The sequence below is a fragment of the Microbulbifer regidiadema (SeqCode) genome (assembly GCF_052466995.1).
This window is the reverse complement of the sequence record NZ_CP174297.1, coordinates 3,257,501-3,313,826: the sequence shown is the minus strand read 5'-3', so window position 1 is coordinate 3,313,826 and position 56,326 is coordinate 3,257,501. Positions and strand designations below refer to the sequence as shown.

Below are 56,326 nucleotides of genomic sequence, written 5' to 3'. Positions count from 1 at the left end.
CGGGGTCAGCCTGAATATGCTGTCGCTGTTCGCCTTCCTGCTGATTCTCGGCATTGTGGTGGACGATGCGATTATTGTGGGAGAAGCGGTGCATGCGGCCCACGATCGCGGTGTGACCGGTCTGGCCGCCGCAGAAGAGGGTGTGAAGCAGGTCTCCGCGCCGGTGATCTTCGCCGTGACCTCCACCATGGTGTTCTTTATCCCCATGCTGTTCCTGCCCGGATATACCGCGCAGATGATGTTGGCATTGCCGGTGGTGGTGCTCTTGTGCCTGGTGTTCTCCCTGGTGGAATCTCTGTTGATTCTGCCGGCGCACCTAGTGGGCATGAAGCCGGAGCAACCCGCCAAGTCCACCCTGGGCATCAAGTTGCAGAAGCTGCGTGGCCGCTTCGCCGGGGCCATGAAGACCGCCGGTGACAAGTATTACTTGCCGCTGCTTAAGAAGTCCCTTGGCAACAGCCGCACCACGGTGATGGTCTTCTTCATGGCGCTGGTACTTTCCATCAGTGTCTTTACCAGTGGTTATGTGGGTTCTTCCTTCTCGCCGCAGGTACCGTCGGATCTGTTGGAATTGCGTGCCAGCATGGCCGATGGCGAGCCTTTCCATGAGGCCGAGCGCGTGATGAATCAGGTGCTGGAGGCCGCAGATAAGCTCGCTACCGATGAGGAGATGCTGAAGCTCAACGACGGCGAGCCCTTCGTGATGAACTCCATGGTGTTCAACTGGCGCGGCAACATCTTTGTGATCTTGCAGCTCACCGACGGTGAGATGCGCGATGTGACTTCCAAAACCCTGTCGCTGCGCTGGCGCGAGCTGATCGGTGAAATGCCGGCCAGTGTTGAAGACCTGAATATTGATGCCACCATCAACGATGGCGGCAACGGTATGAGTCTGAACCTGAGTACCGCTTCCGGGGACATGGATGAATTGCGCGCGGCCGCTGATGCGGTTAAGAAGAAGATGAACAGCTACGCGGGTGTTTACGATGTGCGTGACAATCTCACCAGTGCGCGTCGCGATATCGAAATCCAGCTGAGGCCCCACGCCACCACCATGGGTATCAATCTGGCGGATGTGGCCAGGCAGGTGCGCCAGGGTTTCTACGGTGAAGAAGTACAGCGTATTCCCCGCGGTCGTGAGGACGTTAGGGTGATGGTGCGCTACCCGCAGGAAGAGCGCGCCAGTGAAGAGCAGATGGATCGCGTGCGTATTCGTACGGCAGAAGGTGAGGTGCCCTTCTCTGCGGTAGCCGAGGCGGTCTATGTGCCCGGTTACACCACCATCCGCCGCAACAATCGCGAGCGCACCGTGCGAGTGTTTGCCGAGCTAACGCCGAACACCTCCACTGCGCAGGAAATTCTCAAAGATATGCGCGAGACCCTGGTGCCCGAGCTGGAGCGCCAGTTCCCCGGCTTCTCCCTCAGAACCGCTGGAGAAATGCAGGAGGAAGAGGAATTTAATGGCGCTATTCTGGCCTTCTTTGTGCTGTCTTTATTCGCTATTTACGCATTGTTGGCGATTGCCTTCCGCTCCTACTCGCAGCCGCTATTGATCCTCACTGCAGTGCCGTTCGGCTTCTTCGGCGCGGTAGTAGGCCACCTGTTGATGGGCCACGATATCAGCATCATGTCCATGCTCGGCTTCCTCGCCGCAGCGGGGGTGGTTGTGAACGACAACCTGGTATTGATGGATCGCATTAATCAACTGCGCGCCCAGGGCATGGCGGTGATGGATGCGGTGGTGCAGGCGGGTCGGGATCGTTTCCGCCCGATTATCCTGACTTCGATCACTACCTTTATCGGTCTGGTACCGATTATGTTCGAGCGCTCAATCCAGGCCCAGTTCCTGATCCCGATGGTGATCAGCCTGGCCTTCGGCGTCCTGTTTGCAACGGCGGTGACTCTGATCCTGGTACCGAACCTGTACAAAGTGATTGAGAAATTGCGTCCGCAGCGCAAAGCCGCAGCGGAAGAAGATGCCCCGGTCTCACTGGAGGCGGTGTAGCGCCGAGTACCCGGCGCAGTGGCGGATCGCCTCCGCCATTGCGCCTATGGGGTATAAATGCCTAAACTAACTGCCAGCAAAACGCCGACATTCCTGTCGGCTTTTTTATGGTGTTTACATAGGATTCCCCCATGCGCATTCCGCGTATTTTCTCCAAGCAGCCCCTGGCCTCGCAACAGGATGTGGAGCTGGATGAACTGGCCTCCCGTCACTTGGTTAAAGTGCTCCGCCTGAATGTGGGCCACCCCCTGGTTCTCTTTGATGGCAGTGGCGGTGAGTATGCGGCGGAGTTGATCGAGACCGGCAAGCGGGCCCGGGCGCGCACGGCGGAGTACCGGGCAGAGGATCGCCAGTCGCTGCTGGCGCTGACTCTGGCGATCGGCATCTCCCGTGGCGACCGCTTCGACTGGGTGATACAAAAGGCCACGGAATTGGGGGTGACGACAATTCAGCCACTGTTTACCGAGCGCTGTGAAGTGAAGTTGTCCGGGGAGCGCTTACAAAAAAAACTGGGCCACTGGCGCCAGATCGCCATCAGTGCCTGCGAGCAGTGCGAGCGCAACCGGGTGCCGGCGATTGCCGAGCCGTTAAAGCTGACGCAATATTTACAGCGTGTATCCAGTGAGGACGCAGCCCAGGTCAAGTTGGTGCTGCACCACCGCACCGAACTGGATCTGCGCCAGTGGCAGGCGGAGCGGGGGACACCGCAATCCGCACTGCTCTTAGTGGGCCCCGAGGGTGGCCTGTCGCAGGGAGAAATCGATGCGGCACTGGCGCAGGATTTTATGCCGTTGCGCCTGGGACCGAGGGTCATGCGCACCGAGACGGCTCCAATTGCCGCACTGTCTGTTTTGCAGTTCCAGTGGGGCGACCTGTAAGCCGCTGAAAGATTGGATTTGAGAACATTTAGGGAGGGAATCTTATGATCAAAGTACTTATCTGGCTGTTGGGCGTTGTCATTGTCGTATGGTCGCTGGCGATTGTAATCAGGCCGCAACTGGCGCGCAGCCTCAGCGAACGGCTTAATGAAACCGGCTATGCCTTCTCCGCCTGGGCGCGCATTTTTGTCGGCTTAATGCTGTTGCTGATCGCCGACACGCGCCACTGGTATATCTTGTTCAATGCCCTCGGCGTGCTGGTGCTGTTGAGTGGTGCCTATATGCTGCAAATCGGTTTTGAGCGGGGCAGAGAGTTGGCGATTAAAATTTCCCATGGCAATGAAAATTTTCTGCGCATTAGTGGCGTGACCGGCGTCATTCTCGGTTTGATGCTGCTCTCTGCGCGCTAACGATATAGGTTCCCATGTCTTCTACCGATTTAATTATTTTTGACTGCGACGGCGTCTTGGTAGACAGCGAGAGTATCGTCTGCCGAATTTTGGCGGAGGAGATGAATCGCCTGGGGATACAGACCACGGCGGAAGAGCTGGATGAACAGTTCAGTGGCCGTCCGGCCCGAGATTGCCTGGTGGATATAGAGAAGCGCTTTGGCGGACCCCTGCCGGATAATTATTTCGGCAATACCGAGCGCCGTATCCGCGAGGCATTCCAACAGGAATTGCAGCCGGTTGCGGGTATCGAGGGGCTGCTCGATCAACTACAGCAGATGGGCCTGCGCAGCTGTGTGGCCTCCTCGGGTTCCCACCAGAAAATGCAGCTGACACTGAATAAAACCGGTTTGTACGATTATTTCGACGGGCGGATTTTCAGTGCCGACGATGTATCCCGGGGCAAGCCCTGGCCGGAGCTGTTCCTGCACGCGGCGGACTCTATGGGAGTGGCGCCGGAGCGCTGTCTGGTGGTGGAGGACTCTATTGCCGGTGTCTCTGCGGCGGTCTCGGCGGGTATGCGTGTGGTGGGTTACAGTCCCCACCCGGTGCGCGGCCCCCAACTGGAAAAGCAGGGCGCCCGGGTAGTCACTGATATGATGGCGGTTTTGAACTTTATTTAGCGGCCACAGCGGCTGGGGCTTGCGGTTTTTTAAGCGGAGCGGCGCCTGCGTTGTTCTACACTGAATTTGACCTCGAGCAACCGGAAGTCGTATCTATGGCGGGTAAATTCTTGTCTGCCCGTTGCCTGATCTTATTGGCCGCAGCCCTGCCGGGCTGCGATCAGCCCAGCTCCCCCAAGCAATATATGCTCGAACCTATCGAGACTATCCAGTCCGGCGACAGCGAGAAAAGCGCGCGGGAAGCGGCCCCTTTTGCCGATGCACTGGTGAGGTTTTTACGGGGCAATAACCGCGCTATCGGCGATACCTTCCGCCTGCGCCTGGAGTTTGATCCCGGCGGTTTTGCCCCGCGTATCGAAACCCTTGCCGACCTGGAGGCGTTGCTGGTCATAATGCGCGATTTTTCAGAGATGCGCATCGCGATTGAAGGCCATACCGACAGTGCCGGGGACGCGCAGAAAAACCTCAGGCTGTCACAGCGCAGAGCGGACTGGGTGAAGCACTTTCTGGTCGAGCGGGGCGTTTCTGCCGAGCGAATGGAGGCCCAGGGCTACGGCGATACCGATCCGCTTGCCGATAACGGCACGGACAAAGGCAAGCGGGAGAACCGCCGCCTGATGATTCGCGTATTAAATTTTGACCGTATTCCCAGCAAACTACCGAGGCGCTAACCCCGAATAGCTTGCCGGTGAAGAGCTGGCCCAGGGGCTCAGCTCGACGCATTACCCAGTTCTTCGCTGGCGTTTACCGGCGTCTCTGGGGCTTTGTTGGAAAATATTTTCTTCATCAGCTTGCCGGTTTGGCGCAGGCCGATAATGCTCTGCGCGGTGAGCATACCGGAGATCATAGCGCCGGCCACACCGCAGCTCATCACATCCTGCCCGGTGAGGTAGAGCCCTTTAATTCGGCTCTTGGGTCTCAGCCAGGACTGCTCAAAGCGATTGGGATCGTGATCCAACCCGTAGATTTCCCCGCGCGGATAAAAACAGAAGTAATCCGTAGACAGAGGGGTGGAGAGTTCGTAGTAATCGATTTCCCCACGCAGCTGTGGCAGATGCCGATACAGATGTTCCAGCAGGCGCTGGCTAAACGCCTCCTTCAGATCCTCGTAATCCTCCCCCCGTTTGCCCCAGGGCTTGTCGTGCCACTGGGCAAACCAGTTGTAGTTGGCCGGTGCCACGATTTCGATAGTGGCGCGGCCTGGGTAGCGCTGGGTAAAGGTGGGATCTTTGGCTGAGGGGAAAGAGATATACACCAGCGGTATTTCTTTCTCCTGATCGTCGATAAAGGCCTGCATATCCTCTTCGTAGCGATCGCTGGAATAGATCCAGTAATTGGTCTTGGGCAGGTTTAATTCTTCCGCTGTTTTTTCCAGGCCGATATACAGACACAGGTGCGACATGGAGCGGTTGACGGTTTCCAGATCGCGGATATAACCCATGCGCTCGCTGGTACTGCGCGGCAACAGCTTCTCAAAGGTGTTAAATACCCCGGCGCCGGAGACCACCAAGGGCGCTTCGATTTCATGTCCGTCGGACATCCTCACCCCGCGCACCTGATCGCCATTCATCAGGATGGTTTCCACCTTGGCGTAGGTAAAAACCTCGCCGCCGCTGGCCTGAATCTGGGGAATAATCGTTTCGGAGATTTTGCTGGCGCCGCCGACAGGATAGTAACCGCCATAGAGGTAATGTTTGGCGATCAGCGCGTGGATAATAAAGCTGCCCTCAGACGGGGTCATGCCGTTATCGCCCCACTGCCCGGTCAGCACAGAGATCAACTTTTCATTGCTGGTGATCTCACCGAGCACTTCGCGGGTGGTTTTATTGAGCCAGGCGGGTTCGCGTAGTTTTCGCCACAGGCGCATAAGGGGCCCGCACCAGCTGGGCAGCATTTTTTCCATCGCCAGCCGCTGCATGGCTTTGGCGACTACATTGAGCCGCTGTAGGTACTCCTCGATATTGGCGCGCTCATCGGGGAAGTGGCTGACCAGCTCATCGATAAACTGCTGGCGACCGGCTTTCAGATCGTATTGTTTATCGCCGATACAGATGCGGTCGTAGGTGCTGTCCATCGGCGCCCAGTGCAGCTGATTATTGCTGATAAAGTCAAAAATCTTGCGGGTCAGGGTGGGGTGTTCGCCCACATCGCCGATATAGTGGACGCCCACATCCCACTCATAGCCGTTGCGGTCGTAGGCGTGGGTGTAGCCCCCGGCGGTGTAGTGCTGCTCAAGGACAAGCGCTTTCTTGCCCATGGCACTGAGCATCGCGGCACAGGTCAGGCCGCCAATACCCGAACCAATGATAATGGCGTCGTAGTTGCCCTCCAGGCGACTCGGACGATAGCGCCGGCCAATGCGCAGCCGGCTGGGTTTTGGGGCACTGCGCTTCTTTTCAGGAGTCTCTGTCATGATGGCCTCGCCACTATTATTTTTATGCCTCAACCATAGCGCCCCCTATCGATATATGCAATAAGTTGCATATTGATATTCTGGTTATATCTTGTGCGTTTTTATATGATTCGTATACACTTTGTATATATTACATATTAAGGTGAAATGTGATGGGTATCGTCAAAATATCTGATGAGCTGCACGATGAGATTCGCAAGGCCAGTACCGCGATGGCCCGCTCCATTAATTCCCAGGCGGAGTACTGGATCAAAATTGGCATGCTGGCGGAGCTGAATCCGCAATTAAGTTACAGCGATCTGTGTAAGAAATTACTGCGCCATCAGGCATTAACGCTGGAAGCGCTGACACGTGAGTGACATAAAAATTAAGACCCCCGCTGAACGGGAGTTAATGCGCCAATCGGGTCAATTATTGAGTCGCGTTTTCGCCATGTTGGACTCCCGGGTTCAGCCGGGCGTCTCGACGATGCAGATCAATGATTGGGTTGAAGCCTTTATTGTAAAGGAATTAAACGCCCGCCCCGCCAGCAAGGGGCAGTACGACTATCCCTACGCCCTGAATACTTCGCTCAATGAGGTCGTGTGTCACGGCATGCCGAGTGATAAGCAGCGGCTGGCTGAGGGAGATATCGTCAATGTGGATATTACTCTGGAAAAGTCGGGTTATATTGCCGACTCCAGCAAAATGTATACCCTGGGCAAAATAACGCCAATCGCCAAAAAACTGGTTGCCACCTGCTATAACGCCATGTGGGCGGGTATTCATACGGTAAAACCGGGGGTTACCTTCGGCGATATCGGCCATGCGATCCAGCGCCATACTGAGCGCCAGGGTTTTAGTGTGGTGCGGGAATACTGTGGCCACGGTATTGGCCGGGAAATGCATGAGGCGCCGCAGGTGCTGCATTTTGGCCGCCCGGGAAGCGGGGAGGTCTTGCGGGAGGGCATGATATTTACGATCGAACCCATGATTAATCAGGGCAGCCGCAAGACCAAGGTTAAGAAAGATGGCTGGACCGTAATCACCCGCGATAAAAAACTGTCGGCGCAATGGGAGCATACCGTGCTGGTGACTAAAGAAGGTTATGAAGTGTTGACACTCAGGGATGAAGAAATACCTGCGTGCTCTCTGCAAGCCGGCGATTGAGTCTTCAGATCAAACTCTCGGCGCAAGCGATCAACCAATCGGTGTCTGGAGCTTTTTACTCTTTCATGGGGCGCAAACAGCGCACTGCTTTTATCCAGTAGGTTTACAAAAAGATTGAGCCGCTGTCTCTGCTCGGGGTTTAAATGCTTGTGTTCAAGCAGTGCCTGGATTTCTGTAGTGGCGAGTTCCTTTGCCGCTATATCCTCCGGTAAGCCGCTGCGGGTACAGAGCCCGTAAATACCCTGGATAAAGTGGCCCCATTCGGTTTCAATATGCGCAGAAATCTCCGCTGAAAATTTCGGATTGCCGGAGCGGAAACCCAAGTCGTGCAGCTGGGCTACCCGGGCTTTATATCGGTCGTGAAAATTTTGAAAAACAGCGGCAAGATGCCGCTTTTCCTGAATAACCGCAATCCAGCTGCAATAGCCCTTTGCATAATATTCACAGCTTTGCTCCTGGCGATAGGGGCCAAAGTAGGAGTTGCAGTGCAAGTGGCTTTCGAGCTGATAGGAGGGCTTTGGCATAAGTCCCTCCTCCTGGTAGCTCAGCAGTTGTCGCCGACTAATCTGAGCAGCTTGAATAAGCTGCTCCCTGCTCAGAAAATGCTGATTCAGGTAGTCCATCAATTCCATTAAATTAACTCCAGGGCAAAAAATAAAACTTTAGCGCCGGGAGTATTTAATGCTTCGATCCATATCGAAGTGTATGACCTGTATAGCAACGCCTGGAGAAACTACTCCTGCAGGAAAAGCATATCCGTTCGAATAATATATTTGATTCCAGCGGTAATCAGGGTAGAGCTGTGCACTCTGTGCAGGGGATGCATTCCATGGGGAAAGCACAGCACGGCTCCCGCAGGGGTGCGGACATCGATATCCACTACAGAATCCCGCCTGGGTTGCAGGAGAGGGTCATCTGCATTTAGTCGGAATCGGGTTGCACCACCTTCAAAGTCTTCGCTCAGCAGTACTAAAAATGTCATTTCGCTATAGCGATCGGGATAGCCGTTGCTGATCAACTGGTTGTCGTCAATACGGCTACCGGGCCAGGCGCCATCGGTGTGGAACTGGAAGAAATCCCCCTCGCCATAGCGATAAAAGCGGAAACGCCGATTGATACCGACGGCCTCTCTTCCACCAAAGTCACCATTTAAGTCCTGCGCCAGGTCTCGGCATCGCTGCCAGATCAGGCCCTCGGTAATCTCGTCTACCACCCAGGTCAGGCTGTCATTGTGGCGGACCTGCCGGGGCAGGGAGACGGCGGCATCGGGTAAATAACCCAGTGTTTCGCTGATATCAATCAGCCGCCGGCACTCCTCTTGTGAGAAAACATTGAGCAATTGGAAGGCGCCGGGGACCTCGGCGATATCCCGGCGCGATACCGCTTGCGACGCTTGTTCGGCCAGGGCCGCCGGGTTTTGACTGCGACTAGCCCAGGTGGGCAGAGCCGGGTGTTCTGCACCGGGCTCGCGGGCGATAACAAAGAAGTCATCCTGGGGGGTGACAGTTTCAAGTGTTGCGGTTGTGGACATCTGCGCTACTTCTATAGAAAATTTTTTAAAGGATTTAGCGGTTTAAAACGGTGATTTGGGCAAACTGCCGGTGCCCTTCAGCTCCGCCGTGGAAGCCAAAGCCACTTTGCTTGGCGCCCACCCAGGGGGAGCCACCGGCGCCCTGGTTAATGCCGATCATCCCCGCTTGCAGTTGGCTGGCGATTTGCTCGGCCTGCTTGCTTTCACCAAACACAACCGCACCGAGACCGTAAACGGAGTTATTGGCCCGCTCGACCACGTCATCTACCGAGTTAAAGCGGTCGATGGCCACGACAGGTCCAAAGGTCTCGTCATCTTCCAGCAACATACCCGGTCGAATGCCGCTGATAACTGTGGGTGGAATAAACGGCGCCTGCGGATCGCGCTCCCCTAAAAGCAGCTGTGCGCCTTTATCCAGGGCATCGTGGATATGTTCCACCACCTTTTGGTGTTGGCGCTGATTAACCAAGGGGCCGATATCCACCTGGGGCTCGCGCCACCCACCGATGCGATATTGTTTCGCCAGTGCCACCACGGCATTTTCGAATTCGTCGGCAATTTTTTCGTCGACATAAATACGCTCTGTGGAGGTGCACATCTGGCCTGAGTTTTCAAAGCTGGAGCCAACCGCAAATTGCACTGCTCGGGGAATATTGGCGCTCTGCAAAACGATCATAGGGTCGTTACCGCCCAATTCCATCACTAGGCGTTTCAGTGCCGGAGCGGCATTGGCCATAATTTTCTGGCCTGTTGCCCGCGATCCGGTAAAGGCGACCATATTGATCGGGGATTTCACCAGGGCCTCACCGGTTGCACCATCGCCGTGGGCAATTTGTAAAATATCCTGGGGCAGGGTTTGATTGAGAGTCTTCACCAATAAATCGGCGACCAGCGGCGACTCCTCGGAGGGTTTTAAAATCACGGCGTTGCCGGCGATAAGAGCGGGCACAATCAGGTTATTGGCCATCGCCAGTGGATAGTTCCAGGGGGAGATAACCGCAACAATACCCAGTGGTCGATATTGAATTTCACTGCCGCCAGTGGATTTTGCCCGCAGGGCCTCGCCGGCATCGCCCGCTAACCAGGCGCCGCCTTGAACTACGCCACCGGCTTCATACTGTGCACGCCGGGCATCTTTGCCCATTTCACGGCTGATAAGTTGAGCCAGCTCTGCCTCTGCCGCATTCAGTTTTGTGTAGGCCTGCTGAAGTAGTTGTACCCGCTCCTGAAGAGATTTACTCGACCACAGTCGCTGCGCTTTGTGGGCTTTCTCCACCATGTTCTGAATGTCTTGGGACTTGCTGACAGGTAGCGATCCGATAGTCTCTCCGGTTAGTGGATCAATCGATCGAAGTATATTTTCCATAATGGGGTCTCATTCACTCCGGCCACTTTATTGAGTGGCCGGATGTTTTCTTAAAAGCGTTGGTGTTATTGCTCAAACAGGACAATGGTGCGAATTTCCAGGCTGGTTCTGCGGGGCGCCCCGGCGCTTCCCGGCAGGTCAAAAGCGCAGTGGGGAACACCGGTGACATCACCCCGGTGCTGGCTGTCGAATACCCGCAGTAAGAGGCCTTCGCCGGGCTGCATATTGCTAAACCAAATCCAGCGGTGAACCGGGTTGAAACTCAATACCGAAATCTGCCCTTTTCGCTCTGGGTAAATTAAGCGCATATTGTGGAAATCATTAGCGGCGACAGTGCGCAGGTCCACCATAGCCAGTGGCGACTCCTGCACCGGGCGCAACAGGGGCAGCCACAGATTAATAAACTGGTAGCGCGGGTAATCCGAAGGCTCGTAACCCCGCAGCTCCAGAGTTTCCTTTAACTGGCGCTCTGCGGACCAGGGCGTGTAGTCGTTGTGCACCAGCTTTACCGGGGAGCGGCGGCTGCGACTCAGCTCCGGGGTTGCATCAGTCGATGGCTGGGCGCGCAGTGTGTGGTCAAAGGTCAGCACCCTGGCTGCACCCAGGTGAGCGCCTATCCAGGCTTCAATGGCGGGATACCACTGAGTGCGAATCAGCTGATCGCGCTCCGCAGGGCTGGGGCTACTCGCGGAGGGTTTATCCAGGGCGTGTAGCGCATCGTCCAGCTGGTGCAGATTAATACCGAGCAGAGGGCGTACCAGCTCAAAGCCCTGGCTATCGAGGCGAAAACGCTCCCCAGCGGCTTTTAGCGCACGACCATCGTGTATATGAACCTGCTGGGAAATAACATTCTCAACCAATTTAGCCGGCCCCGGGCCCTCTGAGCGCTTGTCGTAAACCAGGTCGCTACTGGGGTCAGCGTAGTGAATAATCGCGGTAACTAATTGATCCTGAAAGGCGGACCGGGCTGCGGTGTGCATAGTGAACTCTCCCCCCCACCGAAGTGGATGCCATATGGGCCAATCTACTCACAATGCTAGGGTTAGCTGGATACAATGAAAACCAAGTAACCGTTGTGAGTGATACAGGTTTGAGCAGAGGTCATCGAGCAAACCCACTGGAGAGGCTGGAGTTGCGTCAACTTCGCTTAATGAGCGCTATTTTGCGTGAACTGAATCTATCCCGGGTGGCTGATCAGCTGGGGGTGAGCCAACAAACGGTCAGTGAGCAGCTGAAACGCCTGCGGGAAATCTTCGATGATCGGCTGTTTATCCGCACCAGTAACGGGGTTATCCCCACCCCCCTGGCCGAGCGCCTGGCCCCCAGATTGGATGAGATTCTGAACAATGTCGCGGCGCTGCTGCGCGCGGATGAATTTGATCCGGCACAGCACCGGGGCATCTTTACCATCAGCGCGACAGACTTTGAGCAGCGCGTGATACTGCCGCTGCTCCTCAAGCAACTGCGCCAGCGGGCCCCGGGTATAAAAGTGGTGGTGCTCAAGCTGGAGATTGACCGCATGGCCCAGCAGCTGCAAACCGGGGAAGTGGATCTGGTTTTTAGTACGCCGGGATTTGTGCCGGATAACAGCCCCAGCATGTTGCTGTATCGGGAGCACTATGTCTGCGTCTGCTGCCAGCACACCGATATGCTGCACGGCGCCAGCCAGCCCCTGGGAATAGAAGCGTTGGCCGCGCTGCCGCAGCTGGTGGTATCACCTTCTAGAGGCGACCTGCGCGGCATGGCGGATAGTTGGTTTGAGCAGTTTGGTTTGGCGCGCAATGTGGTGCTATCGGTCCCCTCTTTTGCCGCCGCTGCCGAGTGTATCGCCTCTACCAATACCGTTGCCTTTTTGCCCTCGCGCCTGCTACCGGACCCCCGGCTAAAAACCCTGCCCATTATCGAGCAGCCCCCCGGCTTCGATGTGATTGCCGCCTGGCATACCCGCAGTGGTCAGGACCCTCTACACAAGTGGATTCGCACTTTATTGGCAGATCAATTTCCCAGCGATTAGGGCAAAGGCTAGCGCTGCTAAACTTGAGCAGGTCGGGGTTTTAGCTAGTGATTGCCATGCGTGTCGTATTTGTCCTCCTGATACTGTTGAGTTCCGCTGTTTGCGCCCATACCGATTTTTATGCGCATATGGATATCCCCGGCTTATTTGCCCGGGATGCACTGGTTGAGGAAATTAAAAAAGTGGATTGCACCCTGTCAGAGGGGCGCAAAACTCAGTGCTGGATGATTGTGGTAAAGGCGGAGCCCAAACATAAAATGGGGCCCTGGTGCCCGCGCAATATTGTCGATCCGATAACCGCCGCTGGCATGATGTTTATTGAGCGGCAGCTAGTGCCGACCGATGGTCCTTTCGTGCAAAATGCCGCGACCTTCTTCTCCGATCCAAAGTGGAGTCTGTACGATCCGAAAACCGGTGCGGTAAAGGTGACCGATTCCAAGGCGGCCTGTGAGATGGCCGCGCGGCCCGATGTGGCGCCGCAGTACAACAATTACTGCGTGGAATGCCAGGCCAGCTATATGGGCCCGGACTTCCACACCCGCTATCTGATCCCGGTGCAGCCGAGCAAGGCCAAAACCGAGCAGAGGCCCGATCCTTTCTCCGGCTATGGCGTGGCCTTCAACGGAGTTAAGTTTGATATCAGCGCACCTGTTGGCGCGATTTTAGCTGCACATACCCTGGCGCCCGTCGATGCCTGCGGCGGCCATGTAAACCCCCATGTGGGCTACCACTACCACGCGGCCCTGGGCTGTAGCCAGGCCTACCCATCGGCGGCGAGCCATGCGGCTATTGTCGGTGTCGCTATCGATGGCTATCTGATCTACGCGCGGGAGAATGCCGATGGCCGCGAGCCCAGCGACCTGGATGAATGCCGCGGCCATGAATTCGCCGACCTGGGCTATCACTATCACGCCAATCTCGCTGCCGAAAACGATATTTTGCACTGCCTAAAAGGCCAGCGGGGCTGTGCCCTGCCGGGCAAACAGAGCCAGTGCGACTTCTCCCGTCGCGGCCCTCCAGGCCGGCGCTAATTGAGCCCCGCCGGCGCTGGTAAAGCGCAGGTGAGGGCGCAGGTCCCCATGCCATTTAACGCTAAAAACAAAAAATAGCGCCGTATCAGCGCGATTAAAGCCCCGGGCTTGATCTGACCGTCAGGTTTTCTTCACCGCCCTGGGACATAATGCCCGCAGTTGATTGCCTCTAACGACTTCCTATAGCCCGGAATACTAAGAATGAGTAATGGCACGCATTTCTATTTGATTCGCATGGTGGAATCCCTCGGTGTGCTGGTGCGCAAGCGCCTGTGGATGCAGATAGTGGTCGCCATGATTCTGGGGCTAACCGTCGGCCTGCTGTTATCGCCGGAGGGATTGGCGCTGGTAAGCCAGGATCTCAGTATGGTACTGGCCAGCTGGTTCAAGCTGCCGGGTTCCATCTTTCTCAATATGATCCAGATGGTGGTGATACCGCTGATTATGTCCTCGATTATTCTGGGGCTGAGTGGCAGCGGCAATGTCGGCCAACTCAAGCGGGTCGGCCTGCGTATCGCCCCCTACTTTGTCGGCACTACCACTGTCGCGGTGATTATCGGCATTGTCCTGGCGCAGTTGATCCAGCCCGGCGACTATATCGACGAGTCCCTACTCCGTGCCGCCACCGAGTTGCAGGCTGCAAGTGCTCCCCAGGTGATCGAATCCAAGCCACTGCCCGAGCGCATTGCCGAATTGATCCCCGCCAATCTCAATGAAAGTATCGCTATGCGCAATATGTTGCAGCTGGTGGTCTACGCGATATTTATCGGCGTTGCGGTGATGCTACTGCCGCAAAAGCAGCGGGAAACCGCAGTGTACGCCTTTGCCATTATTCAGGAGGTGGCGCTCAAGGTGGTTGGCTGGGCCATGCTGTTTGCGCCTCTGGCGGTATTTGGCCTTCTGGCCGATATCGCTATTCGCGTCGGCCTCACCGCGATTCTGGGGATGTCGGTGTATGTGGGCACTGTGATTTTGGGGCTGCTGATCCTGCTCAGTTTTTATTTGCTGATTGTCTCCCTGGTGACGCCCGTCGGCCCGGTCAGCTTTTTACAGCGTATTAGCGGGGTACAGCTGCTGGCATTTTCCACCTCCAGCTCTGCCGCTGTGATGCCCCTCTCCATGCGGGTGGCGGAAAGCTCCCTGGGGGTAAAGCCTTCCATCGCCAAGTTTATCGTGCCCCTGGGCGCCACTGTGAATATGGATGGCACAGCGCTCTATCAGGTAATCGCCGCCGTTTTCCTGACCCAGGTATACGGCATTGACCTGACAACCGTACAGCTTGTAGGGCTGACGGTGACCACCGTTGGCGCATCTATAGGCTCTCCCAGTACACCGGGCGTCGGTATCGTTATTTTGGCAACCATTTTGGCGGGTATTGGCGTGCCGCCGGAGGGCATTGCCCTGATTCTGGGGGTGGACCGAATTCTGGATATGTGTCGTACCGCCGTGAACGTGACCGGAGACCTGACCGCCTGTTTGGTGATGGATAAGCTGTTGGGTAGCGATAAACTGGAAGAGGCCGCGACCCAAACGGCTTAGTGCGGGGCTGGGACTTTTAGAATCTCAAAAGTGCGGAGGTCCTTTTTCCCCTCATAATATTTTTCCAACACCTGCGCAAATAACTTGTTGCTGGGATCGGCGATAGAAAACAAAGTCATGGAGGATTTTAGTTTCATATCATCCGGTGAGCCGAATATCTGGTACGCGGAGTCACCCTTCAGCTGCAACAATACCTCGCAGCACGCTTTGAGTCTGGGGCCGAGCAGGGGGTGCTCCAGATAGGCGCGGGCTTCATCCAGAGTTTTAATCGCAAAATGCTCAGAGGTCGCACTGTGTCCCAGGCCGGAGACCTGGGGGAATATATACCACATCCAGTGCGAGTGTTTATGTCCGCCGTGCAGTTCGCTTAAGGCGCGCTCATAAGATCCTTCCTGCGCGGTGACAAAACGCTCCAGGTGAAATGATTGAGCCATTCCCAGCGTCTCCCCAGACTTATTTCTTGGCTGGGCCAAGATTAGCAGTCATAAGATTGGATGTGCGAGGCTGCTATAAGCCTCTTCAGGCTCCACTTTTCGCTCCCGGGTAATAACACCTAAGCACTCCAGCTATGGCTCAATGTCTCCGCCTGCTTTAAGCACAGTTGCACCGCCTCATCCGGTGGGTATTTCCATTTGCGCAGTGCGCGGCGCACCAGGTTGCGCAGTTTGGCGCGCACGCTGTCGCGCACCTGCCAGTCCACGGTGGTGGATTTGCGTAGCTGCTGGGTAACGTATTTGGCGAGTTCGCGCAGATTGTTATCCCCCAGCTCTTTCACCGCCGACTGGTTTTGGATTAAGGCGCGGTAGAAGGCGATTTCGTCGGTATTGAGGCCGGAGTTTTCCGCCATCTGCGCATCTTCGGCCATGTCCTTGGCCATCTGGATCAGTTCTTCAATCACCTGGGCGGTTTCGATGGCGCGATTGTGGTATTTGCGCAGGGCTTCCATAATGCGGTCGGAGTATTTTTTCTCCGACACCACATCGGTTTTCATGCGCGCTTTTACTTCGTCGCGCAGTAGCCGTTCGAGCAGCTCAACCGCCAGGTTTTTTTCCTTAAGATTGGCGACGTCTTCCATAAATTCAGGGGACAGCAAGCCGATATTTGGGCGGTCCAGGCCCACCATGCTGAAGATATCATCCACACCGTCGGCGACGATAGCATTGTCGATAATCTGCTTGAGTGCGGAGTTCTTTTCCTCATCGGTGCGGCGTTTGTCGATGGTGGTGAATTTGCTGATGGCGTTTTTCACCGCACCCCAGAAGGCGATCTCTTTCTTGTAGGGTGCGGCGTCCTCCAGGGTGCTGCACAGGGTGTAGGCCTTGCTGAGTGCGGCCATCACATCGAGAAAGCGCCGTTTGCCATCCAGTTCGCCGCTGCCGGGGTTTTTCAGGCTGAGAATATGGTTCATGGCGCCGGGCAACAGTTGCAGGGCTTGGGTCTCGTATTGGCTGTAATCAAAGCCGTGCATCATATCGTGCAGTACGCCGAGCTTTTCCAGCAGAATGGCGTAGGCTTCATGGGCGTCGTGGGTGGGCTTACCCTTGCCGTTAGCGCCGGTATAGGTCTTGAGTGCCTGCTTCAGCTCATTGGCAATGCCGATGTAGTCCACCACCAAGCCGCCGGGCTTGTCTTTAAACACCCGGTTAACCCGCGCAATGGCCTGCATCAGGTTGTGGCCCTTCATGGGCTTGTCGATATACATGGTGTGGCAGATGGGGGCATCGAAGCCGGTGAGCCACATATCCCGCACGATCACCAGCTTTAACGGGTCGTTCACATCCTTAAAGCGTTTTTCAAATGCTTTCTTGGTTTCCTTGTTGTAGATATGCGGCTGTAACTTGGCTTTGTCCGACGCCGAACCGGTCATCACAATTTTGATTGCGCCTTTGTCTGAGTCTGGGTGGTGCCAGTCGGGCTTGATAGCGACGATGGCATCGTAGAGGTCGACACAGATCTCGCGGCTCATAGCAACGATCATGGCCTTGCCGGGCATGGAGGCAGTGCGGCTGTCGAAATGCCGGATCAGGTCTTTGGCCACCTGCTCCACCCGGGGCTGGCTGCCAACGAGTTTTTCCAGCGTGGCCCAGCGGGATTTGGTTTTCTCCCGCTCGGCCACATCTTCTTCGTCCTCAATAACCTCCTCGACATTCTCATTCAGCGCTTCGATATCGGCCGCGTGGATATCCAGCTTGGCCAGGCGCGATTCATAATAGATCGGCACCGTGGCGCCATCGTCTACCGCATCCTGAATATCGTAGATGGAGACATACTCACCAAATACCGCGCGGGTATCTTTATCGGCCGAGTCGACCGGGGTACCGGTAAAGCCGATAAACGAGGCCGCCGGCAAGGCATCGCGCATATGCTTGGAATAGCCGAAGGTGTAAGTGCCCTTTTTGGCGTTGAACTTGGCCTTGTCGCCATACTGGCTGCGGTGGGCCTCGTCGCTGACCACGACGATATTGTGGCGGCGGCTCAACTCCGGGTGGCTGGTTTCCTCGCCGAGTAGGGCAAATTTTTGCACTGTGGTAAACACGATGCCGCCGGACTGGCGCGCGGCGAGGATCTGGCGCAGCTCGTCTCTGTCGCCGGCCTGTACCGGGGTCTGTTTGAGGGTATCGGCGGCCATACAGAAGGTGTTATACAGCTGGCCATCCAGATCGTTGCGGTCGGTGACAACTACGATAGTGGGGTTATTCATGGCGGGCTGTGCCAGCAATTTGCCGGCGTAACACACCATGGAGATGGACTTGCCGGAGCCCTGGGTGTGCCAAACCACCCCGGCCTTGCCGGAACCGGGTATGACCTTATCGGCATAGTTCGCCCGGGGCTCGGTCACCACGTTGGATCGCTCGGCGGCAATCACGGTCGCTTTCACCGCTTGGCGCACCGCGTGGAACTGGTGATAGCCGGCGATCTTTTTAACGATTTTGTCGCCGTCCTGCTCAAACAGGACAAAGTGGCGGATATAGTCCAACAACAGTTCGGGCTTAAAGAAGCCTTTAACCAGGGTTTCTAAGAAATATTCAAAGTGCGGTTTGTCGTGCTCGTTATTGACCACCCGCCAGGGTAAAAAGCGTTCTTTGCTGGCGGTGAGGGAGCCGACGCGGGCGTTGAGGCCATCGCTGATGACCAGCGCCTGGTTAAAAATAAACAGGTCGGGGATTTCTTCTTTGTAAGTTTGCAGCTGCTGGTAGGCGGACCAGATATCGGCGCTGTTGTCGGCGGGATTTTTCAGCTCAATCACGGCCAGCGGCAAGCCATTGATAAATACAATAATGTCCGGGCGGCGGCTCCCCTTGGTACCCATAATGGTGTACTGGTTCACCACCAAAAATTCGTTGTGTTTGGTATTGGCGAAGTCCACCAGCTTTACATAGTCGGTCACTACTTCGCCGTTGCTATCCTTAAACTCGACCTTGACCCCTTCCTGCAACCACTGGTGGAACTGTTTGTTGTTTTTGATCAGGATGGGCGTTTCGGGTGTGGCGATCTGCTGGGTGACCAGCTCAAGGATGGATATTGGCACCTGGGGATTGATAACTTCCAGGCGGCTTAGCAGGCGCTTGTGCAGGATAATCTGGCGGTAGTCGTTGCGCTCCGGGATATCGCCATCGGGGGCGATATCGTAGCCGCAGGTATAGCTGTAGCCGAGGGAGTTAAACCATTCTAAGCAGAGTTGTTCTAGTTGGTCTTCCGTGATCATGTACTTGTTCTATTATCCGCTAAGTTTTAATTATTCCAACAACCTTCGCTCTGTGAATCAAAGAAAACAAATTCCGCTAAGTCGAGCGAGTTTAATTTTTCTTCGACATGCCCGCAAAGTGATTGGTTATTGCCATAGATAGAAACTGCAACTTTCTTCACGTTGGATTTTGCTATTTGTTCAAGAATATGATCGTCCTGGTCTCCGAAGCCCCAGCCATAAATGACAAGGGTTTCTTCGAGTGAAGGAAGTACTTCGTAAAAAACCTTTTCGAAATAGTTGCAGCTAGAAATTGATTCTCGTTTTTGCGTTTCGGTGCCTTCGCATATGAAGGCTGGAACGAAATTGCTTTCTACCCATCTATTCAGGATCGAATCGAGGAGGTTTGCATCCTCTCCCGCTTGTATCTTTTGCTCGCTAGAAAATCCTTCTCGACGTAAAACTAGGTTTCCATGCGGATAAAAATATAGTGTTGCTCCTGCAGCTCCATATGGCTCCAGCAAAACTTGCCAATCACTTCTAAACTTGGAATTCCGAAAGCAATCTTTAAACCAATTGTTTAACGTTCTATTCCCATATTGCGCAGCCCAATACACAATTAGGTCATAATTTAGCGAGATCACAAAATCGAAGCGCTGCATAAATTGATAGATCGGCTCTAGGTATACACGGGCTTCTTCATAACTGACGTGGGTATCCCTAACCGTCTCAATTAGAGCCTGTCGGACTTCCTCATACGCTTCTTCTACCGGACCATGTGGAATATCTAGTGCGTTATTGACTAGCTTTGCTTGCCACAATCTCCTCAACACGAGTTCAAAATCGCTAACTTCAAATCTATTGAAAACCGATATTACCTTGTCTGTCAGATGGCCTAATTCTCCAGCCTTCTCAAATAATGATGAATATTGGAAGCAACTACTTACAGCTATACTTGCCCCATTACCAAGAAGTAAGCTTCCTTGATGATAGCGATCTTCAATATCGCTCCACTGCAAGATCTCAGGCATTAGCGGCTCTCTTGATGTGGGCTTTTACCTCATTTGAAAGAAGCTTGGGGAGCAATTGATCTCTGATTTCGCTTAATTGAGTTGTTTCTTCGTCATTTTTTTTAATTTTCGAAAAAAATGGCTTAGCTATTTTCTCAAAAGCCTCAAGAATTTCGTTGCTAGGTAATACGCATGGTAGGCTATGTACGAAGTTTCTATTAAGACTTGGAACTGCTGAACCTGAGTTAATAGACTTCAAGTCTATTTGAGACAGGAAAAAATACGTATAGTAAGGTCCGCATTTTTTAAATTTTCTAACGTAGAGAGTAGTGTTTAGTGGCCAATAGTTTTCGAGTGAGAGGTAGACATTCCCAATTACGCCACTTCTTCCAGTTATTATGCCAGGCGGTTCCATTTTAAATTCAGTGTGACAGCCATGATACCCTCCCGCTGAAAAAACAGGATAGTCACCTTCTTTGCGGTTCTTTTTCGGTAAGTCAAAACCGCGATGGAGCTCGAATAAATTACCTATAGTTTCCATAGGCCAACCCTCCGGTATATCTCCAAGATCAGAGTTAACCAGCATATCCGGAAACAAAGCAGCGGTGGTTTTAAGTTGGGTTTGTTGCGCTTCGTTTAGGCTATCGAAGGCTTGGCCTCCGTTAAGGGCGGCGATGGCGGCTTGTTCGGGGTTGCCTTGGGCGATGATGGCGGCCTGGGCGCTGGTCCAGCGTGGGTCTTGCTGGATTTTGTTTAGAATCTCGCTGTCGCATTGGCCTTGCTGGCGCAGCTGGGCGGCCTGGTTCGCGGCGATTTTGGCGCGGGTGGGTTCGAAATCGACAAACCAGCTTTTAAATAGGGCCTGGGCGATCTGCTCCAGGGTTTGGTTGGTTTGGCGGTTGAGTTCGATTTTTTTGATAAAATCAATAGTAATTTTTTGCACATACTCTTGTATGTGAATTGGAGCGATTGGTATCTCAAAAGATTCGATATGCCCTTTCGTAACAGCTCTTCTACTTCCTCCAGCATTAAAATTTGCGATGTAATCCTTAATTTGAGGAAGACAAAGATAAGCTAATAAGTATCCGGGCAAACATTTCTTAGGATCAACACGAATTATACATACATGCTGATTTACAGCGGCCGGGAGAATATTTTTAGGAACGATGCATGATCGAGCGAATGTGATACCGTCACCAGTTATATTTAGTAAGATATCATTTTTCTCTAGGTGCACTCCTCTCAATTTCTTTGCATCAGCGTCACTTATGTACTTCATTTCACTTGGGCTGAAGTAAAAATCGAATACATTCTGACTTCGAACAAATGCAAATTTATCACGCTCAGATAAATAAGCAGCTTCTCCGCCACGTGGAGTAGAGCCTGAGCCAATTTTTGTTGTTAAATTTACTAATTTTTCTATTTTCCAGCCATCAGGTATAGTTCCAAGAGGACCAAGCTGATCAGATCGCATAACCCAACCCCGCCAAATTCTTTTTAATCTCCGCTTCTAAGCGATCTGATTCATCAAACTGCGCTTTTAACTGGCCGGTTAAACGGGCCATCTTCTCGGCAAAGGGCTCACCATCGTCTTCTTCCGCAGCGGCGCCCACATAGCGGCCTGGAGTCAGCACAAAATCGTGCTTTTGCAGTTCTTCCAACTTAGCGGCTTTAACAAAGCCCGGTACGTCTTCGTAGTTTTCGCCGGTCTGCCAGTTGTGGTAGGTCTCGGTAACCTGGTTTAAATCTTCCTGGGTGAAATCCCGCAGAACCCGATCCTTCATATAGCCCAGGTTGCGGGCGTCGATAAACAGCACTTCGCCTTGGCGGTCGCGCAGTTTTCGGCCGGCGGCGGAGGTGCGCGCCCCTTTGTTTTTACTCAGGAACCAGATACAGGCGGGGATTTGGGTGTTGGTGAATAGCTGGCCGGGCAGGGCCACCATACACTCCACCAAATCGGCCTCGATCAGGCGCTTGCGGATTTCCCCTTCGTTATTGGTGTTGGAACTCATGGAGCCGTTGGCCAGCAGCAGACCCATACTGCCGTTGGGGGCCAGGTGGAACAGCATATGTTGCAGCCAGGCGAAGTTGGCGTTGCCCGACGGCGGCCTGCCGTATTGCCAGCGTTTGTCATCCTCGGCAACGCCGGTATCCCACTCCTTCATATTGAACGGCGGGTTGGCCATCACGAAGTCGGCGCGCAGGTCCGGGTGCTGGTCGTTGGTGTAGGTGTTGGCCGGCTCTTTACCAAAGTTAAAGTCGATACCGCGAATGGCCATATTCATCGCGGCCAACTGCCAGGTGGTGTGGTTGTATTCCTGGCCGTAGATGGAGACTTCACCAATCTTACCTTGATGCTCGGTAATAAAGTGCTCGGACTGCACAAAGAAACCGCCGGAGCCCATGGCCGGGTCGTACACGCGGCCCCTGAAGGGTTCGAGCATTTGCACGATCAGGCTGACGATAGACTTGGGCGTATAGAACTGGCCACCCTTCTTGCCCTCGGCCAAGGCGAACTGGCCGAGCATATATTCGTAGACGTGGCCGAGAATATCTTTGCTGTTCAGGCTGGCGTGGTTGAACGGCACCGTGGCGATCAGGTCGATCAGCTCGCCCAGTTTGGACTGATCGATTTGCAGCTGGGTGTAGCGCTTGTTGAGAACCCCTTTGAGCTTGGGGTTGTCGGCTTCGATGGCTTCCAGGGCGTTATCGATCAGGTGCCCGACAGAGCTGATTTTGAGGGTTTTGTCCTCGCCGCGTTCGTCTTGAAAGCTGAGTTCGGCACCACCGATTACGGCCTTGTTGTTGTCTTGCAGAAACTGCCAGCGGGCCTGCTGCGGCACCCAGAAGGTATTGGTTTCCAGGTAGTAGTCGCGCACTTCCAGTTCGATATCGATTTCTGCTGCGTAGTCTTCACTGTCGGCACCGCCAAAATCGTCGGGGTCGAGGAAGTAGTCGTGGTCGGCATTGGTGAGCTGCTGCTTGAGTTCAGCGCGACGGATATCGAAGGCATCGGAGACATATTTGAGGAAGATCAGGCCCAGTACGGTGTGTTTGTATTGGGCGGCATCCAGGGTGGAGCGCAGCTTGTCGGCGGCATTCCAGAGTTTTTTCTCGAGGTCGTTGAGAAACTGTTGTTCTTCGCTGTTGGTCATGGAATTACGACTATTGGTTAAATCTTGTGGTTGTTCGGTGTGTTCGTCAGTACTTGCATCGATTGTTGGGGCTTGCTTGAGCCGGTATTAATCGTCTTCACTAAAGTCATCGGCGCTATGGCTTGTGGGCTTAACACAGGTGCCGCGACCATCGGTGACTGTTAGTTCGGCGAGCTTGTCGCCGTCGATCAGGCGGATGTTCATTTCAATCATGCTGATAAATACTGGTGCTTCCCGGTTAAAGCGGCTGGTGGTTATGAATACCTCTTTACGCGCCATATATCCAGTGTGTCGCAGAATTTTTTGTATCTCTGCACGGCCAATGGTGTTTTCGGTAGGCTGTTAGATACTGCCTGGCCCCAGCGGGCTTCGCTTGATTATGCCATCAAGAGTGTCATCAAGAGTGCCACTGGCGCTGTATTGCTGGAGGTGGGTAAGCCAGTACTCTGCCAGGGTATCTTTGCGCTCGGTGTGGGGGGCTGCTGAGAATACGCTGTTGGGTTTCTTCTCCCCATTGCGTTAGCTATCCGCTCGTGCAGATCGAACACTTGGTGTGCCTGTCCCGCTTCGTTTGCAATCGATAAGGGGGGAATATTTGCTGGCAGGAGGGGATGGTCATTTGGGCTGTGTGGACTCGATGAGATGGCCGCGTTTTGTGGCAGTGGCTAGGTACTTCTGAGCGAGTGGTGAGAGGTGGAGTAGGAAATTTGACCGCCGCCCTGGCAGGCGCAGGTTATTTAGCGGTATGGAAAAAGGCTAATTATCACCGGCAGGAACTCGTCGTGAGCAATATTTTACCTCGACCGATAAAAAGCCAAGTATTTTGTGGGGGATTACCCAAAGTTAACCAAAAGGGTTTTGCCATTTAAAAAACGGCAGATTGGATAAGCGAAAGTATATTGTTTAAAGCGTTATAGTGAGACCTGCTTGGGAATGTTCAAAGGGATTTGTACATGTTATCTCGTCTTTTTGCCTCACGTCAGCGCCCCTTTATACCTCGTCGTCACGAGAGAGAAACCATTGCTATTGATCTTTCCGGCAGCCGTCTGACGTTTAGCGCGCCACCCAATATTTGCCAGGACAGCTTTGCCGATGCCAGTCAGGAGCCACCCTCCAGGGTTAATCTCTTTGATAACAGCCAGTATTCCACTGATTTTAAGCGGGAGGAGTGGAAGCGCGAAGGGGTGTCTCTGCAAACTTTGATGAAACGCAGTTGGGAGTTATTCGGACCCATCTGGCGCGGACGCTCTATTGCCACCATTGATTTTACACTGGTGTTGTATCGCCATGACGCCATACCCAAGAATATGAGCTGCCTCAATCCGCAGCATTTTGAGACGGTCGTCATGCGTTATCTCTATTATTTGGGGCCCTGTATACCTAATCATCGGCAGCAGAAAGCTCCTGTGAACTGGCAACTGCGCAACCTGGACGGGGCTACGGCAATATTTTTTGAGGAGCATCAACGATTCTCTGCGCAGGCACTAGAAGAACGCCCCTTCTACGATACACACTTCTCAAGCTGTTTTTTTATTCCACTCGATCAAACGCGCTACTTGCAGTTTAATTTCCGCAATCTCGGCTATGCCCCAGTGGAGCCTTGTATAAGAGTCATGAACGGTATCCGTGATTTACTCTGCGACAGTGTGGAGTTGCGCTTGAGTGCCGATGCCAAAGCACAGTTGGCGAGCATTCAAACACAGTGGCCCGAGGCCAAAGCAAATCCCATGCGCGGCATTGAACACTGGGTATATCCCGAGTGGAAGCGTAGTGGAAACTTTGACGGAAAAATCATTATCACCAAGCCTGGAAGTCCACCGCCGCCTTGGCAGACACAGGTTATTTAGCGGTATGGAAAAAGGCTAACTATTACCGGCAGGAACTCGTAGTGAGCAATATTTTACCCCGACCGGTAAAAAGCCAAATATTTTGTGAGGAATTGCCCAAAGTTAACCAAAAGGGTTTTGCCATTTAAAAAATGGTAGATTGGATAAGTGAAAGTATATTGTTTAAAGCGTTATAGTTAGACCTGCTTGGGAATGTTCAAAGGGATTTGTACATGTTATCTCGCCTTTTTGCCTCACGTCAGCGCCCCTTTATACCTCGTCGTCACGAGAGAGAAACCATTGCTATTGATCTTTCCGGCAGCCGCCTGACGTTTAGCGCGCCACCCAATATCTGCCAGGACAGCTTCGCCGATGCCAGTCAGGAGCCACCCTCCAGGGTTAATCTCTTTGATAACAGCAAATATAGTGTGGATAGTGGATTTGAGGAGTGGGAGCGTGAAGGGGTTGCCCTGCAAATCTTGATGAAACGCAGCTGGGAGTTGTTCGGCCCTATCTGGCGCGGACGCCCTATAGCCACTATTGATTTTACATTAATGCTGTATCGCCATGACGCCATGCCCAAGGATATGAATTGTCTCAATCCGCAGCATTTTGAGACGGTCGTTATGCGCCACTTGTATTACTGGGGACCCTGCCACCTCGTAGACCGAGAACAGAAAGCCCCTGTGAACTGGCAATTGCGCAGCCAGGACGGAGCTACGGCAATATTTTTTGAGAACCATCAACGGTTTTCCCCTGAAGCGCTAGAGGAGTGTCCCTTCTACGATACGCACTTCTCAAGCTGCTTCTTTGTTCCTCTCGATCAAACGCACTACTTGAAGTTTAACTTTCGCAATCTCGGCTATGCCCCGGTGGAACCTTGTATAAGAGCCATGAACGGCGTCCGTGATTTACTCTGCGACAGTGTGGAGCTGCACCTAAGTGCCGATGCCAAAGCGCAGTTGGCGAGTGCTCAAAAGCAGTGGCCCGAGGCCAAAGCAAATCCCACTCGCAGTATTGAACACTGGGTGTACCCGGAGTGGCACTGGGGAGGGAAGTTTGACGAAAAGATCATCATTACCAAACCGGGAAGTCCACCGCCGCCTTGGCAGGGGCAGGTTGTTTAGAGGTATGAAAAAAAGCTAACTATCACAGACAGGAAGTCGCCGTGAGCAATTTACCGAGAAACCTAACTGCAATTATCCGCCGGGGAGAAACTCCCAATATAAATCGTAATGTTTATGTAACTACAGCAGGTGTTGAAACTTGGAAAGCACTAAAGCGTGAGTATCCCGGAAACTACTATAAGACAGAGTTGGTGCGTGCACTTTACAGCTTGGCCATTACTCCCGGCGGCAGAGAAAATGGCGTAAAAACTCTGAAAATAGACAGTGCCCAGTTTCATTATCAAATACTCGAAGGCGGGGATGTCCTGGTTTACGGTCTGGAAATTGATAACTCGATCTCCGCACCGGCAATCAATCAAAATACGGGGTTGTATCGGGTGGATATAGGAACCCCAGATTGGAAAACTCATTCAAAACCGCGAAAAACTATAGACCATAGCCACCACTGGGGAGGTGCCCACTATGCCGCCGTTAGCGGTAAGTTTGACAACAAGGAAGAAGCCGGACGCCTGCTTATCAACCATATTCTCCCTGCTTATAAAGCCGCGCTACGCTCCCATGACTTCTCAACAAGCAAGCATCATTACTCCCTATTCTGGCAAGATGGCAACCACAAAAAAGCTAACAATGCGCGCTCTCTGGCGGCGTTGATCCAGAATGCACAGGCCAACAATGCCTCCATCAATTGGCTGGTACACGGTGAGGGAGCCGGTACTTTTGTACAGGCACTGAAAGGCCTCGCCAGTAGCCCTGGGGTTACTCAAAAGGTTGCCAATGGTAATCCGCTTTCCAGGCAAGCTGTGTTTTTCTCCAATCCTCGCGGAGTCAGTACCAGCAAGAAAGATCTGAAGCAGATTTGTGAAGACGCAAAAATTGAACTGATTGACATACAGCTTAATAAGCACGACTACAAAAATATCGACGTACGAAAAAAAGCCGTCAAAGTTATGCAAACTCCCGCAGCCTTGTTAGGGGCGTGTGGTGTTGGAACCGCAGCCGGTTTTTCAGACATGCAGCAAGCTATAGGAAACTTCTTCGGTGATCCTACTGTAATTGCTGGTATTAGTGTTATTTGTCTCTCAGTTAGCTTTATCACCCGATACAGCTCAATAGGCCGACATGTACAATTTGCTGTGGAAAGTACTCTGGGTGAAGGCAACAAACATTGGGCAGCCTGAAGGGCAGGATTTTACCCCGACTCTGAAAAGTTGTGGGGTCGGGGTGTGTTTTCTATTCTAATCACCTTCAATTGGATGCATTATTCCTTTTTTTAAAATCAATCCTCCATGGATTTTTACTGTTTTAATTAGGTTTCATAAGCCTTATTCTTTTAAATCCTTATAATGAATTCTATTGCGGATTTTAAATTTCGTTTCCAAAAATTCACAAGCTGTTGATTGATAGCGACTGAGAGAAACTGTCAGCTGGGATATTTATCCCCTGTGAAAAGATAATATTGGCTGATAATTAGACGGGTTTATATTGGAGGCCATAAAAGGTTTCGCGGACTGGCTATACTGCAGAAAGGCACCGGTAGAAGCATTATTTAGAGTAGAGCTACAGGGTTTTTATTTATGTATTTGTCTGGCTGCGGCCAGTCAAGGATGGCAGGTAAAGAATCGGTAGGTCGCTCTTTTGATTCCAGCTATAACCAGGTTTTATTTACTAGTTGAGTTATACCCGATCAAGTTGAATGGGAGCCAAAATGGAAAAAATATTCAGCAAAATAGTTTTCGTTACTGCTGCGCTACTAGCATACAGCTCATCTCAAGCGGCATTGCCAAATGCTGAAAAAACAGTCACTGCAATCGATATCCTCAAGGAGCAAGCCGTTATTTGGCTCGCTACAGATCTATCAAGTCCACCTCCATCCTCTTGCGCTCAGTATAAAGCAGTGTCATGCACTGTCGGCACGCCCTTCTGCGACCTGATGGTCGATGTAGCTTTAGCAGCTAAAGCTATGGGTAAGAAAGTTGAGTTTGCATTTGAAGACTCATGCAATGGATCGTTTGGTGAGGCGTCTCGATTCCGAATGATGAATTAACCTATTGAAGGGTATCTGTACAGAGCGGATTTTCATGCCTGGTGGGCTCCAGGCCGTGAGGCCTATCGGATAATAAAGTTGAGGTAAGTGCAATTATCAGAAGTCCCCGCAGTAACAACTTCGGATAGTTTTGGGCGTGAAATTGAAAAGCCGTGACGGAGTCGGTGAGCAGAGACTGAAAGGGTAAGGTTTGCGATATCTAATTAATGCAGCAATTGCCGCTGGAAGATGCAAGCAAAAGGGCGGGGTCTGTGTGCTTGCTGTGTTTGGGGGCGAGTATTGAAGGTTGCCTTGAATCCATGGGAAAGCAGACATAAAAAAAGCCCCATCCTTGCGGATGAGGCTTTTTAATATGGTGCCCGGAGGCGGAATCGAACCACCGACACGGGGATTTTCAATCCCCTGCTCTACCGACTGAGCTATCCGGGCTTTGCGATCTTGCTGGGCTTCCCCTGCGTCGCGAGGCACGTATTAAAGCTCTTCTCCGGGTCAGAGTCAACCCCTTGATTATAAAAAAGTTTTTTCTTTGCCGGAGACGCTTGGCAGAGCCGTATTACTGCTGTTCCGGCGGTACGTAGCCGTCGGCTGCGTCGTACTCTTCACCGCTTAAGAACTTCATCATCTGCTCGCTCAGGTAGGCGCGGCTGGAGGGCTCCATCATATTCAGGTGTTTTTCGTTGATCAGCATGGTCTGGTGGGACATCCACTCCCGCCAGGCCTTCTTGGAAACATGCTCGAAGATGTCCACGCCCTTGGGGCCGGGGAAGGGCGGTGCATCCAGACCTTCCAATTCCTCTTGGTACTTGCGGCAGAAAACGGTTCTGGACATGACTCCTCCTGATTTTAGTCGGCAGTGATCGGGGCGAGCAGGGGGGCCTGCAACGCCAGTAGTTGTTTTGCCAGCTTGACGATAGGGGCGGGTAGCCCCAGCTCCTGGGCCGCGCGAGGGCGGTTTAAACGCCGCAGTTTATACCAGCCAGCGCCGCTCTCCGCCACCTGTGCGGGGACTTTGTCCAACTGTATCCACAGCGGGGAAATCTCCAGGTGAAAATGGGTAAAGGTGTGGCGCAGGGTCGGCAGGGCCTGGGTGTCAGCAGCGCGCCAGCGCCGCGCTTTCAGCCAGGTGGCGGCGTTGTCGCTTTCCGGTGGGCACCAGAGCCCGCCCCAGATGCCACTGGGTGGGCGCTGCTCCAGGTAGATCTCACCTCTGTGTTCGAGCAGGAGCAGGGTGGCAGTGCGCAGCGGCTTTTCCCGGCGCGGTTTCTTGCCGGGGTAATCCTGGGGATTGCCCTGGGCGTGGGCCGCGCAGGATTTTCTCAGCGGGCACTCCCCGCAACGGGGCTTGGAGCGGGTGCACAGGGTGGCGCCCAGGTCCATCATCACCTGGGTGTAGTCGTTTACACGCTTGTTCGGGGTGTAGGTCTCCGCCAGCTCCCACAGCTGCTTGGCGACTGCTGTCTGTCCGGGCCAGCCCTCCACGGCGTGAAAGCGGGCCAGTACCCGTTTAACGTTGCCATCGAGGATCGGTGCGCGGAGTCCCATACTGATACTGGCGATAGCGCCGGCGGTGGAGCGGCCGATACCGCTCAGCTCGATCAGTGCCTCCAGGTCGCGGGGAAACTCTCCGCCGTGCTCTGCCACTACGGTCTGCGCACACTTGTGCAGGTTGCGGGCGCGGGCGTAGTAGCCGAGGCCGCTCCAGTGGGCCAGCACCCGGTCCTGGGGGGCGCGGGCGAGGCTTTCCAGGGTGGGAAAGCTCTGCATAAAGCGCTCAAAGTAGGGAATCACCGTGGCGACCTGGGTCTGTTGCAGCATAATTTCGGACACCCACACCCGGTAGGGGTTGATGTCCTGCTGCCAGGGCAGGTCTTTGCGCCCGTGTTGGTCGAACCATTTCAGGGCGGCATTTTGGAACTGCTTTGGGGTCATGGGGGTACTGCGGGCTGGAGTCTGTGATTGATACCTGCAACCGCGTACCGGGTGGTCCCGGTACACGCTGCGCTGGGCCTTAGCGGCCGAACAGATTTTTCAATTTTTCTTTCAGTTCGTCGACCTTTTCTTCCACTTTATCGCCATATTTTTTTTCGGCTTTGTACTTCAGCTCCTCCCGCACCAAGTCGTCGAGGCGACGGCTGTCGGGTTTGCAGGTGCTGATATTCACATCGTCGAAGTCGCCCTTGCAGCGCAGGGGCAGCGGGCGGTTGCGCCAGCGCGGGTTGCGCACGGTACAGCCGTCGGCGGAGGTGCTCTCACCCACCAGGGCCAGGCCGAGTTTGAAGTCGAAGTCCTGTTTCTTCAGGTCCACTTCCCCGTCGCCGGTCAGGGCAATATTTTCGATGCCGGCGAGAATCTCGCTCACGTCCACCTGATCGCCTTTCACTGCGATAATCGCGCGCAGGTCCTGAAGGCCGGTGCTGTCGGGCCAGTCCCGGGTAGGCATCTCGGTATTTTCGGCGTAGCTGAACAGCTGGCACATGCTTTTCTCCAAGTTGAATGGAGAGATGGACATCGCCGCGCTGGAAACCTCGACGGCGGCGCGCAGGTTCTTCTCCAGGGCCGCCGCCGTTTTGCCCTTGGTGGTGGCACTCCAGTTGACGCTGGCTTTACCGGCCAGCTGCACGTCTTCACTGGGGAAGAGCGCGGCCTGTATCTTGCCGATATCCACGCCGGTAAGGCCGCCGCGTATTTGCGCTTCGGCGGCTTGGGCGCGGGCGTTGAGCTGGCCGTTGCTATTGAGCTGGCCGCCATAGATATCGGCGCTCAATTTTTGCAGGCGGTAGAGGCCGTTATCCACAGTGAGTTGGATTTCCGGGCTGTCCATTTGCAGGTCGGCGGCTTGCAGTTGGTCCAGCGCCAGGCTGATATTGGCATTGAAGCCGCGCAGGTCGCTCAGTGGCAGGGGGACTTGCTCAGCGGCTTGTGTATTCGCGGGCTTGGATTGCTCTTGGGGAGCCGGCTGATTCTGCGCGGTTTGCGCTGCGGGGTTGCCGTCAGCGGCAGTGGGAGTTTCAGGCGTTTCCTCAGTACCTATGGGAGGCGCCTGCGCCGGTGTGGCTGTGCCTTCTTCCGGTGTTGGGGGCAGGTAGTTATCCAGATTCAAGGCGCCGCCGCGCAGGCTCAGGTCCAGTCCGGGCATTTCCGCGTTGCGCAGCTGGGCGTTGCCGCTAAAGGTGACGTCGTCCAGTTGCAGTTGCAGTGGTGTCAGATCGAGTTTTTGCTCGCTGCCCTCCACACTGGCCTCGATACTCAACTTTTGCAGCGCCGCCTTATCGCGGGTATCGATTTCGCTGCCGGTCAGTTCAAACCAGGGGCGCAGCGGGTTGGCATCGGCGTTGATATTCAGCTGTATGCGCCAGGGCTGGGTGTTGTTGTCCCGGCGCAGTGAGCCGCGGATATGCAGGCTGGCCTTGGCGCTGTTCACTGAGGTGAGATCCACTTGCAGCGGCTGTAGGAGTAGCCCGTTGAGCCCCTCGTCCACAGCCAGGGTGCTGTCGATTTTCAGTTGCAGTGGGTGTTTGAGATCGCTGCCAGTTAAGTCTGCGGCGGCGGTGAGCTTGCCCGGTTCACCGCCCGGCACCAGATTGATAGCGCTGACCTGTAGGTCTTGGACTCTGTACTCTTTATGGGTTTGGGCGTTGCTGTAGAGTACCAGCCCCTTTTCGATACGCAGTTTTTGCAGGCTCAGGTCCACCTGTTGCTGTGCCGGTGCCTCCTGTTCTTTGGGGAGGGCGAGCTTGGGGGGCTGTTTGCTCTGCGCTTCCAGGGCCTCGCTGATCAGCTCCCAGTTGCCGCGTCCCTCCCGGTCGACGCTGAGCTCGATTTGTGGGGCGACCAGAACGATTTCCTCGGCTTCCACTTTGCGCTGTAGCAGGGGTTTGAGAGCCACGCCGATAGCGATTTTGTCCGCTTTGACCAGGGTCTGTTTGGGCAGCTGTAGCGGCGCCAATTGCACATCCTCTAATTGCAGACCGATCTTGGGCCACAATTGCCAGCCGATATCGCCTTGCAGTTGCAGGGAGATGCCCTGCTCGGCGGCGAGCTTTTCCAGCTGCGGTTTGTATTGGTTGATGTCGAGCCCGGCGAGCAGCCAGGCGACGGCGCCGGCAAGTAGCAGGAAGACGATCAAAAGAGCGATAAAAGTGCGCTTGATCCAGGCCATGGAGTGCATTGTCCCTATTTATTAGTCGTGTGGTGTCACGGGTATGACGCCGCTGCGCGGCTCGGTGTTCCCGCGCAATTCTACAGAGAGGTTATGCCGGAATTGTAGGAAATGCAGCCCCGCGCGGCTGGAAATGCGCTGCGGGGCTGTTTAAAGGTGGGATTAGAAAATAAAGCGCACACCGGCTTCGATGCTGCGGCCGGCTTCAGGGGCGTAGTCGCGCAGCAGTGAGGTGGAGTTGCGAATCTCTTCGTCGAGCAGATTGCGGGCGCTGGCGAAGATCACCGCGTCGCTGCTGCCGATATTGAAGTTGTAGTGGGCACTCAGATCCATACGGGTATAGCCGTCGGTCTCCTCTTCGTAGGCACCGGCGCGATCCTGGTCCGCCGCTTCAGTCGTGCGCCACTCCCAGCCCCACTGCTCGTACTCGCCTCCCAGGGCGAGACCCAGGCGCAGGGGCGGCATACGCGGTACGTCGGAACTCTCAGCGGCGATATCCTCGTCGAAGCTCGCGCGCACAACATCGCCAAACAGGGTCAGGTAGAGGTTGCTGCGCAGGGGGAGTTTCACTGAGGCTTCGGCACCGTAGAAGGTGGCATCGCGATTGGCGTAGGCGTAAATGGGCAGCTCTTCCTCTTCGTCCTCAAGGCCGGTGTTCTGCGAGTAGATGTAGTCGCCGATGCGGTTGTAGAAGACACTGGCTTCAATCTGTGCCGCGTGCCAGCCGCTGGCCGCTTCGTTGTGGTGGTGATAGCCCAGCTCCAGGTTGAAGGAGCGCTCTTTGTCCAGTTCGCTGTTACCGATCAGGTAGCGGGACTCGGCCAGGTGCTCGCCGTCGGCAAACAGCTCTTCGGCCACCGGGGCGCGCTCGGAGTGGGTGGCGCCGACGCTGATATGTTGGTGCTCTTGCAGGAAGTACTGCAAGGTGGCGCTGGTGCTGAACAGGTCGAAGTCGCGATCTTCAGCCGTGTCCGGGTCGATATCGACACGCTCAATACGCGCGCCCAAATCCAGGTGCCAGTTGCCCCACTCGCGCTCTTTCATGGTGAAGAGGCCGGCGCTGCGGGTGCGGGAGGGCTGGATAAACGCCTCGTCGCCCACTGCGGCAAAGTCTTTGTCGGACAACTGCAAACCGTAGGCGCCGCGCCACTCGCTGCCGCTGTCATGGGTGATTTCCAGGCGGCCCTCCCAGGCTTCATTGGTAAAGCGGGTGCCGGGCTCGCCCTCTTCCAACTCGACGTGCTCGTAGTCGTTGTAGCCGATACGCAGGCGCATCTTGTCCCAGTAATTGCTGTCGAAGTGATGCTCGCCTTTGAAGTCGTAGCGGGTTTGCGCCATATCGATGCGCACGGCTTCGACTTCGCTCTCCTCCTCGTGATCTTCCTCCTCTTCCTCTTCGTGGTGGTGCTCGTGAGTGCCGAGGGGGATACCGTAGTTGTTCTCCAGCTTGTTCACCGACAGGCCGAAATAACCGCTGTCAGTAATCCAGGAAACACCGCCGCTGTAGCTGTGGGCGCGGGCGCTGGTGTTGCCGACGTAACCGTCGGTATTGAATTCCTCGTGTTCTTCCTCGTGCTCTTCGTGCTCTTCGTGTTCCTCGTGCTCGACGATGGCGAGGCCGGGGATTTCGGTATCGTCGTTTTCGCGGTAGACGCCGTCGAAGTACCAGGCCAGTTGGCCGGTGCCGCCGCTAAAACGGAATACTGAGGCATCCTGGTTGTTGGCGCTGTCGTGACGCAGTTCTAGCGCGCCTTCAACTTCCTCGGGCACTTCGGTGGGAATACGACCGTCGATAATATTTACCACTCCGCCGATAGCGCCGCTGCCGTAGCGCAGTGCCGCCGGTCCGCGCAGTATCTCGATGCGCTCCGCCAGCAGGGGTTCGATACTGGCGGCGTGATCGGCGCTAGTGCTGGAGGCGTCAGACACATCCAGGTTGTCGTTGAGGATTTTTACCCGGTTGGCGCTCTGGCCGCGAATCACCGGCAGGCCCACACCGCTGCCGAAGGAGGCGTTGGCCACTCCCGGTTGGTTCTTCAGGGTTTCGCCCAGGGTGGCGGAGGCGGCTTTGCGCAGGGTCTCGCCGGAGAGCACCGATACCGGCGCAGCTACTGCGTCGGCGGGCTTATCCAGGGGCGAGACGGTAACGTTAACTTCTTCGAGTTTGTTGCTGTTGTTGTCTTCTGCGGCGCAAATAGCGGGCACGGCCAGGCTGGCGATGGCCAGGGCCAAAGTGTTGAACTTAGACATTGGTGTTTTTATTCCTGTCACAGGCGGACATTGCCATACGCGCACAAGCGCGGGCAGTCGCTAAAAAATTATCGGTTTTTTGGGGTTAGCTGAGTGACAGGGAGAGGGGAGGGGCGCGCGCGCACTGGCGCTCTGGCTGGCAATCGCGGGCGCTTGGCGCAGAGGGCTGTTCGTAGTGACTTTGGGGCTCAGCCTGTACGAGCAGTGGCTCGCTGCCGAGTGCTGCGGGTGAATGCATACAGCACAGGTCACACATCTCTACCTGGCTGTTGCCCAGGTGGAAGTGCTCCGCCCACAGCGGCTGAGCTGCTACTACGGCGAGTAACAGAAACAGGCTGGCCCAGTAATGGGATTTTCGGCGCGTTAGAGTAACCATGCGCTGCATAATAGGGCGAAACCATCACGAATCAAGTTTCATTTGACACTAGAGAACCACAGGGGATGTCATTCATCCTATAATTTGCGCCCTCTGTCTTATCGTGCAAATAAGGATCGCTTTCGATGCGTACAGCTAGCGTCACCCGTGACACCCTGGAAACCAAGATTCAAGTCAGCGTTAACCTGGACGGCCAAGGTCATGGCAAGTTCGCGACTGGAGTGCCTTTCCTGGAGCATATGCTCGATCAAATTGCCCGCCACGGCATGATCGACATGGACATTAGCTGCGACGGCGATATCCATATCGACGACCACCATACGGTGGAGGACATCGGCATTACCCTGGGCAAGGCCATTACCGAGGCCCTGGGGGACAAGAAGGGCATGACCCGTTACGGCCACAGCTATGTCCCCTTGGACGAGGCGCTCTCGCGAGTGGTAATCGACTTCTCCGGGCGCCCCGGCCTGGTGATGGATGTGCCTTTCACGCAAAAGCGGATCGGCAACTTTGATACCGAACTGTTTTTTGAATTCTTCCAGGGCTTCGTCAATCACGCCCTGGTCACTGTGCATATTGATTGCCTGCGCGGCCACAACGCCCACCACCAGGTGGAGACGGTATTTAAGGCCTTTGGCCGCGCCCTGCGTATGGCGCTGACCCCGGACCCGCGCATGGCCGGCACCATGCCCTCCACCAAAGGAGTGCTGTGATGGGGAAGATCGCAGTACTCGACTACGGTATGGGCAATCTGCACTCGGTGGCCAGTGCCCTGCACAAGGTGGCGCCTGAGGTTGACGTGGTGCTGGCGCAGACACCGGCGCAGGCCGAGGGCGCAGAGCGCCTGGTGGTGCCCGGTGTGGGTGCCATTCGCGATTGTATGGCGGGGTTTGTGGAAGCGGGCTTCGCCCCGCTGCTGCGCGATGCTATCAGCGTGGGCACCCCGGTGCTGGGTATCTGTGTGGGTATGCAGATTATGATGCAGCGCAGCGAGGAAAATAACGGTATCGATTGCCTGGGGATTTTCCCGCAGCCGGTGAAGTTCTTCGGCGACAATATTCCCCCGGCGCAGGGCGCCGAGCGCCTCAAAGTGCCGCATATGGGTTGGAATGGCGTGCAGCAGCGGCAGTCGCATCCCCTGTGGGCGGATATCGCCGATGACAGCCGCTTCTATTTTGTCCACAGCTACTATGTGCCCGCTGCGGACAATTCGGAGATTGCCGGGCAAACCGAATACGGTGTCCCCCTGGCCGCCGCCGTTGCCAGGGAGAATATCTTCGCCACCCAGTTCCACCCGGAGAAGAGCGCCGAGGCCGGCTTGCAGCTGCTCAAGAATTTTGTCTACTGGAACGGTCGGGCCGAATAGCCTCAGCTCACCGATCACACTGAAATTACTGCCGATATAAGAAAAGACATGATTGTAATTCCCGCGATTGATTTAAAAGACGGCCAATGCGTGCGCCTGCGCCAGGGCGAAATGGACGACGCTACGGTATTTTCCGATGATCCCCTGGCCACTGCGCAGCACTGGGTGAACGAGGGTGCCAAACGCCTGCACCTGGTGGACCTGAACGGCGCCTTTGCCGGCAACCCGGTTAACGGCGAGGCGGTAACGGCTATAGCTAAAAAATTTCCCGATTTACCGGTGCAAATTGGCGGAGGTATTCGCGACTTGCACACCATCGAGCGCTATCTGGATGCCGGTGTGCAGTGGGGGATTATCGGCACTGCGGCGGTCAAAAACCCCAAGCTGGTGGAAGAGGCGTGTCGCGAGTTCGAGGGCCACATTATTGTCGGGCTCGATGCCAAAGACGGTTTGGTGGCGACCGAGGGCTGGGCTGAGGTTTCCGAGCTGAAGGCGACCGAGCTGGCCAAGCGCTTTGCCGATTGTGGCGTCAGCTCTATTGTTTATACGGACATTGCCCGCGACGGCATGATGCAGGGGGTCAATATCGAGGCGACCCTGGAAATGGCCCGCGCAGTGCAGGTGCCGATTATCGCCTCCGGCGGAGTCAGCAGTATCGAGGATATCCAACAGCTGCTGGATGCCGGTGAAATCTACGGCGCCATCACCGGGCGGGCGATTTACGAAGACAAGCTGAACCTGCGCCAAGCGCAGCAGCTCTGCGACCAACGGAACAAGTAATGGCTCTGGCGAAACGTATTATTCCCTGTCTGGATGTGGACAACGGTCGCGTGGTGAAGGGCGTGAATTTTGTCGATATCCGCGATGCCGGTGACCCGGTGGAAATTGCCCGCCGCTACAACGAAGCGGGCGCCGACGAAATCACCTTCCTCGATATCACCGCTACCCACGAGCAGCGCGATACCATCCTGCACACGGTGGAGAAAATGGCCCACGAGGTGTTTATCCCCCTCACCGTCGGCGGCGGCGTGCGCACCCTGCAAGATATCCGCAACCTGCTCAATGCCGGTGCGGACAAGACCGCGATCAATTCCGCAGCGGTGAAAAACCCCGAGTTCGTGCGCGAGGCCGCCGAGCGCTTTGGCAGCCAGTGCATTGTGGTGGCGATTGATGCCAAACAGGTGGCTGAGGGCCGCTGGGAGATCTTTACCCATGGCGGGCGCCAGCCCACCGGCATTGATGCGCTGGCCTGGGCGCGGCAGATGGCCGAATACGGTGCCGGTGAAATCCTGCTGACCAGTATGGATCGCGATGGTACCAAGAACGGGTTTGACCTGGCCCTGACCCGGGCGGTTAGCGAGGCGGTTCAAGTGCCGGTCATTGCTTCCGGCGGTGTGGGCGAGTTGCAGCACCTGGCCGATGGGGTCTTGCACGGCGGCGCCGATGCGGTATTGGCGGCGAGTATCTTCCACTTCGGCGAATACACCATTGCCGAGGCGAAGGCGTTTATGCACAGCGCCGGGATAGAAATGCGCCTGTAGTCAGCGCAGAGGTCGCGCGCGGCGGACCTTGGGCCCGCCGCACCGCGCTTATTGCTGCCCGTCTGCGCGGGCAAGGCGCTCGCGCAAGCCCCTGTCCCGTTCGGCGTAGAGATTGAGGCCCTTGAGCACATTGAGGGCCTCGAAGATTTGATTGTCGCGATCCATCCAGTCTTCGCGCTCCTCCTGTTCCCGCACGCGGTCTTCAGAGGTGCGCTCGGCACCGCCGTTGCCGTTGTCCAGGTGTCCGGCCAAATCGGCTTCGGTGGGCTGCGTAGAGTCGTCCACACGGGTGACTTTGACCCGTTCTACCACGATATCCGGCGTGATGCCCTGGGCTTGGATCGAGCGCCCATTGGGGGTGAAGTAGAGTGCGGTGGTCAGTTTGATGGCGCGCTCACTGGTGATCGGGATTACCGTTTGCACCGAGCCCTTGCCAAAGCTGTCGGTACCCATCACCACCGCGCGGCGGTGATCCTGTAGCGCGCCGGCGACAATTTCCGCCGCCGAGGCGGAGCCCGCGTTGATCAGGACTACCAGTGGCGCGCCCTCGGTCAAATCGCCCGGTTCGGCCGAATAGCTCAGGTTAGCGGAGTCGCTGCGGCCCTCGGTATAGACCACCAGTCCCTCTTCCAGAAAGGCGTCGGCGACTTCCACCGAAGATTGCAGTACGCCACCGGGATTGTTGCGCAGGTCGATCACCAGCCCTTTCAGTGCGCCTTTCTTCTGCAACTTGATCAGTTCATCGGCTACATCGGCGCCTGTGTCCATTTGGAACTGGCTAATGCGCAGGTAGCCATAGCCCTCATCGAGCACCTTGCTGCGCACACTGCGCATGCGCACGGTATCCCGTTTGAGGGTGACATCGAAGGGCTTTTGGCCTTTGCGGGCGATGGTCAGGGTGACACTGCTGCCCTTGGGCCCGCGCATCCACTCCACCGCCTCATCCAGGCTCACGCCTTTCATGGACTTGCCCGACAGGCGCAGTATGACATCGCCGGCCTTGAGGCCCGCGCGGGAGGCGGGGGTATCGTCCATGGGGCTGACCACGGTGATATGGTCGTTTTCGATGCCCACTTCTAGCCCGAGGCCGGCAAATTCACCGGTAGTGTTGGCTTGCAGGTCGTCAAAGGAGCGGCGGTCCAGATAGGAAGAGTGGGGGTCGAGGCCCTGTAGCATCCCCTTGATGGCGTACTCCAGCAGAGTGCGGTCGTCCACCTCTTCGATATAGCCCTGGCGGATCTGCTCGAATACTTTGGCAAAGCTGCGCAGGTCCTCCAGCGGCAGGCGCGCGTCGCTGTCTGCGCTCACCTGGAGGGGGCTGTCGCCGGCGGTTAGACCCATCAAAGGCAGGGCTGTCAGAGCGGCTGCGCCAATCAAAGTGGTCAGCGCTTTGGGGATAAACATATTGTTATGACCTCTGCCTTATTTCTTCGCTACTTAGCGGAAGTGTAGACCGCAGAGATTGGCAGGGATTCTAAGCGAGCGCTAAATTCTACCGTGCCGCTGTCTTAGTTGCCCGGCGTCCAAGGGGGTTGCACTTGGGTGAAATCCCACTTTTATTCTCTTCCGGTGACGAAATTAAAGCCGTTCACACAGAATTTGGGTGATAGAGCTTTCCCATTTAATTAGCACAGCGGTGGGTGTGCAGAGGTGGGGGGCAGGGCATTAGGCGGGTGCCTAATCGCCATAGCGTCGCAATAAGGGTAGTGGGCGCCAGCTTCCGATCAGGAGCGGCACCAAACGGTGGGGTCCTGCGCCTTGCCCCGGTGGCGAATTTCGAAATAGACGCCGCTCTGGCTGAGACCGCCGCTATTGCCGACCCGCGCGATGGTGTCACCACTTTCCACCCACTCGCCAATACTGCGGGTGAGGGACTGGTTGTGGGCGTAGAGGCTCATATAATCCCCGCCGTGGTCCAGGATAACCAGCATGCCGTGGCCGCGCAGGTAATCGGAAAATACCACACGGCCGCGATGAATGGCGCGCACCGGCTCCCCCGCATTGGCGCGCAGCGTCACACCCTTCCAGGTGATGCCATTGGCGCGGCGCTGGCCGTAGGCATTGGCGCGGCGGCCTTCGACCGGCCACTGCATCTTGCCCCGTTGGCGCGCAAAGGGCTTCTGCTCACTGGGGCTTACCAGGGAGGCGATGGCGCGGCCCACTTCGTCGATCAACTTTTGCAGGCGCGTGCGATCGCCCTGTAGCTGTTTGAGTTCACCGCTGCCGTCGGACAGGCGCGCGGCCAGTTTCTCCAGTGTGCCCTGGCGGTTTTGCTGGGCCAGGCGCAGCTTGCTCTGGCGCTGTTGCAGCTGCTCCCGCTCCGTCTCCAGGGTTGCGCGCTCGCGCTCAATAGCGCTGGATACCGTCTCCAGTGAGGTGAGGGTTTCCCGGTAGGTGTCTATGATGCGGCTGCGTTCTTGGAGGAAGTAATCGTGGTAGCGGAGATGGCGGGCGACGTTCTGGGGATCTTGCTGGTTGAGGAGCAGTTTGATCTGCTCCTGTCGGCCTAGTCGGTATGCGGCGGCGATCTCCTGCTCGACCCGCCGCTGCATACTTCGTCGCGACTCCTCGAGCTGCTGCTGCTCCCGCTGGAGCTGGCGCAGCTTGTCCGAGCGGCTGCGCATATCCTCTTTGATCTGGTCTATGCGCCGGTGCAGCTCGGAAATATCTTTCTCGTTATCTTCCAGATCCTTGAGCAGCTGGTCGCGCTGGCTGCGCACCTGGTTGAGTTCCTGTTGCAGGGACTCGATGCGCTGTTTGATTTGTGCCAGGCGCGCCTGCTCATCTCCCTCCGCCTGGCTCCAGGCGGGCAGGGAAAGTAGGGCGATCAGGAAGAGAACGAGAGTTTTCATCAGTCTATTTTTACCAAGCTTTGACCGGTCATTTCCGCCGGCTGTGGCAGACCCATCAACGCTAACATGGTTGGCGCCACATCCGCCAGACTACCTCCGTCACACATTTGCACATTGCGCTCGCCGATATAGACGAAAGGCACCGGCAGGGTGGAGTGCTGGGTGCTGACCTGGCCGGAGTTGGCGTCGAACATCTCTTCCACATTGCCGTGATCGGCAGTGATCAGCACTTCACCACCGGCGGCCAGGGCGGCGTTGGTGACTCGCTCGACACACTGATCGAGCGCTTCAACCGCTTTGACCGCCGCTTCAAACACTCCGGTGTGCCCCACCATATCGCCGTTGGCATAGTTACAGATAATGGCGTCGTACTCGCCACTCTCGATGGCGGCGACCAACTTATCGGTGACCTCTGGTGCATTCATTTCCGGTTGCAGGTCGTAGGTGGCCACATCCGGGGACTTAATCAGCTCGCGGGTTTCATGAGTGTAGGGCGCTTCGCGGCCGCCGCTGAAGAAGAAGGTAACGTGGGCGTACTTTTCCGTCTCGGCGATGCGCAGCTGGGTTTTGCCCTGCGCCGACAGGTATTCGCCGAGGGAGTTGACCAGGTTTTCCGGCGGGAAGGCGCAGTTGGCGTGGATATCGCCGGCGTATTCGGTGGTCATGACAAAGTCCGCCAGCTGCGGTTTGGCCTGGCGCTCGAAGCCACTGAAGTCCTGTTCGGTAAAGGCGCGGGTCAGCTGGCGCGCGCGATCCGGGCGGAAGTTCATAAAGATCAGCGCATCGCCATCCCGGATCGGGGCGGGCTCGCCAATCACTGTGGGAGCGACAAACTCATCGTTTTCACCGCGCTCATAGGCTGAGGCCAGGCCTGCCAGGGCATCGCTGGCACTGTGCTCGGCGGTGCCCAGCGTCAGCATGTCGTAGACGGATGCGGTGCGTTCCCAGCGCTGGTCGCGGTCCATGGCGAAGTAGCGCCCGGCCAGGGTGGCCATATGGGCGTTGCCGACGGCGTCGCACACCTGGGTCAGGCGGCTCAGAGAGGGTTCGGCACTGCGCGGCGGGGTGTCGCGGCCATCGAGGAAGGCGTGGATATAAATGGCGCGGGCACCGCGCTGGGCCGCCAGGGTCACCATGGCGACGATATGGTCCTCGTGGCTGTGTACACCACCTTCGGACAGCAGACCCATAATATGGACGGCGCCGTTGTGGGCGATGGCCTTGTCCACCGCAGCGGTGTAGGTCGGGTTGCGGAAGAAGTCGCCGTCCTGAATGGCTTTGTTGATGCGGGTGAAATTCTGGTAGACCACGCGCCCGGCACCCAGGGTCATATGGCCGACTTCAGAGTTGCCCATCTGGCCCTCGGGCAGGCCTACGGCCATACCGGAGGTCTGGATCAGGGTCTTGGGGCGGCTGGCCCAGATATTGTCCCACACCGGCGATTTGGCGGCGTGGATCGCGTTGTGCTCGGGTTTATCGCTGTGGCCGAAGCCGTCCAGAATCAGCAGGACCAGGGGGCGTTTTTGCGGGGCTTGCGTAGCGGCCATAGCGACGGTATTCCTCTTTCGGGGGTTAGATTGCGGACGCGGATTTTAACCTGTGGGGCTGGTATTTCACTATGTTATTTGCCTTGGGCCGGATTACAAAGTGCCTGGGGTGAGGGGATTCGGTTGGTTAGAATTTCGCCATGATCGTGTATACTCCCGCCGGCATTGGGCGCTGTAGCGCCCTATTGATAACCACTTGAGGATTTGGGGGTGAAGTGGATTTCTTCGACTTTTTAGCGCAGCAGTGGCTGTTGGTCGGCCTGCTGGTGGCATTGCTTTACGCTTTTGTTTTGACCGAGCGATTCAAGTCCGGTGTGCCGGCGTCGACGCACGAAGTGACCAGGCTGATCAACAGCGATGGGGCCAAGGTGCTGGATGTTCGCGATCGCAGCGAGTTCACTGCCGGGCATATCGTCGACGCACTGCATATTCTCCACAGCGATGTGCTTGAGCGCATCGCCGAATTGGAACCGTTCAAGGGCAAGACCATTATTGTCGCCGACAAAATGGGGCAGCATGCCGGTGCGGTGGGACGCCTGCTGAAGCAGAAAGGTTTCCAAGTGCGCCGCCTACAGGGTGGTATGAGCGAGTGGGCTAACCAGAACCTCCCTGTCGTTAAGGGTAAAGGTTAACCTGAAGTATCAGTTTGACGGAGTTTTGTCATGCGGGATCTTGTCATTTATACCACTCGTTTTTGTCCCTACTGTATTCGCGCCAAACAGCTGCTCGACAGCAAGAGTGTCGCCTACCGCGAAATTTCCGTGGATAACAATCCCGGTCTGCGTGCGGAGATGGCCGCGAAAGCGGGTCGCCGTTCGGTGCCGCAAATCTGGATCGGCGACAAGCATGTCGGTGGTTGCGACGACCTGATGGCGTTGGAGCGCGCCGGTCAGTTGGATAAACTGCTAAAAGCTGCGGGTTAATACAAAATTGACGCGACTGCCAACGCGCGGTCGGCAATTTTTGCTATTTATCCGCTCTGGGCCTTGAAACGTTTTATCGAGGCCCCAACTTTTGAGTTATTAGCGGAGCCTTTCTTACGGAAGGCATCAATAAACTTTTTCTAATAAACAGGCTGTAACATGGCTGAAGAATTAAATGGCGCAGCGGCAAACGCAGAGGCTCCACAAGTACAATTTGCGATGCAACGCATCTACCTGAAAGACCTCTCCTTCGAAACCCCGATGGGTACCGAGGTCTTCAAAAAGCAGTGGAAGCCCCAGGTTAACCAGGAGCTGAACACCAAGACTGCGAAGATCGATGAAGATTTGTATGAAGTAGCCCTGACCCTGACTATCACCGTAAAGCTGGAAGAAGACACCGCTTTCCTGGTGGAAGTAAAACAAGCTGGCCTGTTCGGCATTAAAGGTCTGGAAGGTCAACAGCTGGCCCAGGCCCTGAACACCGCCTGCCCGCAGATCCTGTTCCCCTACGCGCGCGAAGTGATCGACAACGCGGTAGTGAAAGGTTCTTTCCCGGCACTGATGTTGCCGCCGGTGAACTTCGATGCCCTGTTTGCTGCTGCCCTCGACAAGGCACAGAAAGAAGCAGAGGGTGCTCAAGCGAACGCTTAATTCGCTTTAGCCCGGCTGGCACGATAAAAAGGTCCCTTAGCGGGGCCTTTTTTTATATCTGTAATCTCCCCGGGGATAGCTTCCGATTTACTGACTACCCCTTCGCAACCGCGCACAAATCTGGAGCCGCTTATGCAGTGGGATCTGCCAAATCCATTTATCAGCAAAGTGACGGTTGGCGCCGAACATGTGGATGGCCTGAGCCATGCCAACAATGCGCAATATGTGCGCTGGTGTGAGGCCAGCGCCTGGGCGCACAGCGCCGTCCTGGGTCTGGATGTCACGAATTATCAGCAGCTTGACCGGGGAATGGCAATTCGCCATGGCGAGTATGACTATATACTGGCGGCCAGAGAGGGGGAGGAATTGCTGTTTGGCACCTGGCTCACTGAGGTGGACGGGCGTCTGAATATGACTCGCCGCTTTCAGGTGTTTCGCGCCGCCGATAGGGCATTGGTATTGCGGGCCGAATGGCGGATGGTGTGCATAGAGCTTTCCAGCGGCAAGCCAAAACGTATGCCGGCGATCTTCAAGGAAATTTACAGTCCGGCAGTGACTGCCCCGGAGGCTGAAAAAAATGCGTGAAGAGTTTGTATCCCTGACGGACAATACAGGGGCCTTAAAGGACAAGACCCTCTTTATCACCGGCGCCAGTCGCGGTATCGGCAGGGCGATTGCCCTTAAGTGCGCAGCGGATGGTGCCAATATCGTGATTGCGGCTAAATCGGCAGAGCCCCACCCCAAGTTGCCGGGAACCATCTTCTCGGTGGCGGAGGAAGTGGAGCAGGCCGGCGGCAGAGCCCTGGCCCTACAGGTGGATGTGCGCGATGAGCAGCGGGTGGAGCGGGCCATGTCGGAGGCCGCCGATAAATTTGGCGGCATCGATGCGGTGATTAACAATGCGGGTGCGATCAACCTGAGCAATGTGGAATCGACACCACCGAAACGCTACGACCTGATGCAGAGTATCAATAGTCGCGCGGTCTATCTCACTGCGCACTTGGCGATGCCCTATCTGAAAAAGTCTGACAACGCCCATATCCTCAGCCTGTGTCCGCCGCTGAATATCCAGCCCAAATGGCTGGGACCCTTCGCCCCCTACGCCCTGTCAAAGTTTGGTATGACCATCCTCAGCCTGGGATTGGCGGAAGAGCTGCGCGAGGCGGGCATCAGTGTGAATACCCTGTGGCCGCGCACACTGGTGGCCACAGCGGCGATTGAGTTTGCGGTGGGCAGCCGCGAGATGTTTGCACAGAGTCGCAAGCCCGCCATTATGGCCGACGCGGCCTACGAGGTACTGACGACCAGAGAGGCCGCCCTGAGTGGCTGCCAGCTGATCGATGAAGTGCTGTTGGCTGAGCGCGGTGTAAAGGATTTCACCGGCTACGCCCACAATCCGGCCAACGCTGACAATTTAACCAAGGATTTATTTCTCGACTGACGCTGGCAGGGGGTATTTGTGAGCAGCGACAGCAAATTATTTAAAGACGCTCTCGGTGAAATGGGAGACGTCAAACCGCTGGTGCAGGAGCGCCGCGTCACCTTGCACAGGGAGTCGAAGCAGTCCGAATCGATGTTGCGGGAGCGCCGCGCTGCGGCCACGCGCCTGACGGAGCGGGAGCTGAACCCCCTGTCGGGGGAGTATATCGACCTGATGGACCCCTGGGACCCCTTGGAGTTTAAGCGCGATGGTGTGCAAAACGGGGTCTATCGCAATTTGCGCCTGGGTAAGTACAGTGTGGATGCGCGTTTGGATCTACACCGCCACTCCGTGGAGATGGCGCGCAGCGCGGTGATGGAGTTTATCCGCGACTGTGTCGAAGCGGATGTGCGCTGCGCCCTGATTACTCACGGCAAGGGGGAGGGGCGCAAGCAGCCGGCGCTGTTGAAGAGCTGTATCAATCACTGGTTGCCGCAGCTGCATCAAGTGCTGGCGTTCCATACGGCCCAGCCCCAGCACGGTGGGCTGGGGGCAACTTATTTACTGCTGCGAAAGAGTGAGCGCAAGCGCCAGGAGAATTTGGAAATACACCAACGGCGCCGCTGAGCCATTAAATGGATGGCTGTAACTTTTCTGTCACCAACTCCCATTAAGATGCGCGGCCAAAGCTTTCTTATTTAAGGCTTTTACAGCTCATCTTGTTGATTCTTGTCAATTGTGATGTTGGCGACCCAATGGGTCGCCTTTTTTATGGGGCTGTGCCTGTCGGTAGCTGCGGTCTACCTGTTCAAACTCTATGCGGGCGCTGCCATCGGCACTGCTGATCATCATCTTGTTGCCCAGGATCACAATCGAATCCGACTTCCTCAGCGCGTTAAGGTAATCGATCTCCAGTTCATCGCTGGGTTGTGCACCGCCCATACGCGCAATTGCGGGAATTCGCTCCCAGGTAAAGGCCCCGCCGCTAGAGAGGGAGAAACGCCCCAGGTAGGGATTGGTGCCGCCGTTGCCCCTGACGTAACCAAAGCGATCGCATTTGAAGAAGGGTCTATCCCGCCAAAACCGGCTCCAGCTCAGGGCTGAATCGTAGCTGCGCCCGGAGTAGTACAAGCTCGATAATACCCACTCGTGTTCACAGGCAGATGCTGCCGATCGCTGTGGCTGGGGAGCGGGCGGAGTGAAGGCACTACAGCCGGCGAGTAGCAGCTCGCACAGGGCTATGCTCAGGAGTAAGTAAAAAGCACGACGGGGCATGATGTCGTTCTCATTGTTTTTGCGACATTTAATCTAAAAATCTACAGGGCTTCTGTGGCGGCGTTCAAGGTCCGGCCTTTATGTATTCTATATAGGTATCACCGGAGGGGTCACGCAGTATTAAGCGGCCTCCCCGGGATTTAGTAAAGCTTTGTCGAGTAGCGGCGAGGGCGCGCAGGTAGGCGTGCTCCTGTCGCAGCAGTGGCTCGGGCCCGCTCATTTTGGTGGAGACAAAGCTGGAGGTATCCCACAGTAACAGCCCGTTGTCGGTGACCTGTACTTCTCCCCGGTAGGTGTTTATGCCACTTTTGCCCATGACGTTACCCTGGAGATTGCACACAAAGGTAAAGTTCGCAGGCTTTTTGATATCGACCACGGTTCCGCTGACGCGCAGGCGTACCAGCCGCCATTTTTTGCCACAGACCGCGCTCATACTGCCAGAGGACTGCACAACCTGTGCTTCCTCAATGCGATTTGTCAGGCATCCGCCGATGACTAATAGGGCTCCCAGCAACCATATTTGCACCAACCTACTCATCAATAAATAACTCCCAAACCCTACCTCTTCACCCGTTCACACAAAATTTGCCGCTTTGGGGCTTTCACAAAAGCTTAGTTGTTGGCTGCTGTGATGAGACGACAGCAGTGACAAGCTATGCTTGCACGGAGGTCGCTAAAGCGTATTTGCCCATCGATAAAAGGACGTTTGTCGATATGATCAGGCGCACCAAGATCGTTGCCACCCTAGGCCCCGCTACCGACAAAGAGGAAACACTTCGGCGATTAATTCGTGCCGGTGTCGATGTGGTTCGACTGAATTTTTCTCATGGAAAAATGGATGATCACCGGCGCAGGGCACAATATGTTCGCGAGGAAGCGAAACGCCAAGGGAGACATATTGCCCTATTGGGGGATTTGCAGGGCCCCAAAATTCGTGTCGGGAAATTCACGGATGGACGTATTTATCTGCGCAAGGGGGCAGAATTTATTCTGGACCCAAATTGGGACAAGGAGGCGGGGAGTTCTGAGGGGGTTTGGATTGATTATGAAGCACTGGCCGAGGATTGTAGCGAGGGTGACAGCCTGCTACTGGATGATGGCCGGCTGAGTTTGCGCATCATAAAAATTATGGGTTTGTCCTTAATAACGGAGATTGAATCCGGTGGCTGGCTATTCGATCGAAAGGGGATAAATAAACAGGGCGGTGGCCTCACCGCGCCGGCGCTGACCGATAAAGACCGCCACGATATTAAGGTCGCGGCAGAGTTGCAGGTGGATTATCTCGCAGTTTCTTTCCCGCGCGATGCCCGCGACATCCACACGGCGAGAAAATTATTAAGAGCGGCGGGGGGCAGCGCGCATATTATTGCGAAAATAGAGCGGGCTGAGGCCGTGGCTAATGATGCGCGTTTGGAAAAGCTTATCTTGGCCAGCGATGCCATTATGGTTGCGCGCGGAGATCTGGCTGTGGAAATTGGCGATGCGGAGTTAGTGGGGGTGCAAAAACATCTAATCCGTTATGCCCGCTATCTCAATCGGGTGGTGATTACGGCAACACAAATGATGGAGTCTATGATTGCTAATCCGGTGCCCACGCGCGCAGAGGTTTGCGATGTGGCCAATGCGGTGCTGGATGGCACCGACGCGGTGATGTTGTCGGCGGAGACCGCAGCGGGAGAATATCCGATTGAAACTGTCGAGCATATGGCCGATGTTATCGTCGGGGCAGAAAAACACCGAAAAATTTATTCGATGCCGGAGGGGCTTCGCGGAGATTACCCTGCCGGCGATGCCTGTATCGCCATGGCGGCCATGACGATAGCCAATCACTGTCGGGAAATAAAAGCGATTATTTGCCAGACGGAAACCGGCAATACTGCACTATTAATGTCGCGGGTCTGCGCATTGATTCCTATCTATGCTTTTTGTCGTCATCAGAAATGCTGTAATCGAGTGGCACTTTACAGCGGGGTCGATCCGGTATTAATGGATGTTTCGGAAATGGATGGCCCCCTGCGCGATCAAAAGGCCATTTCCTGTTTGCTGCAACAGGAGCGGCTGATATCCGGGGATTTTGTTTTGATATCCCGGGGCTATCAACAGGATATTGGCGGCCACACCGATACCCTGCGTATTGTCCGCGTGCCGTGATCTGTGCGGTTAAATAGTGCAATTGCACTGTGCAATAATTTACCCCGCGCGGACGCATCTCACCAGTATCTTGGTTTCCAGTTCCTGCTCCATGCAGTGAAATTTTTCTCCGTCTAGAGTTAAGGATTTTGGGCCTCCCTGGGGCGCGGTTGTCGAGCAAGCGGCAACGCCCGTCGCCAGGGCTGCGGCAAGCAGAATAAGTCGCATTTTCTGCATCGCAGTTACCTCTGGAAATGCGAAAGACAGTATTTATATACGTATATATTCTCTTAGATTAGAGGGTATGTGTGCCAACGTGAAGATTTTTACGCCAATTTGTCCAATAGGGCGACATGGAGGGGTAATACTCAATTTGGTACTGAGGTGGTTGTAGGGGGGTTAAAATTTTATTTGTGTAATTTTATTTTCTTAGCTGGTATACGTCACTTTTGCCATTATCTATAACTTTGCTAATAAGTTTTTATCTCTGGTGGTTCGATCCTTCTCGCTGAGATTAATTTTATTATGCCTTTTTGCCGCTCAATAAAAGTAACTTGGAGAAATCTGTTCTGTGCATTAGCGGGTATTTTAGTTGGCCTAAAACTCCCTACCAAAACTGAGTCCCGGTAGGGGGTTTTAGAGTGGTTAGCGGTTAGCGTCTACCGTGGTGTCCTCCACCACCGCGATGCCCTCCGCCATGAAATCCACCGCGATGTCCGCCACCATGAAATCCGCCGCGAACACGGTAGTGACCACTGTGGCCCCGATAGCCTCTATACCCTCGGTAGCGGGCGTGGGGTGCACGGGGGGAATAGAAGCGGTTGTGGTAGGGCATACCGCGATAGTAGTAGCGGGCCCGGTAGCGGGGGTGGCCGCGGAATGATGCGTGGCCAACTCTATAGTAATAGGGATTTACCGGGGTGAACCCCACTGTCTGGTAAACCGGTGTCCTATAAGAGGTGAGGTAGACATTGCTCGAGGCGTAGTAATTGGGTGTGGCATAGGGGTAACTGTAGGAGGAGGTGTAAGCGACCTGTGGTCCTCCGTAGCTGGTGTAGTAACCATCGGTGACACAGGCACCCAGAGTCAGGGCTGTGCACACCGTGGTGGTGAGAATCACCATTCTTACAGCTCTATTCATAGTGCTTTCTCCGGTAAGTGGTATTTCCCCCCGGAGAGGCCAAGCCCCTTAGGTGCGCCAAACAGGCGAGCACGGAATTTCAGATTTAGTGGTGCCCTGCGTGCGGCGGCAGATCGACAACCTGGTATTGGGTATTTACAACGGCGGGTGGTCTCAGGCGATAAAAATTCCCATTCCAATAAAAATTACAGTGCCGCATGTTGTGGCAGATGCCATCTGGGTGGCAGTGGGCATGGCGGCCGCGCAGGTTGTAATACGTCTTGTTGTAATAAGGACTGTATCCGTAATAACTGGCTGAGCAATCGTAGCCTCCGCAGGCGGTAGCGGGCGTTCCGTTGCAGGCCGACAGGGCCAGTCCTGTGGCAATGGCGAGCACACAGCCTGTGCCTCGCAGCAGCCTGATGGGCAGCGGTTTCATCTAAGACCTCCACACCTTTTTTGCCGCGTAAATTTTCACGACACAAAATAAATGCTCTGATAAAGCCGAGCACCGAGGCGGGTCTGTACGGGGGAACTCTCTGGTTTCGCTTTGCGAGACCCACTTGTTCGGAGTCAGAAAGGTAAGGTCGGTGGGCGGGGGAAACCACTAAAAATTCACGCACCGCGAGAAAAATACTTCTCTCACAGTGCGTGAATCACGTCCTGGAGGGGGGCCTTGGACTAGTGGCTGCTGGGCAGGAGATCGGGATCTACAGAGGCCAGATAGGCGCCGCTGCTCAGCAATTGCTTTGCCTCTTCAATATCTGGGGCGAAGTAGCGGTCTTTGTCATAGAAGGAGACCCGCTCGCGCAGTTTTGCCTTGGCCGCTTCGAGTTTTTGCGTGGACTTTAACGGCGCGCGGAAGTCCAGGCCCTGGCAGGCTGCCAGCAGTTCTACGGCCAGGATGCCACAGGTATTGTCGGCCATATCCCGCAGGCGGCGACCGGCAAAGGTGGCCATGGATACATGGTCTTCCTGATTGGCGGAGGTGGGCAGGGAGTCCACGCAGGCGGGGTGCGCGATGGATTTATTTTCACTGGCCAGCGCCGCCGAGGTGACCTGGGCGATCATAAAGCCGGAGTTTACCCCGCCATTTTCCACCAGGAAAGGCGGCAGGCCGGACAGGTTGCTGTCGATTAACAGGGCCATACGGCGCTCGGACAGAGAGCCGATTTCTGCCAGAGCCAGTGCCAAGTTGTCGGCGACCATAGCAACAGGCTCCGCGTGGAAGTTACCTCCGGAAATAATGTCGGAGTTATCCGGATTTTCCTCGTCGGTAAATACCAGCGGGTTATCGGAAACCCCGTTTGCCTCGGCCAACAATACTTCGGCGGCGAAGCGCATCTGCTGGAGGCAGGCGCCCATCACCTGGGGCTGACAGCGCAGGGAGTAGGGGTCCTGCACCTTTTCACAGAATTGATGGGAATCACCGATCTGGCTGGTTTCACCGAGCAGGTCCCGATAAATTGCCGCCACGTCGCGCTGTGCCTGCTGGCCGCGAGCGTTGTGAATACGCTCGTCGAACGGGCGGCGCGAGCCCTTGGCGGCTTCCAGAGTCATGGCACCGGTCACCAGGGCACCGGCGAACAGGTCTTCACTGGCGAACAGGCCGAGCAGGGCAAAGGCGGTGGATGCCTGGGTGCCATTCAGCAGGGCGAGGCCCTCTTTGGGGGCCAGGGTAATGGGCTCAAGGCCCGCCGCTTTGAGGCCTTCGTGGGCGCTCTTGCGCTCGCCTTGGATCAATACTTCCCCTTCACCGAGAAGCACCACGCTCATATGAGCCAGCGGCGCCAAATCGCCAGAGGCGCCTACGGAGCCTTTCTCGGGGATAGCGGGGTAGACACCGGCATTGACCAGTTGCATTAACGCTTCGATAACCTGCGGGCGCACGCCGGAAAAGCCGCGCGCGAGGGAGTTGATTTTCAACACCATCAGCAGGCGCACAGTGGCTTCACTCATAAAGTTGCCGGTGCCGGCGGCGTGGCTCAGTACGATAGCGCGCTGTAGGTTTTCCAGGTCGTGTTTTTCAATGCGGGTGTTGGCCAACAAACCAAAACCGGTATTGATGCCGTAAACCGTGCGGCCTTCGGTAATCACTTGGGCGACGGTGTGGGCAGAGGCTTCGATAGCGGGATAGGCGCTTTTCGCCAGGGACAGTTGCACCGGCTCGCGGGCTACGCGGCGCAGTTGCGCAAGGCTTAACTGGCCGGGATCGATTTCCAATTGATACATAAATTCATTCACCAAAAAATATTTGCTGCTTAGCAGGCTGTTGAAAAACAGCCTGTTAGACGCCAGTGGTACAGCCCGATAAAAATGCTTCGGGCTGCAAAAGATTTCCGCCGGCGGTATTTTTATTGCGGTAAAAAATCAGTCGTTCAGCATGGGCAGGTCCAGGCCCTGCTCTTTTGCGCATTTTTTTGCGATCTCGTAACCGGCATCGGCGTGGCGCATGACACCGGTGGCGGGATCATTCCAGAGAACCCGTTCGATACGCTTGCGCGCGGCTTCGGTGCCGTCACACACAATGACCACACCGGAGTGCTGGGAGAAGCCCATGCCCACGCCACCGCCGTGATGCAGGGATACCCAAGTAGCGCCGGAGGCGGTATTCAGCAGGGCATTCATCAGCGGCCAGTCGGAGACGGCGTCGGAGCCATCCATCATGGCCTCGGTTTCGCGATTGGGGCTGGCGACTGAGCCGCTGTCGAGATGGTCGCGGCCGATGACTACCGGCGCTTCCAATTCACCGTTTGCCACCATCTCGTTAAACGCCAGCGCCAGGCGCGCGCGATCTTTCAGACCCACCCAGCAGATACGTGCGGGCAGTCCCTGGAAGTGAATTCGCTCGCGGGCCATATCGAGCCAGTTGTGCAGCTGCGGGTTGTCGGGAATCAGTTCTTTAACCTTGGCATCGGTCTTGTAGATATCTTCCGGGTTGCCGGACAGCGCCGCCCAGCGGAAAGGACCGACGCCTTCGCAGAACAGCGGGCGAATATAGGCGGGTACAAAGCCGGGGAAATCGAAGGCATTTTCCACGCCCTCTTCCAGGGCCATTTGGCGAATATTGTTGCCGTAGTCGAGGGTCGCGGCGCCGCGCTTTTGCAACTCCAGCATGGCTTCAACCTGAACCGCCATAGACTGCTTGGCAGCCTTCACTACAGCGGCCTCGTCTTTCTTACGCATCTCTGCGGCGTATTCCATGCTCCAGCCCTGGGGCAGGTAGCCATTTAAAGGATCGTGTGCGGAAGTCTGGTCGGTAACCGAATCCGGCAGAATATTGCGTTTTACAATTTCCGGGAAAATATCTGCGGCATTGCCCAGCAGGCCAACGGAAATGGCTTCGCCTTTTTCCATCGCGGCTTCAATCATTTGCAGCGCTTCGTCGAGGCTGGTGGCTTTTTTGTCGACATAGCCGGTGCGCAGACGGAAATCGATACGGGTTTCGTCGCACTCTACGGCGATCATGCTGAAACCGGCCATCGTCGCCGCCAGTGGCTGAGCGCCACCCATGCCGCCGAGGCCGCCGGTAAGAATCCATTTGCCTTTCGCTTCGCCCTTAAAATGTTTGCGTGCGACGGCGGCAAAGGTTTCATAGGTGCCCTGGACGATGCCCTGGGAGCCGATATAAATCCAGGAGCCGGCAGTCATCTGGCCGTACATGGCCAGGCCTTTTTTATCCAGCTCGTTGAAGTGTTCCCAGTTGGCCCAGTGGGGCACCAGGTTGGAGTTGGCAATTAATACCCGGGGCGCGTCGGCGTGGGTTTTAAAGACACCGACGGGTTTGCCGGACTGCACCAGCAGGGTTTCGTCGTCTTCCAGGCGCTTCAGTACTTCGACTATTTTGTCGTAGCACTCCCAGTCCCGCGCGGCGCGGCCGATACCGCCGTAAACCACCAGGTCTTCCGGGCGCTCGGCTACTTCGGCGTCCAGGTTGTTCATCAACATGCGCAGGGGAGCTTCGGTGAGCCAGCTTTTGGCATTGAGCTCACTGCCGCGAGGCGCGCGGATTTTGCGGCTGGGATCGTGGCGTTTGTCGGTAGACATGGCTTCCTCGTCAATTTTTCTCGTAAAAAAATTCACACGTCCCCGCAGTGGGTAGTTCGCTTTCCCGGGACGCGCGGGATAAATCAATAATTAGAATCTCAGTTGTGCGCCGAGGCGGTAGCGATTGCCCGGGTGAACCAGGCGCGCGAAGCTCACCGTGCCGGCACTGCATTTAGTGCGCCGCCAAACCTGGAGGCAGGCATCCCCGGGGGCAATTTCCAGCGCGTGGGCGATAGCGGCCTCCGCAGCGATGGCCTCGACAGTGGTATCGGCCTCGGTCAGTGGTGCGACTTTGGAAAGATAGGCGTTGGGGGTGGTGTGGGCGAAATCCTGATCCAGGTAATCCGGCGCCAGGGCCGGATTGGTAAAGCGCTCTTCCCACTGCACCGGCAAGCCGTTGTCGCAGTGCACAATAATGGAGTGAAACACTCTGGCCTGCTCCGGCACTTCCAGTGCCAGGGCGACATCGGCACTGGCCACACAGGGCTGCGCCAACAGGATGCGGTTACTGTAGCTGTGGCCCCGGGCCGAGATTTCGTCGGCGATATTGCGCACCTCCAGCAGCGAGCTGGCGGGCACCGGCTCGGCGACAAAAGTGCCCAGGCCCTGGGAGCGCATCAGTACCCGTTCATCGGTCAGTTCGGTCAGTGCCCGCCTCGCGGTCATCCGGCTCACATTGAATTGCTGCGCCAGTTGGTTCTCCGAGGGCACCTGGGAGTGTACGGGCCACTCGCCGGACTCTATTTGCTGGCGAATATGGCGCTTGATGGCCGCGTATCGGGGTTCACTTGCAGTATTCATAGACTCAGGTACAGTACTTCTATTGCTTGTATATTGTTGTATATACAAGATTGATTAAGGCTACTATGGTTTCCCAGCTGCGGGCTGTCAAGTCGAAGGGGGGAGCTGTATCTTGCTCGATATGGGTTTCTCGTTTATCGGGCTGAGCATCTATGGTTAAAAGGAAAAGCGCGTCGCTAAAAAGCTTATGTCAGAACGCTGTGATTTGCTGATTACCAATCTCAATGCCGCCACAATGGACCCCTCCATTGCCGGTGGTTACGGTGTTATCGAGGATGCTGCAATTGCGGTAACCAAAGGCCGGATTGTTTGGATTGGGCCCCGCCGGGAGCTGCCCGAGTGCACACCGGACCTTATTGTCGATGGCGAGGGCCAGTGGGCGACCCCGGGCCTGATTGATTGCCACACCCACCTGGTCTATGGCGGCCACCGCGCGGGGGAATTTGCCCGGCGCTTGGGCGGTGAGAGCTACGAGGAGGTCGCCCGCTCCGGGGGCGGTATTATCTCTACGGTGCGGGCGACACGGAGTGCCAGTGCCGAGACCCTGTACAAACTGGCCGAGCCCCGTCTGCACGCGCTGATGGCCGAGGGGGTAACAACCGTGGAAATTAAATCCGGCTACGGCCTGGATCTGGATACGGAGCTGAAGCAGCTGCGCACAGCGCGGCGCCTGGCGCAACACAATCCGGTGGAGATAGTGACAACCTGCCTGGCGGCACACGCCCTGCCGCCGGAATACGACGGTCGCGCCGATGCATATATCGACCTTATCTGCGAGCAGATACTGCCCGCTGTAGCCCGCGAGCAGCTCGCCGATGCAGTGGATATGTTCTGCGAGACGATCGGCTTTACCGTCGACCAGTGCCAGCGGGTTATCGATGCGGCGAAAAAACTCGATCTGCCGGTAAAAGTGCACGCCGAGCAGCTGGCGCGTACCGGCGCCACTGCTATGGCGGCCAAGTCCGGGGCCCTGTCGGTAGATCATATTGAATATATCAGCGAGGCCGATGTGCGGGCTATGGCGGAAAGCGGCACTGTGGCAGTACTCCTACCGGGTGCCTTCTATACCCTGCATGAAACCCAGGTGCCGCCCATCGACAAGCTGCGTGAGGCTGGGGTGTGTATGGCTTTGGCCACCGATCTCAACCCGGGGAGTTGCCCAATCGCCTCCCTGCGCTTGATGATGAATATGGGCTGTCAGCTGTTTGGCTTGACGCCGGCAGAGGCTCTGGCCGGTGTTACCCGGGCGGCGGCCCGGGCCCTGGGCTTGTGCTGTTCTCGCGGTGTACTGCGCGAGGGGTTGCGAGCCGATATTGTCCTGTGGCCGATGGATACCCCGGACCAGCTCGCCTATGAAGTGGGCGCCCTCAAACCGGCAAAAGTTTTTCTCGGAGGTCGCGATGTTACAGCTTGCTGATATGCAATTATGGAGCGGTCGCACCGACTCTGAGGATGGGCGCGCGGGTGAGCGCTGGCACCAGCGGATTTCTCCCCTACAGCTGGATGATACCCCGGGCCTGACCATTCTCGGTTTTGCCTCTGATGAGGGGGTACGCCGCAATAAAGGTCGAATCGGTGCGGCGAAAGGTCCGCGAATCCTGCGTCTGGCCATGGCCAACCTGCCGGCCACTTTCGATGCCCCCCTATACGATGCGGGCAATGTCAGGGTTGAGCGAGAGGACTTGGAGTCTGCCCAGTCGCTGTTGGGCGCCCGTATTAATGAGTTGCTCAGTGCCGGCCACTTCCCGCTGGTATTGGGGGGCGGCCATGAAATCGCTTTTGGCAGCTACCAGGGGATCGCCCGCTGGATGCGCGAACATCACCGCGACAGCAGTCTGGGTATTATCAACTTCGATGCGCATTTGGATTTGCGCACCCCCGCTCCGAAGGGGTCATCGGGAACGCCATTTTTCCAAATCGCCGAGCAGTGCAGGATAAATGGTCGCGAATTTAATTATCTCTGTGTGGGCGCAGCGGATAATGCCAACACCCCTGCGCTCTACCAGCGCGCGGATGAGCTGGG

Annotated in this window: 55 protein-coding genes and 1 tRNA gene (2 of these 56 cut by a window edge); 28 read left to right on the top strand and 28 right to left on the bottom strand. The window is 55.8% G+C overall.

The annotated features are described in order from the left end of the window. The 5 genes from ACJJIK_RS14495 to ACJJIK_RS14475 form a co-directional block, all read left to right on the top strand. Window positions 1-2,005: the 3' portion of an efflux RND transporter permease subunit gene (locus ACJJIK_RS14495; RefSeq protein ID WP_444928993.1), read on the top strand. It extends 1,127 nt beyond the left edge of the window; only the last 2,005 of its 3,132 coding nucleotides appear in the window; the start codon falls outside the window, past its left edge; its stop codon occupies window positions 2,003-2,005. A 131-nt stretch (window positions 2,006-2,136) separates the two neighbouring features. After that, window positions 2,137-2,883, top strand: coding sequence for a 16S rRNA (uracil(1498)-N(3))-methyltransferase (locus ACJJIK_RS14490; protein ID WP_444943164.1), 747 nt, complete (start codon window positions 2,137-2,139; stop codon window positions 2,881-2,883). 44 nt (window positions 2,884-2,927) lie between these two features. Next, window positions 2,928-3,293, top strand: coding sequence for a hypothetical protein (locus ACJJIK_RS14485; RefSeq protein WP_444928991.1), 366 nt, complete (start codon window positions 2,928-2,930; stop codon window positions 3,291-3,293). Between the two features lie 14 nt (window positions 3,294-3,307). Then, window positions 3,308-3,955, top strand: a complete 648-nt coding sequence (locus tag ACJJIK_RS14480; RefSeq protein WP_444928990.1) for an HAD family hydrolase — start codon at window positions 3,308-3,310, stop codon at window positions 3,953-3,955. Window positions 3,956-4,005: 50 nt separating this feature from the next. After that, on the top strand, window positions 4,006-4,626 hold the full coding sequence (locus tag ACJJIK_RS14475) for an OmpA family protein (protein WP_444943163.1): 621 nt from the start codon (window positions 4,006-4,008) through the stop codon (window positions 4,624-4,626). A 38-nt stretch (window positions 4,627-4,664) separates the two neighbouring features. Here ACJJIK_RS14475 and ACJJIK_RS14470 read toward each other — a convergent pair whose 3' ends face one another. Beyond that, entirely contained in the window at window positions 4,665-6,368 is a 1,704-nt protein-coding gene (locus ACJJIK_RS14470) for a phytoene desaturase family protein (RefSeq protein WP_444943162.1), read from the bottom strand. A gap of 152 nt (window positions 6,369-6,520) precedes the next feature. On the opposite strand from ACJJIK_RS14470, the gene ACJJIK_RS14465 reads away from it, so the two are divergent. Further along, window positions 6,521-6,727, top strand: coding sequence for a ParD-like family protein (locus ACJJIK_RS14465; RefSeq protein ID WP_444928987.1), 207 nt, complete (start codon window positions 6,521-6,523; stop codon window positions 6,725-6,727). Beyond that, entirely contained in the window at window positions 6,720-7,517 is a 798-nt protein-coding gene (gene map, locus ACJJIK_RS14460; protein WP_444943161.1) for a type I methionyl aminopeptidase, read from the top strand. Before ACJJIK_RS14465 ends, map begins: the two co-directional genes overlap by 8 nt. On the opposite strand, the gene ACJJIK_RS14455 is transcribed toward map, so the two are convergent. The 4 genes from ACJJIK_RS14455 to ACJJIK_RS14440 all read right to left on the bottom strand — a co-directional run bounded on the left by ACJJIK_RS14455 (window position 7,454) and on the right by ACJJIK_RS14440 (window position 11,394). Next, window positions 7,454-8,149: a DUF6058 family natural product biosynthesis protein gene (locus ACJJIK_RS14455; RefSeq protein ID WP_444943160.1), complete on the bottom strand. Its 696-nt coding sequence runs from the start codon at window positions 8,147-8,149 to the stop codon at window positions 7,454-7,456. The two genes, map and ACJJIK_RS14455, sit on opposite strands and share 64 nt — an antisense overlap. A 101-nt stretch (window positions 8,150-8,250) precedes the next feature. Beyond that, window positions 8,251-9,048, bottom strand: a complete 798-nt coding sequence (locus ACJJIK_RS14450; RefSeq protein WP_444943159.1) for an oxidoreductase — start codon at window positions 9,046-9,048, stop codon at window positions 8,251-8,253. 34 nt (window positions 9,049-9,082) lie between these two features. Continuing rightward, window positions 9,083-10,414 (bottom strand): aldehyde dehydrogenase family protein, encoded by a 1,332-nt coding sequence (locus ACJJIK_RS14445; protein ID WP_444943158.1) that lies wholly within the window; start codon window positions 10,412-10,414, stop codon window positions 9,083-9,085. A gap of 65 nt (window positions 10,415-10,479) precedes the next feature. After that, window positions 10,480-11,394: a CmcJ/NvfI family oxidoreductase gene (locus tag ACJJIK_RS14440; RefSeq protein ID WP_444943157.1), complete on the bottom strand. Its 915-nt coding sequence runs from the start codon at window positions 11,392-11,394 to the stop codon at window positions 10,480-10,482. Window positions 11,395-11,546: 152 nt separating this feature from the next. Here ACJJIK_RS14440 and ACJJIK_RS14435 point away from each other — a divergent pair, with 152 nt between their 5' ends. The 3 genes from ACJJIK_RS14435 to ACJJIK_RS14425 all read left to right on the top strand — a co-directional run bounded on the left by ACJJIK_RS14435 (window position 11,547) and on the right by ACJJIK_RS14425 (window position 14,998). Beyond that, the gene (locus ACJJIK_RS14435; protein WP_444943156.1) at window positions 11,547-12,428 is read left to right on the top strand and encodes a LysR family transcriptional regulator; all 882 of its coding nucleotides are present in this window, start codon (window positions 11,547-11,549) and stop codon (window positions 12,426-12,428) included. Between the two features lie 56 nt (window positions 12,429-12,484). Further along, window positions 12,485-13,459, top strand: a complete 975-nt coding sequence (locus tag ACJJIK_RS14430; RefSeq protein WP_444945069.1) for a YHYH protein — start codon at window positions 12,485-12,487, stop codon at window positions 13,457-13,459. A gap of 201 nt (window positions 13,460-13,660) precedes the next feature. Beyond that, complete coding sequence (locus ACJJIK_RS14425) at window positions 13,661-14,998, top strand: dicarboxylate/amino acid:cation symporter (RefSeq protein ID WP_444943155.1); 1,338 nt, start codon at window positions 13,661-13,663, stop codon at window positions 14,996-14,998. Here ACJJIK_RS14425 and ACJJIK_RS14420 read toward each other — a convergent pair. From ACJJIK_RS14420 to ACJJIK_RS14395, 6 genes are all read right to left on the bottom strand, one after another. Beyond that, the gene (locus ACJJIK_RS14420; RefSeq protein WP_444943154.1) at window positions 14,995-15,432 is read right to left on the bottom strand and encodes a DUF1810 domain-containing protein; all 438 of its coding nucleotides are present in this window, start codon (window positions 15,430-15,432) and stop codon (window positions 14,995-14,997) included. The two genes, ACJJIK_RS14425 and ACJJIK_RS14420, sit on opposite strands and share 4 nt — an antisense overlap. A gap of 119 nt (window positions 15,433-15,551) precedes the next feature. Next, window positions 15,552-18,704, bottom strand: coding sequence for a type I restriction endonuclease subunit R (locus ACJJIK_RS14415; RefSeq protein ID WP_444943153.1), 3,153 nt, complete (start codon window positions 18,702-18,704; stop codon window positions 15,552-15,554). A gap of 26 nt (window positions 18,705-18,730) precedes the next feature. Further along, window positions 18,731-19,714, bottom strand: a complete 984-nt coding sequence (locus tag ACJJIK_RS14410; protein ID WP_444943152.1) for a DUF4917 family protein — start codon at window positions 19,712-19,714, stop codon at window positions 18,731-18,733. Continuing rightward, window positions 19,707-21,167: a restriction endonuclease subunit S gene (locus ACJJIK_RS14405; RefSeq protein ID WP_444943151.1), complete on the bottom strand. Its 1,461-nt coding sequence runs from the start codon at window positions 21,165-21,167 to the stop codon at window positions 19,707-19,709. The genes ACJJIK_RS14410 and ACJJIK_RS14405 overlap by 8 nt, the downstream gene beginning before the upstream one ends. After that, window positions 21,157-22,848 carry a class I SAM-dependent DNA methyltransferase gene (locus tag ACJJIK_RS14400; protein WP_444943150.1) on the bottom strand — a complete coding sequence of 564 codons (1,692 nt, stop codon included), beginning with the start codon at window positions 22,846-22,848 and terminating at the stop codon, window positions 21,157-21,159. The genes ACJJIK_RS14405 and ACJJIK_RS14400 overlap by 11 nt, the downstream gene beginning before the upstream one ends. An 87-nt stretch (window positions 22,849-22,935) precedes the next feature. Continuing rightward, entirely contained in the window at window positions 22,936-23,172 is a 237-nt protein-coding gene (locus tag ACJJIK_RS14395) for a restriction endonuclease (protein WP_444945068.1), read from the bottom strand. Between the two features lie 383 nt (window positions 23,173-23,555). Between ACJJIK_RS14395 and ACJJIK_RS14390 the strand changes: the two genes are divergently transcribed. The 5 genes from ACJJIK_RS14390 (at window position 23,556) to ACJJIK_RS14370 (ending at window position 27,845) form a co-directional block, all read left to right on the top strand. Further along, complete coding sequence (locus tag ACJJIK_RS14390; RefSeq protein ID WP_444943149.1) at window positions 23,556-23,717, top strand: hypothetical protein; 162 nt, start codon at window positions 23,556-23,558, stop codon at window positions 23,715-23,717. Between the two features lie 84 nt (window positions 23,718-23,801). Beyond that, window positions 23,802-24,695 carry a hypothetical protein gene (locus ACJJIK_RS14385; protein ID WP_444943148.1) on the top strand — a complete coding sequence of 298 codons (894 nt, stop codon included), beginning with the start codon at window positions 23,802-23,804 and terminating at the stop codon, window positions 24,693-24,695. A 212-nt stretch (window positions 24,696-24,907) separates the two neighbouring features. Then, the gene (locus tag ACJJIK_RS14380) at window positions 24,908-25,801 is read left to right on the top strand and encodes a hypothetical protein (protein ID WP_444943147.1); all 894 of its coding nucleotides are present in this window, start codon (window positions 24,908-24,910) and stop codon (window positions 25,799-25,801) included. Between the two features lie 41 nt (window positions 25,802-25,842). Next, the gene (locus tag ACJJIK_RS14375; protein ID WP_444943146.1) at window positions 25,843-26,979 is read left to right on the top strand and encodes a hypothetical protein; all 1,137 of its coding nucleotides are present in this window, start codon (window positions 25,843-25,845) and stop codon (window positions 26,977-26,979) included. A gap of 527 nt (window positions 26,980-27,506) precedes the next feature. Then, complete coding sequence (locus ACJJIK_RS14370; protein WP_444943145.1) at window positions 27,507-27,845, top strand: hypothetical protein; 339 nt, start codon at window positions 27,507-27,509, stop codon at window positions 27,843-27,845. 353 nt (window positions 27,846-28,198) lie between these two features. Here ACJJIK_RS14370 and ACJJIK_RS14365 read toward each other — a convergent pair. The 6 genes from ACJJIK_RS14365 to ACJJIK_RS14340 all read right to left on the bottom strand — a co-directional run bounded on the left by ACJJIK_RS14365 (window position 28,199) and on the right by ACJJIK_RS14340 (window position 34,639). Then, a tRNA-Phe gene (locus ACJJIK_RS14365) sits at window positions 28,199-28,274 on the bottom strand. 124 nt (window positions 28,275-28,398) lie between these two features. Continuing rightward, window positions 28,399-28,674: an oxidative damage protection protein gene (locus ACJJIK_RS14360; RefSeq protein WP_444928975.1), complete on the bottom strand. Its 276-nt coding sequence runs from the start codon at window positions 28,672-28,674 to the stop codon at window positions 28,399-28,401. A 14-nt stretch (window positions 28,675-28,688) separates the two neighbouring features. Continuing rightward, window positions 28,689-29,774: an A/G-specific adenine glycosylase gene (gene mutY / locus ACJJIK_RS14355; protein ID WP_444943144.1), complete on the bottom strand. Its 1,086-nt coding sequence runs from the start codon at window positions 29,772-29,774 to the stop codon at window positions 28,689-28,691. Between the two features lie 79 nt (window positions 29,775-29,853). Next, window positions 29,854-32,004: an AsmA family protein gene (locus tag ACJJIK_RS14350; protein ID WP_444943143.1), complete on the bottom strand. Its 2,151-nt coding sequence runs from the start codon at window positions 32,002-32,004 to the stop codon at window positions 29,854-29,856. A 162-nt stretch (window positions 32,005-32,166) separates the two neighbouring features. After that, the gene (locus ACJJIK_RS14345; protein ID WP_444943142.1) at window positions 32,167-34,254 is read right to left on the bottom strand and encodes a TonB-dependent receptor; all 2,088 of its coding nucleotides are present in this window, start codon (window positions 34,252-34,254) and stop codon (window positions 32,167-32,169) included. Between the two features lie 85 nt (window positions 34,255-34,339). After that, on the bottom strand, window positions 34,340-34,639 hold the full coding sequence (locus ACJJIK_RS14340; protein WP_444943141.1) for a hypothetical protein: 300 nt from the start codon (window positions 34,637-34,639) through the stop codon (window positions 34,340-34,342). A gap of 116 nt (window positions 34,640-34,755) precedes the next feature. Here ACJJIK_RS14340 and hisB point away from each other — a divergent pair, with 116 nt between their 5' ends. The 4 genes from hisB to hisF are packed head-to-tail and all read left to right on the top strand — an operon-like array spanning window position 34,756 to window position 37,537. After that, window positions 34,756-35,343 (top strand): imidazoleglycerol-phosphate dehydratase HisB, encoded by a 588-nt coding sequence (gene hisB / locus ACJJIK_RS14335; protein WP_282930763.1) that lies wholly within the window; start codon window positions 34,756-34,758, stop codon window positions 35,341-35,343. After that, entirely contained in the window at window positions 35,343-35,996 is a 654-nt protein-coding gene (hisH, locus tag ACJJIK_RS14330) for an imidazole glycerol phosphate synthase subunit HisH (protein ID WP_444943140.1), read from the top strand. The genes hisB and hisH overlap by 1 nt, the downstream gene beginning before the upstream one ends. A 48-nt stretch (window positions 35,997-36,044) precedes the next feature. Beyond that, on the top strand, window positions 36,045-36,776 hold the full coding sequence (gene hisA, locus ACJJIK_RS14325) for a 1-(5-phosphoribosyl)-5-[(5-phosphoribosylamino)methylideneamino]imidazole-4-carboxamide isomerase (RefSeq protein WP_444943139.1): 732 nt from the start codon (window positions 36,045-36,047) through the stop codon (window positions 36,774-36,776). Then, the gene (gene hisF, locus ACJJIK_RS14320) at window positions 36,776-37,537 is read left to right on the top strand and encodes an imidazole glycerol phosphate synthase subunit HisF (protein ID WP_444943138.1); all 762 of its coding nucleotides are present in this window, start codon (window positions 36,776-36,778) and stop codon (window positions 37,535-37,537) included. Before hisA ends, hisF begins: the two co-directional genes overlap by 1 nt. A 48-nt stretch (window positions 37,538-37,585) precedes the next feature. On the opposite strand, the gene ACJJIK_RS14315 is transcribed toward hisF, so the two are convergent. From ACJJIK_RS14315 to gpmI, 3 genes are all read right to left on the bottom strand, one after another. Continuing rightward, window positions 37,586-38,941, bottom strand: a complete 1,356-nt coding sequence (locus tag ACJJIK_RS14315; protein ID WP_444928966.1) for a S41 family peptidase — start codon at window positions 38,939-38,941, stop codon at window positions 37,586-37,588. Window positions 38,942-39,261: 320 nt separating this feature from the next. Continuing rightward, window positions 39,262-40,389: a murein hydrolase activator EnvC family protein gene (locus ACJJIK_RS14310; protein ID WP_444943137.1), complete on the bottom strand. Its 1,128-nt coding sequence runs from the start codon at window positions 40,387-40,389 to the stop codon at window positions 39,262-39,264. Continuing rightward, window positions 40,389-41,936: a 2,3-bisphosphoglycerate-independent phosphoglycerate mutase gene (gene gpmI, locus ACJJIK_RS14305; protein ID WP_444928964.1), complete on the bottom strand. Its 1,548-nt coding sequence runs from the start codon at window positions 41,934-41,936 to the stop codon at window positions 40,389-40,391. Before gpmI ends, ACJJIK_RS14310 begins: the two co-directional genes overlap by 1 nt. A gap of 215 nt (window positions 41,937-42,151) precedes the next feature. Between gpmI and ACJJIK_RS14300 the strand changes: the two genes are divergently transcribed. From ACJJIK_RS14300 to smrA, 6 genes are all read left to right on the top strand, one after another. After that, entirely contained in the window at window positions 42,152-42,568 is a 417-nt protein-coding gene (locus ACJJIK_RS14300) for a rhodanese-like domain-containing protein (RefSeq protein ID WP_444928963.1), read from the top strand. A 30-nt stretch (window positions 42,569-42,598) separates the two neighbouring features. Beyond that, complete coding sequence (gene grxC, locus ACJJIK_RS14295; protein ID WP_444928962.1) at window positions 42,599-42,859, top strand: glutaredoxin 3; 261 nt, start codon at window positions 42,599-42,601, stop codon at window positions 42,857-42,859. A gap of 159 nt (window positions 42,860-43,018) precedes the next feature. After that, complete coding sequence (gene secB, locus ACJJIK_RS14290; protein WP_444928961.1) at window positions 43,019-43,510, top strand: protein-export chaperone SecB; 492 nt, start codon at window positions 43,019-43,021, stop codon at window positions 43,508-43,510. Between the two features lie 132 nt (window positions 43,511-43,642). Then, window positions 43,643-44,095, top strand: a complete 453-nt coding sequence (locus ACJJIK_RS14285) for an acyl-CoA thioesterase (RefSeq protein WP_444928960.1) — start codon at window positions 43,643-43,645, stop codon at window positions 44,093-44,095. Beyond that, window positions 44,088-44,951: an SDR family oxidoreductase gene (locus ACJJIK_RS14280; RefSeq protein ID WP_444928959.1), complete on the top strand. Its 864-nt coding sequence runs from the start codon at window positions 44,088-44,090 to the stop codon at window positions 44,949-44,951. The genes ACJJIK_RS14285 and ACJJIK_RS14280 overlap by 8 nt, the downstream gene beginning before the upstream one ends. Before the next feature lie 18 nt (window positions 44,952-44,969). Then, window positions 44,970-45,557: a DNA endonuclease SmrA gene (smrA, locus tag ACJJIK_RS14275; protein ID WP_444928958.1), complete on the top strand. Its 588-nt coding sequence runs from the start codon at window positions 44,970-44,972 to the stop codon at window positions 45,555-45,557. Between the two features lie 105 nt (window positions 45,558-45,662). Here the strand turns inward: smrA and ACJJIK_RS14270 are convergent, their stop codons facing one another. Beyond that, entirely contained in the window at window positions 45,663-46,205 is a 543-nt protein-coding gene (locus tag ACJJIK_RS14270) for an META domain-containing protein (protein WP_444928957.1), read from the bottom strand. 64 nt (window positions 46,206-46,269) lie between these two features. Beyond that, window positions 46,270-46,743, bottom strand: a complete 474-nt coding sequence (locus ACJJIK_RS14265; RefSeq protein WP_444928956.1) for an META domain-containing protein — start codon at window positions 46,741-46,743, stop codon at window positions 46,270-46,272. Window positions 46,744-46,919: 176 nt separating this feature from the next. Here ACJJIK_RS14265 and pyk point away from each other — a divergent pair, with 176 nt between their 5' ends. Next, window positions 46,920-48,356, top strand: a complete 1,437-nt coding sequence (gene pyk / locus ACJJIK_RS14260; protein ID WP_444932353.1) for a pyruvate kinase — start codon at window positions 46,920-46,922, stop codon at window positions 48,354-48,356. A gap of 39 nt (window positions 48,357-48,395) precedes the next feature. Here the strand turns inward: pyk and ACJJIK_RS14255 are convergent, their stop codons facing one another. The 6 genes from ACJJIK_RS14255 to hutC all read right to left on the bottom strand — a co-directional run bounded on the left by ACJJIK_RS14255 (window position 48,396) and on the right by hutC (window position 54,303). Beyond that, window positions 48,396-48,572 carry a hypothetical protein gene (locus tag ACJJIK_RS14255; RefSeq protein WP_444943136.1) on the bottom strand — a complete coding sequence of 59 codons (177 nt, stop codon included), beginning with the start codon at window positions 48,570-48,572 and terminating at the stop codon, window positions 48,396-48,398. A 415-nt stretch (window positions 48,573-48,987) separates the two neighbouring features. Further along, the gene (locus ACJJIK_RS14250) at window positions 48,988-49,476 is read right to left on the bottom strand and encodes a hypothetical protein (protein ID WP_444928955.1); all 489 of its coding nucleotides are present in this window, start codon (window positions 49,474-49,476) and stop codon (window positions 48,988-48,990) included. 85 nt (window positions 49,477-49,561) lie between these two features. Next, complete coding sequence (locus ACJJIK_RS14245; RefSeq protein ID WP_444928954.1) at window positions 49,562-49,894, bottom strand: hypothetical protein; 333 nt, start codon at window positions 49,892-49,894, stop codon at window positions 49,562-49,564. A 242-nt stretch (window positions 49,895-50,136) separates the two neighbouring features. Then, complete coding sequence (hutH, locus tag ACJJIK_RS14240) at window positions 50,137-51,687, bottom strand: histidine ammonia-lyase (RefSeq protein WP_444928953.1); 1,551 nt, start codon at window positions 51,685-51,687, stop codon at window positions 50,137-50,139. 138 nt (window positions 51,688-51,825) lie between these two features. Next, a complete protein-coding gene (hutU, locus tag ACJJIK_RS14235) occupies window positions 51,826-53,538 on the bottom strand; it encodes a urocanate hydratase (protein ID WP_444943135.1) in 1,713 nt (570 codons plus the stop codon). A 54-nt stretch (window positions 53,539-53,592) separates the two neighbouring features. Then, window positions 53,593-54,303: a histidine utilization repressor gene (gene hutC, locus ACJJIK_RS14230; protein WP_444928951.1), complete on the bottom strand. Its 711-nt coding sequence runs from the start codon at window positions 54,301-54,303 to the stop codon at window positions 53,593-53,595. 187 nt (window positions 54,304-54,490) lie between these two features. Between hutC and hutI the strand changes: the two genes are divergently transcribed. Together hutI and hutG are read left to right on the top strand one after the other, a co-directional pair. Further along, entirely contained in the window at window positions 54,491-55,720 is a 1,230-nt protein-coding gene (gene hutI / locus ACJJIK_RS14225) for an imidazolonepropionase (protein ID WP_444928950.1), read from the top strand. Next, a protein-coding gene (gene hutG, locus ACJJIK_RS14220) for a formimidoylglutamase (RefSeq protein ID WP_444943134.1) crosses the window boundary here: on the top strand, window positions 55,704-56,326 show its 5' portion. It continues 340 nt past the right edge of the window; the window shows 623 of its 963 coding nt (coding positions 1-623); it begins with the start codon at window positions 55,704-55,706; its stop codon lies beyond the right edge, outside the window. Before hutI ends, hutG begins: the two co-directional genes overlap by 17 nt.

Excerpts from the sequence above, each read along its gene's own strand:
- ACJJIK_RS14310 (WP_444943137.1), bottom strand. The coding sequence starts at position 40,389 with ATGAAAACTCTCGTTCTCTTCCTGATCGCCCTACTTTCCCTGCCCGCC.
- mutY (WP_444943144.1), bottom strand. The coding sequence starts at position 29,774 with ATGACCCCAAAGCAGTTCCAAAATGCCGCCCTGAAATGGTTCGACCAA.
- ACJJIK_RS14370 (WP_444943145.1), top strand. The coding sequence starts at position 27,507 with ATGGAAAAAATATTCAGCAAAATAGTTTTCGTTACTGCTGCGCTACTA.
- hutC (WP_444928951.1), bottom strand. The coding sequence starts at position 54,303 with ATGAATACTGCAAGTGAACCCCGATACGCGGCCATCAAGCGCCATATT.
- grxC (WP_444928962.1), top strand. The coding sequence starts at position 42,599 with ATGCGGGATCTTGTCATTTATACCACTCGTTTTTGTCCCTACTGTATT.
- ACJJIK_RS14380 (WP_444943147.1), top strand. The coding sequence starts at position 24,908 with ATGTTATCTCGCCTTTTTGCCTCACGTCAGCGCCCCTTTATACCTCGT.
- ACJJIK_RS14385 (WP_444943148.1), top strand. The coding sequence starts at position 23,802 with ATGTTATCTCGTCTTTTTGCCTCACGTCAGCGCCCCTTTATACCTCGT.
- ACJJIK_RS14345 (WP_444943142.1), bottom strand. The coding sequence starts at position 34,254 with ATGTCTAAGTTCAACACTTTGGCCCTGGCCATCGCCAGCCTGGCCGTG.
- hisF (WP_444943138.1), top strand. The coding sequence starts at position 36,776 with ATGGCTCTGGCGAAACGTATTATTCCCTGTCTGGATGTGGACAACGGT.
- ACJJIK_RS14270 (WP_444928957.1), bottom strand. The coding sequence starts at position 46,205 with ATGCCCCGTCGTGCTTTTTACTTACTCCTGAGCATAGCCCTGTGCGAG.
- ACJJIK_RS14350 (WP_444943143.1), bottom strand. The coding sequence starts at position 32,004 with ATGGCCTGGATCAAGCGCACTTTTATCGCTCTTTTGATCGTCTTCCTG.
- ACJJIK_RS14315 (WP_444928966.1), bottom strand. The coding sequence starts at position 38,941 with ATGTTTATCCCCAAAGCGCTGACCACTTTGATTGGCGCAGCCGCTCTG.
- ACJJIK_RS14465 (WP_444928987.1), top strand. The coding sequence starts at position 6,521 with ATGGGTATCGTCAAAATATCTGATGAGCTGCACGATGAGATTCGCAAG.
- pyk (WP_444932353.1), top strand. The coding sequence starts at position 46,920 with ATGATCAGGCGCACCAAGATCGTTGCCACCCTAGGCCCCGCTACCGAC.
- hisA (WP_444943139.1), top strand. The coding sequence starts at position 36,045 with ATGATTGTAATTCCCGCGATTGATTTAAAAGACGGCCAATGCGTGCGC.
- ACJJIK_RS14450 (WP_444943159.1), bottom strand. The coding sequence starts at position 9,048 with ATGTCCACAACCGCAACACTTGAAACTGTCACCCCCCAGGATGACTTC.
- ACJJIK_RS14470 (WP_444943162.1), bottom strand. The coding sequence starts at position 6,368 with ATGACAGAGACTCCTGAAAAGAAGCGCAGTGCCCCAAAACCCAGCCGG.
- ACJJIK_RS14400 (WP_444943150.1), bottom strand. The coding sequence starts at position 22,848 with ATGACCAACAGCGAAGAACAACAGTTTCTCAACGACCTCGAGAAAAAA.
- ACJJIK_RS14425 (WP_444943155.1), top strand. The coding sequence starts at position 13,661 with ATGAGTAATGGCACGCATTTCTATTTGATTCGCATGGTGGAATCCCTC.
- ACJJIK_RS14285 (WP_444928960.1), top strand. The coding sequence starts at position 43,643 with ATGCAGTGGGATCTGCCAAATCCATTTATCAGCAAAGTGACGGTTGGC.
- ACJJIK_RS14265 (WP_444928956.1), bottom strand. The coding sequence starts at position 46,743 with ATGAGTAGGTTGGTGCAAATATGGTTGCTGGGAGCCCTATTAGTCATC.
- hutI (WP_444928950.1), top strand. The coding sequence starts at position 54,491 with ATGTCAGAACGCTGTGATTTGCTGATTACCAATCTCAATGCCGCCACA.
- ACJJIK_RS14490 (WP_444943164.1), top strand. The coding sequence starts at position 2,137 with ATGCGCATTCCGCGTATTTTCTCCAAGCAGCCCCTGGCCTCGCAACAG.
- ACJJIK_RS14455 (WP_444943160.1), bottom strand. The coding sequence starts at position 8,149 with ATGGAATTGATGGACTACCTGAATCAGCATTTTCTGAGCAGGGAGCAG.
- ACJJIK_RS14245 (WP_444928954.1), bottom strand. The coding sequence starts at position 49,894 with ATGAAACCGCTGCCCATCAGGCTGCTGCGAGGCACAGGCTGTGTGCTC.
- ACJJIK_RS14340 (WP_444943141.1), bottom strand. The coding sequence starts at position 34,639 with ATGCAGCGCATGGTTACTCTAACGCGCCGAAAATCCCATTACTGGGCC.
- ACJJIK_RS14280 (WP_444928959.1), top strand. The coding sequence starts at position 44,088 with ATGCGTGAAGAGTTTGTATCCCTGACGGACAATACAGGGGCCTTAAAG.
- hutH (WP_444928953.1), bottom strand. The coding sequence starts at position 51,687 with ATGTATCAATTGGAAATCGATCCCGGCCAGTTAAGCCTTGCGCAACTG.
- secB (WP_444928961.1), top strand. The coding sequence starts at position 43,019 with ATGGCTGAAGAATTAAATGGCGCAGCGGCAAACGCAGAGGCTCCACAA.
- ACJJIK_RS14485 (WP_444928991.1), top strand. The coding sequence starts at position 2,928 with ATGATCAAAGTACTTATCTGGCTGTTGGGCGTTGTCATTGTCGTATGG.
- ACJJIK_RS14480 (WP_444928990.1), top strand. The coding sequence starts at position 3,308 with ATGTCTTCTACCGATTTAATTATTTTTGACTGCGACGGCGTCTTGGTA.
- ACJJIK_RS14445 (WP_444943158.1), bottom strand. The coding sequence starts at position 10,414 with ATGGAAAATATACTTCGATCGATTGATCCACTAACCGGAGAGACTATC.
- gpmI (WP_444928964.1), bottom strand. The coding sequence starts at position 41,936 with ATGGCCGCTACGCAAGCCCCGCAAAAACGCCCCCTGGTCCTGCTGATT.
- ACJJIK_RS14410 (WP_444943152.1), bottom strand. The coding sequence starts at position 19,714 with ATGCCTGAGATCTTGCAGTGGAGCGATATTGAAGATCGCTATCATCAA.
- ACJJIK_RS14255 (WP_444943136.1), bottom strand. The coding sequence starts at position 48,572 with ATGCAGAAAATGCGACTTATTCTGCTTGCCGCAGCCCTGGCGACGGGC.
- ACJJIK_RS14440 (WP_444943157.1), bottom strand. The coding sequence starts at position 11,394 with ATGCACACCGCAGCCCGGTCCGCCTTTCAGGATCAATTAGTTACCGCG.
- ACJJIK_RS14415 (WP_444943153.1), bottom strand. The coding sequence starts at position 18,704 with ATGATCACGGAAGACCAACTAGAACAACTCTGCTTAGAATGGTTTAAC.
- ACJJIK_RS14430 (WP_444945069.1), top strand. The coding sequence starts at position 12,485 with ATGCGTGTCGTATTTGTCCTCCTGATACTGTTGAGTTCCGCTGTTTGC.
- ACJJIK_RS14405 (WP_444943151.1), bottom strand. The coding sequence starts at position 21,167 with ATGCGATCTGATCAGCTTGGTCCTCTTGGAACTATACCTGATGGCTGG.
- ACJJIK_RS14360 (WP_444928975.1), bottom strand. The coding sequence starts at position 28,674 with ATGTCCAGAACCGTTTTCTGCCGCAAGTACCAAGAGGAATTGGAAGGT.
- ACJJIK_RS14250 (WP_444928955.1), bottom strand. The coding sequence starts at position 49,476 with ATGAATAGAGCTGTAAGAATGGTGATTCTCACCACCACGGTGTGCACA.
- ACJJIK_RS14420 (WP_444943154.1), bottom strand. The coding sequence starts at position 15,432 with ATGGCTCAATCATTTCACCTGGAGCGTTTTGTCACCGCGCAGGAAGGA.
- hisH (WP_444943140.1), top strand. The coding sequence starts at position 35,343 with ATGGGGAAGATCGCAGTACTCGACTACGGTATGGGCAATCTGCACTCG.
- hisB (WP_282930763.1), top strand. The coding sequence starts at position 34,756 with ATGCGTACAGCTAGCGTCACCCGTGACACCCTGGAAACCAAGATTCAA.